Below are 41,623 nucleotides of genomic sequence, written 5' to 3'. Positions count from 1 at the left end.
AGATAACTAATTGATATTATTTGTAATTTATATCAAGTTCAACTTGAAAGGGTGAAAGTTCTGTTAAAACCCAAAAATACAAGGGAGGAGTGCCATGAATCGTTTTTATTTGATAATAGGCATCTTGTTTATTTTTTTTATTTCTTCATGTGGGGTCAAGGTAATAAACATAACCAATGGATTAACCCTTAATAAAGAAAAGAAATTTGCAGTGATTCCATTTGAAAATTTTACAGATACCCCACTGGCAGGATGCTCAGTGGCATCTATTGTAGAGGGAATCCTTTACTCCAGGGGATACAAATTACAAACCAAGGTCTGGAGTATACCAAAGACTGAACCCTCAAAGAAAGATATTGAAAAGATCAAGGAAAAGGCAATTGAGATGGGAGCTGAATTTATAGTTATGGGAAGCGTAAATGAATTTAGATATAAAACTGGTATTGATGGAGAGCCAGCTGTGAGTCTAACCCTACTGTTATATGATGCAAAGGCCCAAAAGGTTGTGACAGGCTCCACTGCATCGGCAACTGGATGGGCAAATGAATCTTTAGGCACAATTGCTCAAAAATTGATAAATAAGGTGATTAAATGAATTTAAGAGATTTAGGACCTAGACTTCTTCTTATTGAAATAATAATACTTACTTTGCTGTTTGTAGGTTTTGGATTCTTATTTAATGAATCAGATCCATTATATCTAAAGAGCGCATATTCACCTCTCCAATTATTGGTCCTTGTATTTACTCTTTATTACGGAATATTACAGGGAATTATTGCATTTATATTTATTGTTTTATTAGCGTTCATATTATACAATCTATCAGAAATAAGCCTAATATCCCTTGGATGGAATCTAGTTATAGTACTCACTGCAGGGGAATTTAGATATTATTGGCATAGACGTATAGATGAAACAGAAAAAGAAAGAATATATTATGAAGAACACATAAATAGTCTTAGAAGATCTTATTATATTTTAAAACTTTCCCATGAACAGTTGGAAAATAATTTTATTTTAAGACCATTTAGTATTAGACAATTGTTTGAACAACTCAAAAAAAGACTATTAATTTCAAAAGATGAAAGTGAAATCATGAGCTTTTTGCTAAACATACTTATACAAAATTTCAATGTGTATAAAGCTGAAATATACAAAGGAAACAAAGAAAAAGGCTTTAAAATTATTGCAAGCACTGACAATGATCTTAATAAGAATCTAGATCTTAATGACTCCATAGTTAAGGAAGCTGTTGAAAGTGAAACTACACACTATATATCCCCTGATCTAGCAATAAAATTTTTATCTGAAAGCGAAAAAGAATCTATTTTAGCAGTAATTTTTTCAAAGTCATATAATGACAACTATTTAGTAGTTATAAGAGATATTCCATTTATCAACTTAAATACAGAAACCCTAAATTATATTTATATTTTATTGAATTACATAATAGACGATTTTAAAATTGTTAAAAATGTAGATATTGACACTTTTGTTTGCGACATAGACTTTATTAAAGAACTATATAAAATGTATAAGCTTTATTCTGAATTTGGTACTGAAAGCAATATTGTAATTTTTGACCATAAAAATAAAGATACTGAAGATATAAAGGGAAAAATAGAGCATCTAGTTAGGCCTTTGGATAGAATCTGCATTTTTGATACAAAAAAAATGGCTGTATTACTTCCACTTACCAACAAGGTTGGAGCTGAGAGTTTCATAAAAAGAATTTCTTCAAAAATTGATTTAGATGTAATTGATATTGTAAAGGTCACCAAAGATCCCAAAGGTATTTTGGATACAATTGAAAATTTAGATGGATAAAATATGGTATACCTTTTATTAATGGTACTTTTTTTTGAATGTGTAGGTATCTGGTTGTTTTTCCATCTCTTTTCATTAGTTGGATTTGGAATATATCTTTTCTTACACACTATTCTATCTTTTTTATTGGGATTTTTTATCTATGTATTATTAAAAGGTAATTATCAGAAAAACTCTATAATATTTTTTACTGCATTTTTTACATTTTCTGGTCCAATTGGCACTTTTGTTGGAGTATTTTTTTACCTTTTGTTTATCAGAAAAACCAAGTTAAATTTAGACCTATTTGAGTCAATTGATGAAGAAAAATTTGGTTATGAACAACAAGAGTCAAGACCATTTGGAGAGGGGATCCTCTCTTCTAATTTTATAAAACCTGAAGTTGTATACTTTCTTAGCAGAAATTTAGCTCCCATAAGTTATATGTATTTAAAAAAATTGCTTTCCTCAAAAGAGGATGAAATAAGACTTATGGCCTTTTCTTCAATATCAAGAAAAGAAAATGATATTTTAGAAAAAATTGATATGTTGCAAAAAGAACTTAAAAAAGATGAGAACATAAATAAGTTTGTTATACTTCTATCTATTGCTGAAGCATATTGGGAACTTGTATATTTAAATATCAGTGATATAGAATTGGAAAAAATTTATTTAGAGATGGCAAAAGAATATGTTCTCAAGGCATTAGATCAAAAAAAAGATCCTAAAGCATATTATCTATTAGGTAGAATTAGCCTAAGGGAAAACAACATAAATGACGCTAAAAAATATTTTGAATTCTCACAAATGCATGGATTTCCAATGACAAAGATAGCACCATATTTGATGGAAATATATTTTAAATTAAAGCAATATAAAGATGTAATAAATATTTCAAAACAATTTAATGAATTAATCATCCCAAATCAAAAATTTCATAGTATAATTAGTTATTGGAAAACAACTTATGATAAGAATTGATAAACAAAAGGATATAGATATCCTCTTCATTGCAGAGGGTACATATCCATTTGTCAGAGGTGGTGTTTCAACTTGGATTGATCAAATTATCAGGGGAATTCCTGAATTTAATTTTGGAATATTATTTTTAGGATCCAAAGAAGACCACTATGAGGGAATCCAATATAAAGTTCCAGACAATGTAGTTTATTTAGAAGACTACTATATTTTTTCAGCCCAGGATAAGAACTTCAAAAAAAAGTATCTTGGACCACCAGAAATATTTGAACTTATAAATTTTATAAAAGATCCCCATGAATTCAATCTTAAATCAATTATTATAGAACCAGATTTTTACAAAAAGGTCACTTATGCAGACTTTCTATACTCATTTAATAGTTGGCTCATGCTTGAGCACATCTATATAACTTTTAATGTAAATGTGCCATTTGTTGATTTTTTCTGGACAATGATAAATATTTTTAATCCATTATGGACTATAGTTAAGGCAATTTATAATGTACAGGATAGAAATATTAAAATAATACACTCCCCTTCAACAGGATATGCTGGATTTTTAGGTGCAATGCTAAAGCAGGTTAAAAATATTCCATATATAATAACTGAACATGGCATTTATACAAAGGAGAGAAAAATTGATATCTTAAATGCAAAATGGGCTGAACTCTCCAAGTCTATAGGACAATCAAAGTATCATATTGATGATCTCAAAATGCTTTGGATAAACTTCTTTGTCAATTTAGGCAAAATAACATACCTAGCAGCAGATCGCATATTTTCATTGTTTCATAATGCTAGGGAATTTCAAATATCTTTAGGTGCCCCAAAAGAAAAAACAGACGTTATTCCCAATGGTGTTGATTTAACCAAGTATGAATATATAATTAACAGGCGAAACTATGATCAGATCCCAAAAGCAGTTGCCCTTATAGGAAGAGTTGTACCAATAAAGGATATTAAAACCTTTATCAAAGCAATTAAATTGACAAAGCAAAGAATAGAAGATGTAAAAGGGTGGATAGTTGGGCCAGAGGAAGAAGATAGGGAGTATGTGGAAGAGTGCAAGATACTCACCAAAACTCTTGGCTTGGAAAATGCCATTAAATTTATGGGATTTCAGGATGTGAGTAAGGTACTTCCCATGGTAGGACTAACCACATTAACTTCAATTTCAGAGGGAATGCCTTTAATAATACTGGAGTCCTTTGCAGCAGGTATTCCATGTGTTGCCACAGATGTAGGTGCTTGCAGACAATTAATTTATGGGGGTTTTGATGAGAAAGACCTGTCACTTGGCAAGGCTGGTGAAGTAGTAGAAGTAGGAGATGTATCTAGCTTGGCAAAATCTTATACAGAATTACTTTTAGATAGTAACAGGTGGAAACAATATAGGGAAACAGCAATAACAAGGGTAAAAAACTACTATTCTTTAGATAAAATCACACATAAATACAAAATAGTGTATGAAAAATACATGGGAAATTAAATGGCTGGTATATCATTTGAACTAAAAAAGCTCCTCAGCAAAAAGAGTCTTCTTGCTTTACTTACTGCAACTGGATATTCAGCCATTCTAAGTACAGGAAACTGGGTAGTTGCCGTTGGTATAATTGTTGTATTTTCACTAATAGCAAATACATTTATATATGATCCACATGTTATTATAAATTTTCAAGTTTATATTACTTATACAATAGCAATTAGCCTTATATTATCAGGTCCACTTCAACTCATGTTTACAAGATATGTTGCAGATAGACTATTTGAAAAGGAACCAGAAAGGGTAATTCCAAATTTTAATGGTGCAATTATCCTTTGTATGGGATATTCCTTTATTATTGCACTTACTTTATCATTTTATCTATTCAATAAATTAGATTATATATATCACCTTTTGTTTAGTTTTACAATTTCTGTTCAATGTGGACTATGGATAGCAAATTCCCTTTTAGCAGGACTAAAAAGATATAAACATGTTATTATATCCTTTGCAACTAGTTATCTATCTATAGGTATAGGAACTATCTTTACTGCAAAATTTGGACTTATCTATATATTGGCAATATTTTATATTGGACAATCAATTCTTCTGTTTTTCTTGATGTGGGAAATTGTTAATTATTATCCATCAAACAGATTATTGGAATGGGATTTTTTAAAATCCTCTAGATCTTATTATGTTTTGGCCATAGTTGGTTTTTTTTATAACTTTGGTATATGGATTGATAAAATTGTCTTTTGGTTGTCACCTTATACTGGGTCCATTGTCTTTGGAAATATTAAGGCATCGGTTATATATGATGTACCAGTGCTTTTGTCTTACCTTTGTTTGATACCAGGAATTTCAGTATTTTTTCTAAAAACAGAGGCAGAATTTGCTGTTGATTATGACAACTACTACGATGCAGTGAGATATTGGGGAAGGCTTCCAGATATTTATAAAATGGGAAATAGAATGATATTAGAAGTTCAGGCTGTATTTTATGATACATTGAGAATAGAGGGTATTTTTTTAGTACTGATCCTTTTTGCAGAAAATTTTCTGTTTAAACTGGCGAAAATACCTGAGCTATACTTAGCATTATTCAATGTATTACTTATTGGAGCTATATTGCAACTTGGATTCATGGTTATATTTGCCATATTGTCATATTTTGATAGAAGGGTTGAATTAATGATAATTAGCACTACTTTTGGTGTTTTAAATCTATGCCTGACTATTGTAACACAAATTTTAGGACCTTGTTATTATGGATATGGATATGTTATTTCCTTACTCATATCAGATGTTATAGGTATGATTATCTTAAGGAGATTTTTAGATGAAATACATTATAAAACTTTTATGCTTAATTATTAGTATATATTCAACAATTTTATTTGCTGCCAACCCACCTAGAAATGTACTTATATACTATCATCATAAAAATATACCCATTGATCTTCTTCACTTTTATGACTGGATAATTGTAGACCAAGACAATCCACATATAGAAGATATAAACAATATTTTTTATCAAAAACAGAGAGCAAAAATAATTGCTTACATAAGTGTTGGTGAGATTGAAAAACATAGGAATTATTATAAAAAGGCGAAAAAATGGGCCTTATTGGAAAACAAAAGTTGGGATAGTTTTGTAGCAGATATTGGTTCAAAGGAATATATGAATTTTCTCTTAGATGAAATATGTAAAAAAATTGTGGATAAAGGTTTTGATGGATTTTTTTTAGATACTCTAGATTCTTATAAATTACTCAACCAAAAAAACAATAATAAAAGATTCAAAAGATCTCTTATAGATTTTATTAAAAATTTAAGAAAGAGATATCCCCAAAAAATTATAATTATAAACAGGGGCTTTGAAATAATTGATGAGGTGTACAAATACATAGATGCAGTGTTAGTTGAAAGTGTTTACTATGGATTAGATAAAAACAACAAATATAAAGTTATGGATAAAGAAGATACCAAGTGGATGATGGAAAAATTAAATAAAATAAAATCCTTGGGCCTACCAGTTATTGTAGTGGATTATGTAGATTCTAAAAATAATGAATTAGCCCAACAAGCTGTTCAAGCCATTGCTGCACAAGGATTTATACCTTATGTTAGTGATAGATTTTTATCTAAAATAGGATTTGTTAAAGACAGACCCATTCCACGAAAAATTGTCCTACTTTTTGATTCTTCAATTCCCACTGAAAAAAATCCTTATTTATGTGCCATACACCGACTTGTTTCCATGCCCCTTGAATATCTTGGTTTCATTCCAATATTAGTTGATGTAAATGGTCAACTCCCAGAGGTAAGTTTAAATGCTGGATATGCAGGAATTGTTTCCATGTTTATAAAAAAGTGGTCTAGCCATTTAATAAAGTGGTTAATAGATGCAAAAAATTCAGGCCTAAAAATATTTTTTATTGAAGATATTCCTACAGAGAATTTAGAGGAATTTAAATTATCTACTGAGCCTAACAAAGTAAATGAATTATCTTCTTTTAATATAGTTTATAAAAAAAATGGCTGTGGATTTGAAGCTCCACTTATAGTTTCTTACACAGACAATCTTATTCAATGTGAAGAGTGTACCCCAATAGTCATTGCCAAAAACAAATTGGGTCAAAAACACATCCCATTTGCAATAACAAAATGGGGTGGATATGCCATCTCCAGCTCTTTTTTAAATTCAGAAACTGAATATTGGACCTACGATCCAATGAAAATATTTAAACTCATCTTTAATATAAAATTCCCCATCCCTGATACCACAACAGAAAACGGAAGAAGGATAATTACTGCACACATAGATGGTGACGGTTTTTTTGGAGACTCAGAACTTGACCCATCAAGGACAAATGGAGAAATTATAAGAGATGAAATTTTAAAGAGATACAAAATACCTCATACAGTATCTATTATAGAGGGGGAAACTGCACCCTGGGGACTCTATCCATCAAAGTCACATAGACTGGAAAATATTGCAAAATCCATATTTAGATTACCCTATGTAGAAGTGGCTTCCCACAGCTTCTCTCACCCTTTTGATTGGCAACTATTGAGCAAAAAATTTTTAAAAGGAAAAACCAAAGAAGGTACATACAACCTTCCTATCCCTAACTACAACTTCAGTCTAATTAGAGAGATAAAGGGTTCTGTGGACTATATTAACAAGAGATTAACTAGTGGTTCAAAAAAAGTGAAGGTCTTTCTCTGGACTGGCGACTGCAGCCCAGGATTAGACGGGATAAAACAAACATATTTTTTAAAAATCTTTAACGTGAATGGGGGTGATACCACCATCACAAATATAGAGCCATTTTTATCAAGGATTGCCCCATTAGGCATAAATTTTGGCCCTTATTTTCAAGTGTATGCGCCCATGCAAAATGAAAATATCTATACTAATCTCTGGACTGGGCCATTTTGGGGATATAGAAATGTAATACAAACCTTTAAATTAACAGATAGACCAAAACGCATAAAACCAATATCCATATATTATCACTTTTATTCTGGGCAAAAATATGCATCATTAAATGCATTAAAGACAGTTTATAATTATGTTAAATCTCAAAAAACAAATCCGCAATTTTTGTCCGATTATGCTAAAAAGGTCCTTGACTTTAGGGAAACTGTCATAATTCCCCAAAATAGGGGTTTTAGAATAAAAAATAATGGGTATCTTAAGACCCTAAGAATCCCTAAAAAATGGGGTTATCCAGACATAAAAAATAGTAAAGGAGTCATTGGCTACAATGAATACAATGGATATTACTATATACATTTAGATGATAAGGGAGATTATTATGTCACTTTTTCATCTAATAAGCCTAATTTAGGCTTATTAGTACCAATGGACAAGTAAAATCGTTTATAAAAGAAGGAAATATATATAAACTTAAACTAGCTAGTTATGTGCCACTGGAAGCTGAGTTTGAAGCAAGGGGATGTAAGGTATTTATTAATCATAAAAAAAGAACAACTAAAAACAACAAAATTTTTTATAAAGGCAAGAAAAGTGCAATTATCAAGGCAATATGCACTAATTAAAATATTCAATCCCAGTGAAATTATAGGATTTGTCTCCATAATTTTTATTTTTATGTATATTGCATTTCCAAAGGGATTGTTTAACAAATTGATACTAGCTAAAAATGATATTAACATAGATTTAACAATAAAATATTTAGAAGCCTTAAGCAAATCTCATTCTAACTCAGATATCAAGATTGCAATACTAAAAAAATATTTGTCACTTGGTAGAATAGATGAGGCAGAGTCATTACTTGATAAATTAAAATTGTATGGTGCTACATACAACAAATATATTAAAGATGCCCTCTGGATAGAATACAATATTTGGAAAAGGGAATATTTTGCTACTGAAGATTTACTACTAAAGAAAAGATACCTAAAGTTAATGAAGTCAAACTTAGATGAATATATCTACTTAACAAAAAATGAACAAGAACTTGAGCAAGCATATAATGAGGCAAAATCAATGAATCTACCTTATCTTGCAAAAAAGATATCCTTTAGGCTTGCTCAAATTACAAATAGCAATAAGTGGCTAAAGATTGCCTTTTTTGACGCAGTTAATATAAGGGATTTTAAAAACGCGAGAGTTCTTGCGAGGATGGTAGAAGCAAAATCAAATGATGAAGATACGTTAAATATTTTGTACCACTTTTATTATTATGATAAAAATTACAAAAAATCTTTTTTAATAGCAAAAAAATTAATGAATTATTTTAATAAAAGTAAAGATAAATCAAAATATATTTCATATTTGCTTGAAAGTGCCATATTATCTAATAACAAAAAATTTATTAGGTTGTATTCAAATGAATTAATCAATATGATTAATGATCCAAAAACTCAGAAATCCATTATAAAAAAATTGATAAATCTATCTATTTATAATAAAGACATTGATCTTGCAAAAAACTTAATATCAACATATTTTCCATTATTTAGAAATAATATAGATGATAATATATTTATAATAAAAAGCGCTATGTCTTTAAATGCCCCTAAATTTGCATCCTTAATAGCAGACAGAATAGCAAAGCTAAGAGGGCTTATAAGGTGATTAAAAAATTTTTTGCTGTTTTTATATTTATCTTTTTTATACCACTAAATCTTGAGTCTCAAAATCACAAAATTTATTCTATCCAAGTAACATCAAGCCAGTCCTTAGATGAGTGTAAAGAGATATTTTATAAACTGTCTAAAAAAGTAGATGCAAATATTAGGATTGAAAAGATAGGAAAATTTTATGTAATTAGACTAGGAGTTGAGTCAACTGTTAAAAATCTAATCCCCTATCTCAGTAAGCTAAAAAATCTTGGTTTTTCTTCAGCGTTTATTAGAAACGCATTTTACATACCAAATAGAATAATATTAGAATCTTCTCCCCCTATATCAATAAAACAAAATCTTCATATATCCAAAGAAAAGCTTTCAGAACTATTAAATCTCATAATTAATGCATACACATATGCAGGAGAGCTGGACAAGGCTGAGGCAATTGCTGAAAAGGCAGTGAATTTATACCCATATAATTGGTGGTTTTTAAAAAAATATGGGGAGATACTTCTGTGGAATAGTAAGCCTAAAAAGGCTCTAAACATTCTATATAGGGCATTTAAATTAAAGAAAGACAGAGAAGTTGCCAGGAATTTGTTTAGATTATCTATGGGACTCAAAAGATATGATATTTCAAAAGAAGTGCTTCCCTATGTAAATTATAAATGGAATCAACTAGTTGAAATCTATACACAGCTCGGTGATATAGACAACTTAATAAAATTACTTGAGAAAAAGGATACTGAAGAATCCATAAATACACTAATTAGGCTTTATTTTGCCATGGGAGATACAGAAAATACCATTAGAAAATTAAGAGAAAAGGAAAAAAGATACAAATTAAATGAAGATGATATCTTAATAATGGCAAATGTGTATTATGCAAAAAGGGATTTCAAGCAGGCACTAAATATACTAAAAGGCCATATAAAAAACATATCCAAAACTAAAAACGTTGATTATCTAGAAACACTATCTGATCTTGCATGGATGTTACAAGATCATGAAACTGCAGCATTGGCTTCAGAAAAACTTATACAGTTAAAAAGCAAAAGAGAAGTAGATTATTTAAGGGTTTCCATGACAAAATTTATAAAGGATCCCAAAGAAGCATTTTCTGTCTGTATTTTGGGATATCAAAGGATAAAAAGTACTAATTTGCTATCAAGAGCCTTATTTATTGGATATTCCCATTCTATGTGGAAAGAGATAATAAACATATATCAAAACCTAAGCCAAGATGAAATAAATAGGCTTATGGAAAATTCATCAATTGTTTTTTATTTCTCAACTGCTCTACAAAAAACAGGAAATTTTAAAGAAGCAATTAGTTTGATTGAAACTGCACTACAAAAAAGATTTTCCACTGATCTATTGCAAAATTACATTTATCTGGCTATTTCTATGAATAATCCTGGCCTCTTAAAAAAGATTATAGCCTCTTACAAAAAATATCAGGAAAACCCAGATCTTATTTCTGCATTTGCAACTGCATATATTCAGTTAAGGGACGGTACTTCTGCTATGAAATTAATTAGAAAAATGAAAAGTCCTGACCCAATAATTGTTGCAGATGCACTTTATATATTAGGTAAAGAACAACAATCAAGAAACTTAAGGTACATCTCTTATAAAAACATGAAAAACACTTTAAATTCCAATCCCTATCTAATCAATGATCCAATATTTATACAAAATTACTTATCCATAGCTATGGATTTTATGCCTATCAATGAATATGAAAACCTACTTATCAAAGCAAAAGAAATATTACCCAAGCCCACCTATGATGACATATACATTTCATATCTATATGCAAAAGATAGACAGGATAAGGCCTCATATCTTTCAAGGATAAATAAATACACATTACAACCATGGATGTTACTTAGTTATGCATTAAATAGAGATTATAGGCTTCTACAAAAAGAGGTACTTGAAAGATATTCTGAGCTTTTACCATCAAGGGACAGGATAGAAGCACTGGCAAATACATATCAAATAAAAAAGGCAATAAATGTTGCATATGAGGAGTTTCAACAAAGACCATACGATTTTTTAATATACAAACAACTAAGGGATCTAATTGTTGAAAATGGAAACTCCTTTAAATTGACATCTACTTTTCAGACAAGAAAGAGTTTTACTCAGCTCACAGAAAAAATGTCTTTAAATTATAAACTTGTTGATTCAGGTTTTGGTCTTGGGATGGAATCTTCCTTTGCTCAGGTTGTAGACAAGGATAAAGATGTATTTGATAAGACCCCTTCAGGCAAAAAACTTACCCTTTTTGTGGAAAAGCTCACAAAACGTGGCTTAATTGTATTAGGTGGTGGATATTTTTCACGCCTAAATGACAACCTACACCTATTTTTCAAACAAGATTTAAGGGTGACAAGAAAATTAAATATTGGTTATGGAATCTATAAAAATAAAGAATCCATTGAAACTGAATATCTAAATATTGGCGGTATGCAAGATAGCTTAGAATTTTCAGGGAGCTACAGCTTGTCCAATAGCTTTTCTATCTCCCTTTTAACATCCTTATCTAGGTTTTATTCTCAGGATAAAGAGTATTTAGGCAGGGGGCAAACTGTCTATATGGAACTACAAAAAAAATTTAGGGTCTCCTATCCAGATTTTACCATAAGGACTTTTGGACAATATTCAGATTATTTAGAAAAAAATACACAAGGGAATATAAAGAAGATTTCAAAGCTCACTGATGTAAAATTTTTACCTGAAGATTTTTATTTAATTGGAACTGGATTTTTGTTTGGCTATGAACATAGAGATTCCTATACAAGGACCTGGAAGCCTTTTGTTAATGTAGATATTGGCTATAATTCTGTTTCCAATCTATCCATTGGAGCGAATATTGGTTTGGGAGGAATATTGTTTGGGAAAGATCAGCTTAGTTTTGAGGTTGGATATTCAAAAAATACTGGTGGAGTGGCAGAGACATTAAAATCAATTACATTTAATTATTCCAGGTGGTTTTAATGGCTATATTTTTCCTAACCAAAGTTTATGATTTTGATAAGTTTGGGCTAAGTGTGAAGGGTTAAGGGTATTAGTTGCCAAGGGTCTATCACCTGTATAAAATTAGCAGACATTATATTCCTGTGTATTTTTGACAGGTCAGCAGCGTGCTAGATATTTTTTTAGTTGGGGGGTACAATCCCTTGGTATTAAATGCAAACAAGGAAAATTTATTAATGGGAGATTTTTCCACCCACTTTTCCAAACCCTTATCAACAAAGAGCTTCACTTTTTCCAGGATTTAGCATATGAGCTCAAAAAGAATTTATTGACAGGCGCTGTTGTAAAAGAACTCTTTGCAAAGACTTTTGATTATGTAATGGCAAACGATGATTTTTCAGCTATTTACAAATTGATAAAAAAAATAGGTCTTAATGAATTTAAAGGGATAATTAACAAACACATAAGGAGTTTATATGAAGGGTTATGTACAGGTTTATACTGGCAATGGAAAGGGAAAAACAACAGCAGCAATCGGGCTTGCTGTTAGGGCCGCAGGTGCAAATCTAAAGGTCTTTATAGGTCAGTTTGTAAAAGGAATGCACTATAGTGAGCTTGATAGTTTAAAGAGGTTTGATGATCTCATTACCATTAAACAATTTGGCAGGTCGTGTTTTATATACAACGATCCAACTGAAGAAGATATAAGACGTGCCAGGGAAGGATTAGCAGAAGCCAAAGAGATTATAAATAGTGGAAAATATAATGTTGTAATATTGGATGAAATCCATATTGCACTTTATTATAAACTTTTTTCTGTTGATGAAGTTGTAGATATAATAAAAAATAAACCAGAGGATGTTGAACTCATTTTAACTGGTAGATATGCCCCACAACAGATTATAGACCTTGCTGATCTGGTTACTGAGATGAGGGAAATAAAGCACTATTATGAAAAAGGGGTTATGGCAAGGGATGGAATAGAGAAGTAAGGTAGCTTGTATGAATAAAAGGACATTATATATTCAACCAATAGGTGGAATCAGCGGAGATATGTTTTTATCTCTTATGGCTGATCTTGGAGTGGACCTAAAAGAGTTGGAGCTGATCATCTCTGAAGTAGTCTCAGTTGAGATAAATTATCAAAAGAGGCGGACAAAGGGTTTTTCTGGAACAAGAGTTGATATTAAATATGCTAGGGACCAGAGATTTAGAAACCTATATGATTTACATAAAATTGTTGAAAGGTTAAATGTAAGTGCTACAGTAAAACAAAAATCAATAAATAGTTTTAAGAGATTAGCAGAGGTTGAATCCCAGGTACATGGGGTATCAATATCCAGTATACATTTTCATGAAATTGGAGCCGTTGATACCTTAGTTGATGTGGTGGGATGCTTTTTTGCCCTTGAAAAACTCAATGTATCTAAGGTTTATTCATCAAAAATTCCCTTGTTTGAAGGACATGTATTATGCGAACATGGTGAAATTCCCCTTCCTGCCCCAGCCACCTTAAAGCTCTTAAAAGATAAGCCCATATACTTTACACCTGAACAAAAGGAACTTGTAACTCCAACTGGGGCCCTTATATTGGATCAGGCTGTTGATTCTTTTACTAAAAAGCCAGAGGGAAAGATTCTTTTAGATGGTATTGGCATTGGACATATGGATCTTACTATTCCAAATATCTTAAGGGGTATTTTATTTGAAGAAGCAGGGGATATTAGACACGATTTTTTAGAAGATGAGGTCTATGTATTGGAGACCAATATAGACCACATGACTGGAGAAGAAATAGGTTTTTTATTTGACTCAATTCTACAACATGGAGCCCTCGATGTTTTTTATGTGCCAGGGATTATGAAGAAAAATAGACCATCTGGTCTTTTAAAAGTAATATGTCTTGAGCATAAATTAAATGATGTATTAAATTTTGTTTTTAAAAATACCCTCTCTTTGGGTATTAGGCTTACTAAGACAAAGAGAGTAAAGTTAGATAGACATAGCTGTTCTATTTCTACAAGTTCAGGTGATTTAAATTTAAAGGAATTCAAGTTTAAAAATAGCTCATATAAAAGGCCAGAGTTTGAATCCATAAAAAAGATAGGAGAAAAAAAGAATATGTCTCCTATAGAAATCAGGCTAAAGTTAGTGGAAAGGGGGCTTACTTTAGATGATTTAGACTAAATTTAAAGTTAACTGGAGGTTATTATGGAATATATTGAAAAGGTAAGAAAGAGGTTGGAACACTGGATGGAACATAATGAAAAGCACATGGAGGAATATAAAAAACTGGCAGAAGAACTAAAGTCAAATGGCCTTGATAGTGCTGCACACTATATTATGAATCTGGTCAAACACACAGAAAATATGAATAGAGAAATAGAAGAGGCATTGAAAAATTTATAACCCGAGTTTATCAAAGTGATAAACTCGGGATAAGGAGGCTTTTTATGTGTGACTACAGTTTGGTTTTTATTAAAAAGGATGGATCCAAGGAAAAGGTTATGGAGTCAGTGGAACTTGTGACAAAAAAGGATTCATCTTATATTGCCAGGAATATATTTGGAGAGGAAAAGAAAATATCAGGGGATTTTATTACCTTTGATGGATCCCAAAATGAGTTGATATTTCAAGAAAAATAAAAAAGGGCACATGTATGTGCCCTTTTTTCTATCCCCTTATGAATTTTTCCACCTCTTCATATGCCTCACTGTCGGTATATTGGACTGGAGGATGTTTAAAAAAGTAGGATGAGGGTCCTAAAAGAGGACCTCCTATATTCCTGTCAAGGGCGATCTTGGCACACCTAATTGCATCTATTACAACACCTGCTGAATTGGGAGAGTCCTCCACAGAGAGCCTTAGTTCAATATTCATGGGAACATCTCCAAATAATTTCCCTTCCATTCTAATGAAACATATTTTATTGTCTTTCAACCATGGGACATAATCACTTGGCCCAATATGAATATTTTCGTCTTCCAGTCTCTTTGCAGTCACTGATTGTACTGCCTCTGTCTTTGAAATCTTTTTGGACTTTAACCTCTCCCTATTTAACATGTTTAAAAAGTCAGTATTACCTCCCATATTTAGCTGATATGTCCTATCTAGCTTTACACCCCTTTTCTTAAAAAGATCAGTGAGTGTCCTGTGGACTATGGTGGCCCCTACCTGGGATTTTATGTCATCTCCAAGGATAGGTAGATTTTTTTCCTCAAATTTTTTTGCCCAGTTTTTATCACTGGCAATAAATACAGGAATGTTATTTATAAAGGCCACATTTGCTTCAAGTGCGCATTGTGCATAAAATTTTGTGGCCTGCTCAGAACCAACAGGAAGGTAATTTAAAAGGATATCCACCTCCCTTTCTTTTAATATAGAGACTATGTCTTCTTTTTCCAGCTCTTTCTCATCTGATAGCAAAAATGTATATTTGTCTTCATAATCTTTTATGTGGTCAGATAGTCCATCTAACACCTTACCCATTTCAACTTTCACACCTTGCTTGGGAATTTCATCAAAAAATACCTTGGTACAATTTGGAAGTTCAAATATTGCCTGCGATATATCCTTTCCCACTTTTCTCTTATCAATATCAAAGGCTGCAACTACCTTTATGTGTTCTGGCTTGTATCCATTCATTTCAGGATGCATGAGCCCAATTGAATTTGAGAGCCTGTAATTATCGCTGTAATAATATATTCCCTGTATAAGAGAACTGGCGCAATTTCCAAGTCCTGCAATAGCGATATTAATACACTTTTCACTGGCCATCTACCATCCTCCACTATGTTTCATTTTAAGTAAACTTTTGTAGGAGCACTTATCCCATATCCCTGTAAATTAAGCAGTTGCGCATGACTATAATAGTAGTTAACAACCAAAGTCAATCGTTTGAGGGGTATTTTTCAAGGATATTTAATACAGCTTCCCTCCATCCAACTGGCCCTTCTCCTTTTACCCTGACCAGTTTTGGAAGATTAATAAGGGCAAACCCCCCTCCTTTTTTCTCTACCAGGATGGGAATATCCACCTCTTCTAACATGCTAAGGTCATTTTCACTGTCTCCAATACCAATTGTCAAAATTTTCCTTTTGTAGTTTTTTTCATAGAGATCTTTTAATAAATCTACACATTTGCCTTTTGAGACACCTCTGTCAAGTATATGAAAAAATCTCCCCCCAAATACACACTGGAGTCCGAATATATCAAGCTGTTCTTTTAATTCGGGTAGATATCTTTTGTCTATCACGATTGTCTCATCAAAATCCCTTTGTTTTGCAAGTGTTGAGTTTTCTAAATCCAGTCCTGTTAGTTGAGATACTTCTTCTACGCTGAGGTCACCAAAACCTATAAATGGTATCTTTGCATCCCTTCTAATTTTTTCTAAAATGGTTCTTATGCTAGTATAATCTCTACCAATACAAACAACAATATAATCTTTCCCATTTTGTATATGATAAGTGTTTTCAATTGCTTTATTTAGACAAAAGTTGAAATACCCTTTAGGGATGTAGATGCCTCCTCCATTTTCTACAATAAAAGGAGCATTTATTTTCAACTCTTTTCTTATTTTTTCCTGTTCAGCCCTTGTCTTTGCAGAGGTAAGTATAATTGGGATATTTCTTTTTTTTACCTCAGGGATTATGTCCAATACTGGATCCACTGAGAAATCAGTTAAATCCATTATGGTTCCATCTATATCTGTAAAGATGACTATTTTGGGCATGTTCATTTATTTTATTCGGTTATTCCCTTAACCTCGAATTCTCAAGCTTTGATGTGTCTGTGTATAAAGTTCAATGTTCAACGTTCAAGGTTAAAAGTTTTAGGTGCTCTTCGCCCTTCTACCTTCATCCTTCGCCCTTATACTAACAACTAAAAACTAATCACTATTCACTATTCACTTGATCCATAATGGAGTTAAAGAAATAAGCAGATTATTTTATTATGTATCTTTCAATATTTTCTCCTACTATTTCTTTGAACCTTTCAAAGTTAATTTCCTTTGGCGCCCTTATTAATTTTGGTCTTGGTGGCTCATCACCTAGCTTTAGTAGCCCCTGTCTTTGAAGCTCTTCTAATATCAGGTTTTTGGTTTCTTCCGGGCACACTTCGCTGTGGTATATGGATCCAAGTGATGCAAGTAGCATGTTATTTATGTGTTCCTGCCCTTTATTTTCATGTAGATGGGGATTTCTTGTCTCAATTTGCAGTATTTCAATCCCTTTAAATCCATTCTTGTGATTGCCAAGATGTGGAATATCTCCATATTCTTCAAATAGAGATAGGAGTTCTTGTGGTTCAATTGCATACCCTGATGCATATGGGATGGACTCAGCAAGGCTTAGAGACATTGCGTGTTCTCCTGCATTTCCTGTCTTTATAACATCTGTTTCAAATCCACTTACAAAGGATATCAGGGAATTTAAACACCTGTTTGTTATCTCAGATACTCTTCCCCATCTTTTAAAATACAGCCCCTGCTCATGGATCTTGGGTTTGTATCTCCAGAGTATCCTTACCATACACTGTTCATATTTGGCAATGTTTAGGCCTGCAGCATATGCCCTTGCATATTCTAGTACAGTACCAGGGAAGTAGTTGTCTGCATCAATAAATCCAATAAAATCCTTATTAAAAAATTTTGTTAGCAAGATTCCAATTATCATTCCCTCTGCCTTTCCGTCCCTGACCATGCCCTCTTGGTCCAATAGGTCATCATACCCTGCCTCTTGGAGTGCCCTGCTAATAATGGGATCCTTTTGATGTACAATTATTGCGCGCCTTTTAGAAAATTCACAGAATTGTTGCAATGTCTCTTTTTCCAGCTCAAACCTATTAATGGGCCTGGTATCACTATTTGAAACAATGATCTTTAGACATTCGTGGGGAATACCGCTTATGCAATTTTCAAATAATCTCAGTTTTTCGTTTTTTGTGGGAATCACTATGACCATTTGCCTCTGCATCTCATGAATGGTGGATTCACTGACCTTTAACACCCCCCGTGCCTCTTCACTTTCTGTATCTTCTAGCCCAGAATCAAGTTCAATTACCTTCTGCACGTCCCTTAAAAGAACAGCTCCAAGCCTTTCTGTATATCTAAAAGTCTCTATTCTCATTAGATCCATCCTCCTGTGGGAAAAGTTTCTATATGCTTGAATTAATCTATGGTTTGTGTTAAGCGATTTTAATTATAGTAAACTGTTAAATGTAGGTTTCAAGTCCCTCTTTCTTTACATGAAATTTTTTAAAAAGGCAAACTTGGTGTATTGATTTTTCATTTGGTGTGATTAATAAATATAATATAACTACTTTTTATCTAGGTTTTGTTCCTATATTTACTTTATGTGTAACCTTTCAAAAAAGGGGGAGATTATGTGTTTAGTTGTATTTCCATTTAAAAAAGAAAATCCTCAGGTGGTTTTAAATAATGTTAAAATTGCAGCTGAGCATCCAAGGGTGGAAGAGGTCCTGTGTGTGGGTGTTGAGAAGGAAGAGACATATAGGAGCCTGGAGCAAAACATTCCCACAATAAAAATGGAGACCAACACAGAGATAAATCTTATATTACAGGAAAGACTTGGGAATAAAAGGCCTGGTAAAGGCGATGGAATGAATACTGCCTTAAAGTACTTTTTAGAAGAGACTGATGCACAGAGGATCTTGTTTTTTGATTCTGATATTACAACCTTTGGTCAGCACTGGATTACAAAGGCATTGGAAGGGTCAGATATGGGATATCCTGTGGTTAGGCACTATTTCCCAAGGGCATCAACAGATGCCATGATAACCTGGATGATTACAAAGACAGGGTTTGCTTTACTCTGGCCTACCTCTGAACTTCCATGGATAGAACAGCCCCTTGGTGGTGAACTTTTGATGCACAGATCAGTGGTGGAAAAGCTGCTAAAAGAAGAGGACGTTATTTCAAGGAGTGATTGGGGAGTTGATACAATGTATACCTTTTACAGTGTGAAGTACGGATATCCCATGCTTGAGACATATATCTCAGAAGGAAAACTCCACAAACTCTATGGAAAGCTAACAGATCTGAAGACCATGCTGGTAGAGTGTTTTGATACAATTCAGTCCCTAAAGGATAAGTCCTTTTCACTCACCTCAAAAAATCCTGATATGGAGAATATATCTGTGTGTAATGGAGGTATTGTTCATAGGGCAGAACATCCCCATGATGTCCCTCCTGATGTGTTTGAAAAAATAGGATTTGACATAGAGGGCTCTTTAAGTCTGTTAATGGAAAATTGGACTTCTAAAATGGAAGAACTCTTGGACTTATTTCCCAGAAGGGTAAGAGATGGCCTGCTGGCAAACAAGAAGGCGCCTTCATTTAGTTTTATGGATGAACATACATGGAGAGAGGCCTATTTTGTGTTGCTTGAGCATTTTGATGCCACAGATGAAGATTGGCAGGAGCTTATCTTTAAACTATGGACCAGCAGGGTAATATGTTACACAACCACCATTGCCCTGAGGGGATATTTCTTTGCCATGAGATACCTCTATTCAATGATCGATAGGTATATGAACTATTCTGCTAAACAAATGCTAAAAAAGATAAGAAAGGCAAAGAAAAATGAAGATAGTATTAGCGCCTAATGCATACAAGGGTTCTATTTCTGCTAAGGATGCAGCCAATATAATGGCAGAGGGAATCTTGGCAGAGGTTCGAGGTGTTGAAATACAAAAGGTTCCATTTTCAGACGGTGGTGATGGTTTATTAGAGGTCTTAAGGGATATCTTTGATGGAGAAATTGTAAAATGTAGGGTAAAAGATCCCCTTTTTAGGGAGATAGTGTCTGAACTCTGTTTCGTTGAAAGGGAAAAACTGGCTGCAATTGAAATGGCCAGGGCAAGTGGAATTGCTCTCATCAAAGATAATGAGAAGGATCCAACAAAGACCACTACCTATGGAACAGGGGAGCTAATAAAAAAGGCCATTGACCTTGGAGCAAAAAAAATAATTGTGGGAATAGGGGGTAGCGCAACAAATGATGGTGGAATAGGAATGGCTGCAGCCTTAGGTGTTAGGTTTTTAGATAAAGATAAAAATGAACTAGTTCCCAGCGGTGGGAATCTAATAAAGATTAATGAAATAGATCTATCAAAGTTAGATGAACGAATAAAGGATACAGAGATAATAGTTGTGTGTGATGTGGAAAATCCTCTAATTGGAGATAATGGTGCAACCAGGGTCTATGGGCCACAGAAAGGAGCAACTGAAGATATGATAAACCTATTGGAAAAAGGGCTTATAAACCTCTCAGAAATAATCAAAAGTCAACTTGGAATGGATATTACTAAAATACCAGGTGGTGGAGCTGCTGGTGGGCTTGGTGCTGGGCTCTATGCATTTTTAGGGGCACGTCTTGAAAAAGGGATTGAGGTAATGAAGGAACTAACAGGTCTTGATGATAAGATAAAAGGTGCTGATCTGGTTATAACTGGTGAAGGAAAACTGGATAATCAGATTTTTTATGGAAAAGGCCCATACGGGGTAGCTACCACGTCAAAAAAATATAAAGTTCCCTGTGTTGCCATTGCTGGGTCCATAGATCAGGAATTAAATTATAACAGAATATATGATATTGGGATAGTGTCAGTTTTTTCTATGGTTCCTGGACCAATTTCACTTAATAATGCAATGAAAAATAGTAGGGAATACTTGAAGAAAATAACTGTTCAGGTCACCAGGTTATTTCTGGCTGGGGGTGAAAATAGGAATTCATAATCCATGATCAAAAAAGGAGGTGTTATATGATTGTACCGGTTGTTTTGTGTGGCGGATCAGGAACAAGACTTTGGCCCAAATCCAGAAAGTGGTTCCCAAAGCAATTTATGCCCCTTGTAAATAACAGGACCATGCTTCAGGATACAGTACTCAGGTTGGATGAATTAAATATAGAAACCCCACCAATGTTTTTGACAAATAAGGACCACAGATTTTTGGTGATATCCCAGGTATCTGAACTATCAAAAGAGATTGGAGAAATTATAATTGAACCAGAGCCAAGGAGCACAGCTCCAGCAATAGCTGTTGCTGCATTTGAAGCCCAATCCAATTATAAGGTGCCTACTCTGTTAGTACTTCCTGCTGATCATTATCTTGATAGGATAGAAAGATTTAAGGATGCAATTGAGAAAGGTGTTCGTGAGGCCAAGAGAGGAAGGCTTATTACATTTGGGATAGTACCAACCACACCTGAAACTGGATATGGCTATATTAAGAAAGGTCACAAGGCATCAGAGGGGGTCTTTTATGTGGATGCCTTTTTTGAAAAACCAGATTTAGATACAGCAAAAAAATATCTGGAGAGTGGAGATTATTTTTGGAATAGCGGTATGTTTTTGTTCAGGGCTGATTCGTATCTGTCTGAGCTTAAAGAATATGCACCAGATATATATGAAAAGGCCCGTGAGGCATGGGAAAAGGGAAAAAGAAAGGATAAATTTTTGACCCTGGATGAGAAATCATTTCTGGAGTGCAGGGAAGATTCCATTGACTATGCTGTAATGGAAAAGACCAAAAATGCAGTGGTAGTACCTTTAGAGAGCCCATGGAGCGATGTTGGTTCTTGGTATTCCCTGTGGGATATAGGTGAAAAAGATGATGATGGAAATGTATTTAAAGGAAGTGTTGTCAGTATTGACACAAAGGGCTGTTACGTGGATGCCCAGGATATTTTAGTTGGTACTGTTGGGCTGGAAGATGAAGTAGTGGTGGTCACTAAAGACGCCATATTGGTATCGAAAAAGGATAGGGTTCAGGAAGTTAAAAAGATAGTAGCTAAATTAAAGGAACAAAATAGAGAAGAAGCATATCACCATAGAAAGGTTTACAGGCCGTGGGGCTCATACGAGACCCTTGAGATGGGTAAGAGGTATCAGGTTAAGAGAATTGTGGTGAATCCTGGGGCTATCCTTTCTCTGCAAAAGCATTTTCATCGATCTGAACATTGGGTGGTTGTCCAGGGAACAGGAAAGGTTACAAGGGATGATGAGGAGATTTTGTTATCAGAAAATCAATATGTGTACTTGCCCCTTGGATGTGTCCACAGGATTGAAAATCCAGGTAAGATACCGTTGGTTTTTATAGAGGTCCAGGTGGGTTCATATCTTGGAGAGGACGATATTGTGAGACTGCAGGATGTGTATGGAAGGGACACGTAATCTAAGTCGATTTTATCAATTTTGATAAACTTGGGCTTAAAGGGTGCATTTCACGTGGGAATGCACCCTTTCAATATAATCTTCAATTTACTTCTTTGAAGTAGAGAGTATTTTTACAATATCATCCAAAATCACATAAGAACAGGGTGTAATTATAAGTGTTATAAATGTAGCAAATAGAATTCCAAATCCCAGACTTACAGCCATTGGGATTAAAAATTGTGCCTGGATACTTTTTTCCAGGATCATGGGAACTAGCCCAAAGAAGGTGGTTAGGGATGTTAAAAGGACTGGTCTAAACCTCATAATTCCTGCTTCAATGGCCCTTTTTTCAGGATCTCCAGACAGATTATTTGCTGCATCTGTTAATACAAGTGAGTCATTTACTGCCACCCCCGCAAGTCCCACCATGCCAAACATACTTAAGATAGTTAAATTAAGTCCCATAATCATGTGGCCAATAATTGCACCAACAAAGCTAAAGGGGATTGCTAGCATAATCACCAGTGGTTGTGTAAATGATCTTAATGGTATTGCAAGCAAGGTGTATATAGCAAACATTGCAATAATGAATCCTCTAATTATATCCTGAAAGGATTCCTGCTGTTCCTTGCCTTCTCCTTCTTGTGAGTAGTAAAGATCATTGTATTTCCCCATGAGCTTTGGCAATATAGAGCTAGTTACGTAATTTCTTATTTCATTAGCATTTGCCACCGACTCATCTACGTCTGCATATACAGTAATTATCCTCTTTCTATCTTTCCTGGATATTGAATTGTAACCTCTAGATACCTTAAAATCCGCAACCTCCTTTATGGGCACAAAGTTTCCAGAAGACGTTTTTATTTTCATATTCTTTAGACTAACCAGTACTCTTCTTTCCCAGTCTGGATACATCACTTTTACCTTTACCTCATTTTTCCCCCTAACAAATCTACAGGCCTCAGATCCAAAAAAAGCACCCCTTACCTGGGTAGCCAGATCAGCTACAGATATCCCAAGGCTTTTCCCTTGGGGTTTTAGATAAATCTTAATTTCCCTTTTTCCAGGAAGAAAGCTATCGTCTATATCAAATACCCCATTTATTTTTGATAGTTCTTTTTTTAAGTCCTCCACAGCCTTTTTAAGTTGTTCGTAGTCAGGTGACGATAGGTTAATAGCTATGGGACTGCCAAAACTAAATAATTCTCCACTAAATGTAAGTGACTCAACACCAGGTATCTCTCCAACCTTTTTTCTCCACAAAGATACAAGATATTCTGTTGAGATTTCTCTTTTTTCTGCCTCCAGTAGTTGCATTAGTATTTGACCCCTGTTTCTACCCAGGCCACTTGAATCTTCTCCATGACCCCTTATGGAGATTTGTGCGCCAAGTATTGTAAGCACATATTTTAGTAAAGGAGGCCTAGTCTTGTCTCTTTTTTTCTCCACCTCTTCTATTACCTCAAGGCCTATGTCCCTTATTTTTTCTACAATTTTTTCTGTTCTGGATATGGGTGTCCCAGGGGGCATGGTCACTGAACATATCATTGTCTCACCTTCTACTTTTGGGAAAAAGGTAAATTTGATGATATGTCCAAACCATAGTCCAGAACATATAATTATTATAACCAGCCCCATAGATAGGGTTATGTATCGATATTTAACACACATGGTTAGAATTCTTTTGTATGGACCATGAACAAATTTTTTCAAGATCTTGTCTGCCATTTTTTTCTTTGGCTTTAAATGTTTTTTTGTGGTTCCATAAAGATGGCAAGGAAGTATCAAAATGGCCTCTATAAGTGATGCAATAAGCACTAAATTCACAACAATTGGGATATTTCTCATTAGTTTTCCCATGTGACCAGAGCCTAAAAGTAATGGCCAGAAGGCTGCAACAGTGGTTAGAACAGAAAAGATAACTGCAGTGGCAACCTCATTTGTTCCTTGAGTTGCAGATTCATATGGTGATAGCCCCTGTTGCCTTTTTGTGTACACGTTTTCTCCAATTATTATTGCATCGTCTACAACGATTCCAAGGACCATGATAAATCCAAAAAGGGATATCATATTAATGGATACGTTAAATTGGGGAAGTACAAGCAATGCCCCCATAAATGCCACTGGTATTCCAGCACTAACCCATAGGGCTAACCTCGCTTCTAAAAATAATCCTAAAGTCAATACCACTAAAATAAGACCAAATCCCAAATTTTTAAATAAAAGCCTCATCCTGCCCTTTAATATCCTGGACTTATCTTCGAACTTTGTTATGTGGATATTTGGTGGAAGGGATGTTTTAATTTTTTTTAAATAATTTGTAACCACGGAAGAAACTTCCAGGGCATTCTGGTCTCCTATTCTAAATACCTCTAAAAGCACTGCTGGCATTCCCTGGAATCTGAATTCCAGATCAGAATCATCAAAGGATTCTTTGATGTTTGCAATATCCTTTAAATATACTGTTGCTCCATCTGGTTTTGTTATAATGGGAATAAATCTAAATTCCCTGGCCCAATATTTTTTACCCTTTGTGCGAATAAGGATGTCTTCTGATGAAGACTTGATATATCCAGCAGGGATATCCAGGGAGTAATTTCTTATTTTTCTGGCTACCTCTGGGAGACTCAAATTGTATTTCTCTAAAGTATCCTGGGATATTTCTATGTGTATTTCGTTTTCTTTTGCGCCATATATCTCTGCTAAGGATACCCCTTTTAATGAAGTGATCTCGTCTTTTATTTTTTGGGCCGTGTATTTTAGGGTCTGTTCATCTGTATTCCCATATATTGCAAGATATACAACCTTATTTTTTATAGTCAGTTGTTTGACTATGGGCTTGTCTGCATCTTCTGGAAATGTAGTGATTGCATCTACTTGTGATTTTATATCATCTAAAAGTTTAGATACATCCCAATTTTTAATCACATCTACTACAACTACACCATATCCTTCACTGGCAGTAGCTGACATTTCTTTTATGCCAGATAGTCCTGAAATAGCTTCCTCTATTGGAAGGATTATACTGTCTTCTATTTCTTCAGGAGAAGCACCTTCGTAGGTAACAGATATGGATATTTTATCTAACTCAGTTTCTGGAAATATCTCTACTTTTATAGTTGAAATAGTTATAATACCACCGATTATGACAAATAAAACTAATAAATTAGACGCAACATGATTTTTAACAAACCACGATATTATGGATTTCATTTGATTCCCTTGCTCACTATTTTTACTTCCATACCATCAACATCACCGGACATGGGACTTATGATTAGTTTATCATTATCAGATACACCGTCTAAGACTATAAATGAATTGCTAAATATTTTAGCTATATTCACTTTTGTCTTTTTGATATGGTTATCTATGACCTTTAAAACAAATTTTCCCTCAAAAAGGGCATCCATTGGAAGTAAAAAAATATGTTTTAATAGTCTTCCTTTAATTTTTGCTTCTACAAAGGTATTTATCAGTAGTGGCGGGATTTTTTTAAAAGGATTTTTTACAATTGCTACTACATATAACATCCTTGTATTTTTGTCGATTTCTCCAATTGACCTTTGAATCTTTCCTTGAAATTGGATTTTTTGTTTTCCTATGGAATACTCGATGGTGACATTAGATCCTTCACTGGATGGCTGGACAGTATATCCAGGCACATCTATCCATTCAAGATCAGACATGCTAAGGGGAATATGTACCTCAACTTCTTTAGTTGGGTAAATTTGGGAGAGGATTTGACCATAGGATACTGTGTTTCCAATATCAACATTGCGTTTTAATACGATTCCAGAATAGGGGGCATGGATTGACGTTCTCTCTAAATTTAATTTTGCCTGTAAAACCCCTGCCTTTGCAGCCAGGAAAGAGGCCATGGCTGCCTCAAGTTGAGGTAGTTTTGCAGCAAGTGGAGGGATGTTCATCTCTTTATGGGTTAGATACCATTCTTCTTTTGCCTGTTTTGCCTCTTCCCTTACTTGTATTAATGTGGAGTTTGCCTGTTTTAGTTCTGCCAATGCCCTGGACATGGCGAATTCATAGTCCCTTTTATCTATCTGGACAAGTAATTCTCCTTTTTTTACCATATTACCTTGTCTTAGGTTGGGAGATACGTACGTGATTCGCCCTTTTACTTCTGGTACAATATTTGCAATAGAAATAGGTTTTACTTCCCCGTTTGCTTTAATTATCATCTGATAGTTTTGGGATTTTGCTACAATCACCTTTACAATGGGGACAATCTTTTTTATTAACGCCTTTTTGGGTCTTGCCTTGTGTTTTGTAAGTAATATAAATATGGTAATTCCAAGAAAAAAGACAGTACATATAATAATAAATTGAGTTGATTTCTTCATTGTTTTAAGCTCCATTGCCTACTCAGTAACATAGTCTCCACCTAAAACCTTAAATAAGAGTACTTGATTTTTTAAAATAGCCAACCTTGTATCTATTATATTTATTTTAGTATCAATAAGGCTTAATTTTTTTTCCAAAAGATCAGTTAGTTGGGCTATGCCATTTTTATACCTGGAATTTTCATAGGTATATTCACGGGTTTTGTTTTTCAACTCCTCTTTATATATCTTATAAATATTTTCCAGCTCTCTTCTCTCCATAAGTGTTGATTCTACTTCAAAAAATCCATTTAGTACTGTTTTTTGATATTCAAGTATTGATTTATAAACTGACTCTATTTTTTGTTTTTCGTTGTATTTTAATTTGTTCATATTAAATATTGGAAATAATAAAGACGAGGATACAGCCCATATCCTTGATTCTGGTCTGATTAGGGTATTTAGTTTGTCTGATATATATCCTACATTTGCAGAAAGATTAATGGATGGATACCTAATGGATCTAGCATATCCCAAATTAGCCAGCTTTTCTTCAACATTTAACATTGACTTTTTAATATCTGGCCTTCTTTTTAATAGCTCAGATGGTAATATCTTTGGTATATACAGTCTATCTATGTTGAAATTAAATGGAGATACCTTTATATTTCCAGTATGAGGATAACTTCCAATTAGGTTGTTTATCTTTTGCTCTGTGTATTTTTTTTGCTTTATTAGATCTTTAAAAATTACTTCATTTTTTAATAAAAGATCCTTATAATATTGTAATGTAAAAAAATTTGTAAGACCAATTTTATATCGCCTGGCATAGATCCTATCTAAGGTATTTAATATTTCTATTTTTTTTCCATAATAATCTAATTTAGCATTCAATGCCATTAATTCAAAATAATGTTCAATACAGGTTGAGATAATTGACTGGACTAAAATATTTTCATCTTCCTTAGACTTTAAAAATTCCAATCTAGTAGCCTCCTTTTCAAAATGAATCTTTTTCCAAAAATCCAATTCATATGAGGCTACTATTTTGGTATTAAATGAATTTGAGATATTGACTATACTGATGTCTTTTCCAGTGATGGTTTTGGTTTTATAGGTCTGTCTTTGTCTGATCCAGCCACCCTGGAAATCCAAAGTCGGATACAGTCTAGTTCCAGCCTTTAGAAATTCGTATTTTAGTTCCTGGATGGTCTTTTTGACGATTTGTAAATCTAGATTCTTTTTTAGGGTTAAGGAAACTAGATGATTTAAATTTGGATCATTTAGTCTCTTATACCAATTCACAAAGGAAGAATTTGAATCCATGTATAGTGTATTTTCAAAGGATTTTGGAATATTTAATCTTGTATGTGATCTGTATTTGGAAAGGTCTATTGGGCTACATCCATAGACATAGCTTAGGCCAATTATTAAGATTAGTAGTTGAACTACCTGTTTTTTCATTTCTTCTAAAGGTCCTGATATCAAAACTTAAGGGTTTTTAAATTGGATCTATATAAAAATCAAGATGTTTATAAATAGGAAGTAAAAAAACACCCTCTAAATCTCTCTCTTTGGAGGTCAAAGCTAGTCTTTTTGTTGTATCTATTGCAGATAGTTAGAATTCAGTGGTGAGAATTAATATATGTAGATTTGCTGTTTTTTGTCACATGGAATTGTTGATTTATCATTACCTGCTGTGATAGCGTCAAACTTAACCCAAGTTTATCAAGATGATAAACTCGAGCTAAAAATGTTCGTAAAAAGGACCTGTTAACGTTTTTTGGGTTTGTATTGTAAAAGTTTATATTGTTGATAATATCTTGGGATTTTTTCGGGACGTTACTGCTAAGCATATGTTTTGTCCAATATTAAAACTATGGTGGAGACCTTATGGGTTTTGTTGTTAAAAAAAGGATATATAAATTTAAAGGTGGTGAATTTAAGGAAAATGTGGACGATATTTTGGCAATAGAAAGGCCCCTTGAAATCTTTGTGGACAAAATGGTCTATTCCATGACCATGAGACTGCCAAATGACGACATAAATCTAGTGAGGGGTATATTGTTTTCAAATGGTTTAATTGATAGTATTCAAGATATAAAGGATATTTATTATTGTAAGGATTCCAGGGACAGGGTCTATGTAGAACTAAATAAGGTTAATAATAGGGAAATAGGGAAAACAAATGTACACCAGAGCTATTCAAGTTGTGGTGTTTGCGGTAAACAGGATTTTGGCGAAATTTTTATGGATATACCACAGATATGTGCCAGAAATGTCATAGATTATCTAACTCTATTTAAGATAAAAGAGAGTTTTGAGTCCAAAATGGACTTATTTTACAAAACCGGCTGTGTGCATGCAGTGTCAGTCTATTCTGAAAAACTGGAGATGTTGGGCTTTGGAGAAGACGTTGGTCGGCATAATGCATTTGATAAGTGCCTGGGAAAGATTCTCTATGATGACACAAGGTCACTGGTTTTATTGGCCATTTGTTCTTCACGTCTTAGTTTTGAAATGGTGCAAAAGGCAGCTAGGCTAGGTGTGCAAATCCTTGCTGGTTTTTCTGCTCCAACCTCTTTAGCTGTGGATTTGGCACGAAAATGGGGTTTGACACTTATAGGTTTTTTAAGAAAAGGCAGGTTCAATGTCTATACTCATCCTGAGAGGATTAAGTGTTAGGCCATTATGACAAAAAAATTATCTGCTTATTTCTTTAACTCCGTTATGGATCAAGTGAATAGCGATAGTGAATAGTGAAAGGTAGAAGGATGAAAGGTGAAGGATGAAGGGCGAAGACCATCCACAGACACAGATCACATACACAGACACATCAAAACTTGAGGTTTCGGAGTTAATGGAATAAGCATTAAAAATTATAAACACTATTAATATAATATTGCGAATATGTGTCTGTGTATGTTCCTTTTTTCACTTGACACCATGTAGTCTTAAGGCTATGAATCTCAAAAATTAACAACTAGTAAATAGATGATTTGAAAGTAAATTGATTTAATTAAACAGATGATTAGGAGTAGAAAAAATTGAAAAATTTAAAGGGTGGGGTATTTGGAACATTAGAAGCAAAAAAGGACGAGATAATTGAGAAGTGGGTAAATTATGCATTGGCTACCTATCCACCCAAGGCAAAGGATTTTTTTTCCAAGCAGTCAGATCCTTTTTTAAATCCAGTTGGAAATATTTTAAAAAAAGAATTTTGTGAAATTTATAACCAGCTCTTAAAGGACAGGGCAGAGGACTCAATTAAAGAGCATGTGGACGCCATAGTGAGGGTTAGGGCGGTCCAGGACTTTAGTCCTTCGTCAGCAGTTATGATTTTTTGGGGTCTTAAGGATATAGTCCTAGATTTGGTCAAGAAAGAAGGGCCCATTCCTTTAGATTGGGAAGGGGTTCATGAATTTTTTAGGCGAATAGATTTGTTATGTCTATTGGCCTTTGATATTTTTGTAAATTGTAGGGAAAAACTTTGGGAATTAAAGACCAAAGAATTTCAGGCCAGTCTTAAAAACATTATAAGGCATTACCAGGTAAGCCAGGACAATAATAGTGGGCAATAATAATTTTTATTGGCTAGAGGCTAGGGTAATTTTGTTTAACCAACAAACCCAAATGGTCTAAATTTGGAGTGAGGTAGCTGTTATGAATGCTCTATATTCCTTAATCATTGTACTGGGTTTAGTCCTAGTTGCCCTTGTGGGAGTAGGATCTGTGGGACTTCACGCCCTGTTTGGAGTGGTCATACCCTATGTTGCCTTCTTTATTTTTTTGATAGGGTTTATCTATAGGGTAATAAAATGGGCAAGGTCTCCGGTTCCGTTCAGGATACCCACAACAGGGGGGCAACAGGAAAGCCACAAGTGGATCAAGCAAAACAAATTGGACAACCCATCTACTATGTGGGGGGTTGTGGGCAGAATGATCCTTGAGATTTTCTTTTTTAGGTCCTTGTTTAGAAACACCAGGACGGAACTTAGATTTAATGGTGGGCCTTCTCTAAATTATGCGTCATCCAAATTTCTGTGGGTTGGAGCTATTTGTTTTCACTACTGTTTTTTTATTATTTTGCTCAGGCATATAAGGTTTTTTACCGATCCTGTACCAGTGTTGTTCCAGTGGATTGATAAGTTAGATTCTATCCTTCAAATAGGTGTACCCAATATCTATATTACAGAGTTTCTTATTTTAGGCGCCCTTACATATCTCTTCTTAAGAAGGGTATGTGACCCAAAGCTTAGGTATATCTCGCTTCCTGCTGATTATTTCCCATTGTTTTTAATTTTTGGCATAGTAATTACTGGAATTTTGATGAGATATTTTATTAGGACTGACATTGTTGCTGTAAAAGATCTAACTATGGGACTGATAACATTACATCCAACGGTGCCTGAAAGTGTGGGTGTGATTTTTTACATTCACCTATTTTTAGTTTCAGTGCTCATGGCGTATTTCCCATGGAGTAAACTCATGCACGCAGGTGGTGTTTTCCTAAGTCCTACTAGGAATCTTGCCAACAATAACAGAATGAAGAGACATATTAATCCATGGAATTATCCAGTAAAGCTTCATACGTATGAGGAGTGGGAGGACGAGTATAGGGAATTAATGAAAGAAGCAGGCATTCCAGTAGAAAAGGAGTAAGGCTATGTCTAAATTACCAAATCCAAAAGATTTAGCAGCATCTATTGATTATAGGCCACCAAGGGAATCTTGGATGGATATAAAGCCTGAGTTTAGGCCAGGCACCTATAGTTATCCAGCCAAACCCAAGGTGCTTGAAGGTATGGGTTTCCCTTACCCAAGGGAGTGGTCCCCAACTGATGAGGATTGGAAACTTCCTGAGAACTGGCAGGAAATTGTACACAATGCATTTAAAGACCGTTTGGACAAATATAGGTCATTAAAGGTCTTTATGGATATCTGCGTGAGGTGCGGTGCTTGTGCAGACAAGTGTCACTTTTTTATAGGCTCAGGTGATCCTAAGAATATGCCAGTTTTGAGGGCAGAACTTTTGAGGTCAATTTACAGGAATGACTTTACCACCTTTGGTAAGATACTTGGCAGGTTTGGTGGTGCTAGAAAGCTTACACAAGATGTCATAAAAGAGTGGTTTTACTATTTTTATCAGTGCACTGAGTGTAGGAGGTGTTCTTTATATTGTCCCTATGGGATTGATACTGCAGAGATAACAATGATGGGACGTGAACTCCTTCACGAGCTTGGACTTTCCATCAACTGGGTCATGGAGCCTGTGTACAACTGTTTTCACGTGGGAAACCACTTAGGTATACCGCCTCATACATTGAAAGACATTATTGAATTTATGATCGATGATATTGAGGAAGTAACAGGTATCAGGATTGATGTTCCTCTAAATAAAAAAGGTGCTGACGTACTTTTTGTGGTTCCATCTGGTGACTATTTTGCTGATCCTGGTACATATACATTTATGGGTTATCTCATGCTTCTTCATGAGTGTGGCCTTAACTATACCATGAGTACTTATGCTGCTGAAGGTGGAAATTTTGGTCTGTTTAATTCCTTTGAGGCAATGAAGAGACTCAATGCCAAGATATATGCAGAGGCAAAAAGGCTTGGCGTAAAATGGATCCTTGGTGGTGAATGTGGCCATATGTGGCGTGTAATTCACCAATACATGGACACCATGAATGGACCTGCCGACTTTTTAGAGGTTCCAAGAAACCCAATTACAGGAACGGTCTTTCATAACGCCAAATCCACAAAAATGGTTCACATAGTGGAGTTTACAGCGGACTTGATTAAACATGGTGCCATAAAATTAGATCCTTCCAGGAATGATAATTTAATAGTTACCCATCATGATTCCTGTAATCCATCCAGGGCTTTGGGTCTATTCGATGAACCCAGGTATATTTTAAAAAATGTATGCAATCATTTTTATGAGATGCCGGATCAAACCATTAGGGAACAGACCTTTTGCTGTGGTAGTGGTGCAGGATTAAATAATGATGAGTTCATGGAAATGAGGATGAGGGGTGGTCTTCCAAGGGCAAACGCAGTTAAATATGTACATGAGAAATATGGAGTAAATAGACTTACATGTATATGTGCCATTGATAGGGCAGCACTGCCAACCCTCATGGAATATTGGGTTCCAGAGGTGGATGTGTCTGGTGTTCATGAATTGGTCGCCAATGCCCTGGTGATGAAAGGTGAGAAAGAGAGGGAGACGAACCTTAGGGGCGAACCCTTGCCAGGAAAGGAGGGATAATCCATGTACGATAAAGGGAAAATAATTCCAGGGTTAGTAATTTTCTTTTTTCTGTTAACCTTTCCGTTTTGGTATAATCTTGGTCAGGCAGCATACAAGAGTCCAGAGCCCAAGTTGCCTGTAAATATTAAGAAATGTATTGAGGATACAAATTGGATGAGGGCAAACCACATGGAACTCCTAAACGAGTGGAGGGACATGGTGGTGAGACATGACATGACCCATTATGTAAATAGTGCAGGCCAGGATTATGAGATTAGTCTGCAGAAGACATGCATGAAATGTCATACAAGTAAAAAGGAATTTTGTGACAAGTGTCATGTAAAGGTTTCAGTGACTCCATATTGTTGGGATTGTCACGTAGCTCCTGAGGAGGTCACAAATGGACAATAAAAGAAGAAAACTACTTAAATTGGCTGCAGCTTCTGCAGCAGTGAGTTTCACAGGTCTCCCCATTGAGACTTTTGCATCCTATCTTCCTAAAATAGGAAAATATGTAAGATCTAAAAATGAGATAAAGGCAAAACAATGGGGAATGGTCATTGATACTAGAAAATTGAGGACCAAGGAAGATTTTGAAAGGCTGATTGAAGCTTGTCATTCAATACACAATGTACCTGAAGACATACCTAATAAAAAGCAGGAAATTAAATGGATTTGGGAAGAGGAATTTTCCCAAGCCTTTCCAGATCAGGAAAATCCATTTCTGGCAGAGAGGTATGAACATAAAGAGGTAATAGTTCTCTGCAATCACTGTCAACATCCTCCATGTGTTAGGGTATGTCCAACCCAGGCCACTTTTAAGCGTCACGATGGTATAGTTATGATGGATTTTCACCGCTGCATTGGTTGTAGGTACTGTATGGCAGCGTGTCCATATGGCTCCAGGAGTTTTAATTTTAGAGATCCTGCACCCTTTGTAAAACACAAAAATCCTAAGTTTCCAACCAGAATGAGGGGTGTGGTTGAAAAATGTCTATTCTGTTATGAAAGGCTTGAAGAAGGTAAACAGCCTGCATGTGTTGAGGCTTCCAATGGTGCTATTATTTTTGGAGATCTTTTTGATCCAGATTCAGAGATAAGAAAGGTCCTCAAGGAAAATTATACTATTGTGAGGAAACCAGAGTTAGGTACTGAACCTTGTGTGTTTTATATAATATAGGGGGCATGATATGTTAGACAAAGCCTTATATGGAGACAAAAAATATTGGACCTGGGTAATATTTTTGCTCATACTAATAGGTATAGGTTCAATTGCCTATATTACCCAGCTAAAAAAAGGTTTGATGGTAACAGGTATGGGTAGAGATGTGTCATGGGGATTTTACATTGCCCAATTTACTTATCTAGTAGGTGTTGCAGCTTCAGCTGTTATGGTGGTGATTCCTCTCTATCTACATAATTATAAGAAGTTTGAACAGGTGGTCACTTTTGCGGAATTTATGGCAGTTGCAGCAGTTATTACCTGTCTTGGATTTATTGTAGTTGATCTTGGTCAACCACAAAGACTCTTTAACGTGCTTCTACATCCTACTCCACATTCAATTCTCTTTTATGACATGATTGTTTTAAACGGCTATTTGCTTTTAAATATCCTTATATCGTGGAACAATCTTCATGCAGATTATAGAAGGATTTCCCATCCAAAGTGGACCAAGGTGCTAGCTTATATTTCTATTCCATGGGCCGTTTCAATACATACTGTTACTGCATTTTTATACCAAGGCCTTCCAGGTAGGCATTTTTGGCTATCAGCCATTATGGCTGCTAGATTTTTGTCATCTGCATTTTGCTCTGGGCCTGCAATACTGGTGCTTTTACTTTTGATCTTGAAAAAGGTGAGCAAATTTGATCCAGGAAAAGAAGCCATTGAGACCCTTGCAAAGATTATCACATATGCCATGTGTATCAATGTATTCTTTTTCCTACTTGAGATATTCACAGCCTTTTACAGTAATATCCCTGGACACAAGGCAACATTTATTTATCTATTTAAAGGTCTTCAGGGACATGGATCCTTAGTTGGATGGATGTGGGTGATGGTAGCCACTGCAATTGCATGTTTAGTAATACTAATTCCTCCAAAATTTAGGAATAATCCAGAACTTCTGGTAGTTGGATTAATTTTACTAATTTTAGCCACATGGATTGACAAAGGCCTCGGTCTTGTAGTAGGCGGGTTCATACCAAATCCCTTTGAGCAGGTGGTGGAGTACTCTCCAACTGTTTATGAGTTGCTCATAGCCATGATGATATATGCAACTGGGCTATTGGTACTCACCATCTTATGGAAAATAGGTGTTGGTGTAAAAAGGGAACTTGGTATAATACCAAAACAAAACTAAATTATAGGAGGTTAGTGGTATGGCTCATCCAGTAATAGATTATGACAAGTGTGAAGGTTGTGGTGCCTGTGCAGACACCTGCCCAGCTGAGGTCATTGAGATGGAGGACGATAAACCTCAGGTAGTAAATCCAGATGATTGTCTAGAATGTGAATCTTGTGTTGAGGTTTGTGAGCAAGATGCCATCACACTAGAAGAGTAAGTTTGAAACTGGTTACAGTATCAAATAAGCCCCTAATATTTACAATATATTAGGGGCTTATTTTTATAAGAAGGAGATAAGTTGTTATGGAGTTAGACTTGGGAGAATTTTTTGCCAGGTATGAGAGACTGGCAAAGGGGTGTTCAGATATATTTGAGTCCATGAAGGGAAAATATCCAAAAGAGGTCACCTGCAAAGAAGGTTGTACTGATTGTTGCTATGCGCTTTTTGATTTAACCCTCATTGAGGCCATGTATATCAATAAAAAATTCAACGAAATTGTGCCCAGGGACATGCGGGAAGAAATTTTAGAGAGTGCAGGTAGAATTGATAGGCAGGTGTATAAAATAAAGAGATGGGCCTTTAGGGAAAGGCAAAAAGGAGTTCCAGAAGACAAGATTTTAGAAGAAATAGGAAAAAAGAGGATAAGGTGTCCCCTTTTATCAAAGGAAAATAAATGTATTTTGTATGAATACCGGCCTATTACCTGCAGGATCTATGGACTTCCCCTTGCTGTTTTTGGTGATGTCAAGATCTGCTCAAAGACTGGTTTTATACCTGGGAAAAAATATGAAACAGTTTTTGTAGACAAAATTAATTCACGCCTATTTCAATTGAGCACTGAGCTTGTTCAAAGTATTCCTACTAAATATACAGCACTTAATGAGGTATTGGTTCCCCTATCAATGGCTCTACTTACTGACTACAATGAAGAGTATTTGGGGATTGTTAGTTGTGATGAAAAACCAGGACCAAAGGGTCCATCATGGACTTTAGGTGGAGATGGGTAATGGAGAAAAAAAAAGAGGTAGAGGAATTAAAAAGGGCCATTTATGAAAAGTTATCTCCACGGAGAAAAAAATTTATTGACAAGATAGGTTTTGATAATTGGGATCCTTTTATGGAACCCAAGCATCCAATAGATATAAGGAGAGACTCAACTAAAAAGACCAGTAAAGAACTTATGGAAGAATTTTTAAAAACCAAAGAGGGGAAAAAGATCTCTCTTGCATATGAATCTGGTATATATGAAATATGTATGGGTCTATATCAATCTGATGAAAAATACAAAGCCATGTTTGATTTTTCAATATGGTATTATAATAAACTTACCCAGGCAGGCCTTGATCCAGATAAGGCTTGGGAGAAAAAATAGGAGTTATTATGGATAAGGGAAAAAGAGAAAAAATAGAGAGATACATTGCAGACCTCAGACAACGAATAAAACAGGCGCCATTTAATGGTATAGCCCATTACAATCTTGCCTGTGCTTTAATAGGAATCGGGGAATTTGAAGAAGCTGAAAAGGAGTTAATAAAGGCAATTGATCATGCGCCACATTTGTGTGAGGCATATGTTCAGTTGGGTGGTCTGGCCATGAGAAAAGGAGACTATGAGACCTGTATTAGACTAAATAAAAAGGCTTCAGAGATAACTCCATCATTTGCAGTTCCACATAGCAATATTGGATTTGTTTATCTTCAGCAGGGAAAAGTTGATGATGCAATTGAAGCCCTCCAAAGGGCCATAGAATTAAATCCCAAATTAGTGCAAGCAAGGTGCACATTGGCCAGTGCATATTTGATAAACAAGGAGTATGATAAGTGTATTCAAGAATGTGAAAAAGTGATCGATCAGGAGCCAGCATTTGGTCCAGCCTATAACAACATTGGAATTGCATTTATGGAAAAAGGAGAGTACAAAAAAGCAAAAGAATATTTTGACCTTGCCCAAAAGAATAACTACGAAGTGTCCCCTCAAATTATTGAAGAACTTAATAACTATTTAGAATAGTTTTTTCTTGACAAGGAGGAAATCTTGTTCTTAAAATCACAAGCGCATTATAAAGAATTAAGCATATTAGTAGAGGAAATTAACATTAAACAAGTTACAAGGAGGCTAGAGAATGCCAAAACATGAAACCCCATTATTGGATCAACTTGTAAGTGGCCCTTGGCCAAGCTTTGTGGATGATTTGAAGAGTTATTCTGAGTACAGGCATCAAAACCCAAACAATGTGGAGTATCAGATTCCAGAAGACGTTGTTGATGATTTGTTGGGTGTGCTGGAACTCTCATATGTTGACAAGGAGACACACTGGAAACACGGTGGTATTGTTGGTGTATTTGGATATGGTGGCGGAGTTATTGGAAGATATTGTGACCAGCCAGAAAAGTTTCCTGGTGTTGCACACTTTCACACCATGCGTGTAAATCAGCCCAATGGAAAATATTATACCACTGAGTTTTTAAGAGGTATATGTGATCTATGGGAATTTAGGGGAAGTGGAATTATGAACATGCATGGTTCAACTGGTGATATGGTATTTTTAGGCACCAGGACTGAGCAGTTGGAAGAGGTCTTCTTTGAACTTACCCATAAATTTAATCAGGACCTTGGTGGCTCTGGTTCTAATTTGAGGACTCCATCTTGCTGTTTGGGTATGTCCCGTTGTGAATGGGCATGCTATAATACCCAGGAAGCTGCCTATCAATTGACCCACGAGTATCAGGATGAGCTACATCGTCCTGCATTCCCATACAAATTTAAGTTTAAATTTGACGGATGCCCAAATTGCTGTGTGGCATCAATAGCCAGGGCAGATTTGTCTGTAATTGGTACATGGAGGGATGAGATTCAGATAGATCAGGAAGCTGTCCAGGCCTATATTAACGGTGAGATCCCTCCGAATGGTGGAGCGCATGCTGATGGTGATTGGGGTCCTTTTGATATACAGAAGGAAGTCATTGACCTCTGTCCAACTGGTTGTATGTGGATGGAAGACGGGAAATTGATGATTGACAACAAGAACTGTACCAGATGTATGCATTGTATAAATGTAATGCCAAGGGCTTTAAGACCTGGTAAGGATAGGGGTGCAAGTTTACTTGTTGGCGCAAAGGCTCCAATCTTGGACGGTGCTCAGATGAGTTCATTGCTGGTGCCTTTCATTAAGATGGAAGAACCCTTTGATGAGCTAAAAGAACTTATTGAAAATATCTGGGATTGGTGGATGGAAGAAGGTAAAAACCGTGAGCGTTTAGGTGAGCTCATTAAGCGTAAAGGCTTCAGGGAGATTTTGAAGGTAACAGGACTCAGAGCAATTCCACAGCATGTAAAAGAACCAAGACATAACCCATACATTTACTGGTATGAAGAAGAGGTACCAGGTGGATGGCAGAGAGATATCAAAGAATTTAGAAAACGTCATCTAAGATAACCTGTATAAATTTGGTAAATAGAACTAAGGAGGAAAAATTATGGCATTTATTTCATCAGGATATAATCCAGATAAACCAATGGAAAACAGGATTACAGATATTGGTAATAGGCACTATGGTGAGTTTCTGCCTCCAGTAATTAAAAAGAATTTTGGGAAGTGGCTCTGGCATGAGATTTTGGAGCCAGGCGTTCTCATGCATAAGGCTGAAAGCGGAGATGTTGTATACACTGTACGTGTTGGTGAGCCAAGGCTTATGACTGTTCAATATCTAAGAGAAGCCCTGGATATTGCAGATAAATACTGTGATGGGTATTTAAGATTCACCACCAGAAACAATATTGAGTTTATGGTGGATTCCAAAGAAAAGTTGGAGGCCTTAAAAAAGGATCTTCAAGGGAGAAAATTCCCTGGTGGTTCTTATAAATTTCCCATTGGGGGTACTGGGGCTGGTATTACAAATATAGTACATACCCAGGGCTGGATACACTGTCACACCCCTGCAACTGATGCATCTGGTCCAGTAAAGTGCGTACTGGATGAACTCTTTGAAGACTTTCAGAAAATGAGACTTCCTGCACAGCTCAGGATTTCCCTTGCCTGTTGTCTTAATATGTGTGGTGCTGTTCACTGCTCTGATATTGCTATTTTAGGTTATCACAGAAAGCCACCTATGATTGATGACGAATACATTGATAAACTATGTGAGATCCCTCTTGCTGTTGCTGCCTGTCCAGTTGGTGCTGTTAAACCAAAGAAGAAAAAGATTATTTCAGAGAAGACTGGTGAGGAAATTGAAGTAAAATCAGTAGAAGTTAACCAAGAGCGTTGTATGTTCTGTGGAAACTGTTATACCATGTGTCCTTCACTCCCATTGGCAGACCATGAAGGTGATGGAATCGTATTAATGGCTGGTGGAAAGGTATCTAATAGGATTACTGCACCTAAGTTTTCTAAGGTAGTTGTTGCCTATATCCCAAATGAGCCTCCACGTTGGCCTACACTTACCAAGACCATTAAAAAGATGGTTGATGCATATGCCAAGGGTGCTAGAAAATACGAAAGATTTGGTGATTGGGCAGAGAGGATTGGATGGGAAAAATTCTTTGAAGTTTGTGATTTAGATTTCAGCCACCATCTAATTGATGACTTCCGTGATCCTGCATACTACACCTGGCGTCAGACAACCAATTTCAAGTTCACTGAAAACTTCCCAATGGAATACGATAAGATGAAAGGCGATATTATACTCTCCGCTAAATAGGATCATCTTTAACATTTAATAGGGGGATGTTTCACATCTCCCTATTAGGACTTATTAAAGGAGTCAGGAAAATGGCATACGAAGAACAAAAAGAGAAGCTTTTAAAAGAGCTCGAAAAAAAATCAAAAAATAAAACAAAATTCTATTTTAATGATCTAGCCAAGATCCTTGGTGAGAAGCCAAGACAGGCAAAGAAAATCGTAAATGAATTGGTAGATGAAGGTAAACTTGTGTTTTGGTCAAGTGGATCAACTACAATGTATTCACTTCCTGGTGTTGGAAAACAGGCAGAAGCAGAGGGAGAAGCTTAGAAAATTGAGTGATGGAAAGTCCCACCTCACATTTCCAAGGATCGTAATAGGGGGACTTGGCGGAGGATCAGGCAAGACCATAGTAACACTTGGGCTGATTAAGTCGTTAAGAAATAGAGGGCTCAAGGTAAAGCCCTTTAAAAAGGGTCCAGATTACATAGATGCAGCGTGGCTGGGGCTGGCTGCTGGAGAGCCAGCATGTAATCTAGACCCTTTTTTCTTAGATAATGATTCTATTCGCAATATTTTTTTTCATAAAGCCCTCAGCTTTGATATATCTGTAATAGAGGGAAACAGGGGAATTTTTGATGGCCTGGATGTGGAAGGTTCTTGTTCCACAGTTCATCTTGCAAAAACATTACAATCCCCTATTATAGTGGTAGTTGATTGTACCAAGGTGACCAGGACAGTAGCAGCAATGCTCATTGGATGCAACAGCTTAGATCCAGATTTTAAGGTAAAGGGTGTTATATTTAATCGGGTAGCTGGTGAGCGACACAAGAATATTCTAAGTCGGTCTGTGGAGAAATATACAGATATAAAGGTATTGGGGGCTATTCCAAAGCTCAGACAAGACCCAATTCCAGAAAGATATATGGGGCTTATTTCCCACAGGGAATATGAAAGTGGGGAAAATCTAAATTACTTGGGTAGGGTTATTCATGACAATGTTGATTTGGATGGTATTTTAAATATTGCAACAGATGTAACTTTTGATTTTCAGGTGAAGCCAATCTGGCCTGAAAAGGTGGTAGGTGAGTCAGTAAATATTGGAGTGGTCAGGGACAGCTCTTTGTGGTTTTACTATGAAGAAAACCTTGAGCTTTTGTCAAAATGCGGTGCAAATATAATTGAATTTAGTCTAATTTCAGACTCAAGGCCTCCAACACAACTCCATGGCATATATCTTGGTGGGGGGTTTCCAGAAACCCAGGCAGAGCTCCTATCAAAAAATACTCATATGAAAAAGTATATTTTGGATTGTGCCCATATGGGAATGCCTATTTATGCTGAATGTGGTGGGCTTATGTACCTTTGTAGGGAGATTACCACTAAAGGTTCTTCGTATCCAATGGCAGGGGTTTTTCCATATGAGGTAAAGATACACAAAAGGCCAAAGGGCCATGGTT

The 41,623-nt window shown here is 35.2% G+C and carries 36 protein-coding genes; 30 read left to right on the top strand and 6 right to left on the bottom strand.

The window, feature by feature from the left end; all coding sequences use genetic code 11:
- Positions 1 to 94: 94 nt before the first annotated feature.
- The 12 genes from ACYQ0O_RS10645 (at position 95) to ACYQ0O_RS10590 (ending at position 15,003) form a co-directional block, all read left to right on the top strand.
- Positions 95 to 595: a hypothetical protein gene (locus ACYQ0O_RS10645; protein ID WP_075069336.1), complete on the top strand. Its 501-nt coding sequence runs from the start codon at positions 95 to 97 to the stop codon at positions 593 to 595.
- Positions 592 to 1,827 carry a hypothetical protein gene (locus ACYQ0O_RS10640; protein ID WP_459892874.1) on the top strand — a complete coding sequence of 412 codons (1,236 nt, stop codon included), beginning with the start codon at positions 592 to 594 and terminating at the stop codon, positions 1,825 to 1,827. The genes ACYQ0O_RS10645 and ACYQ0O_RS10640 overlap by 4 nt, the downstream gene beginning before the upstream one ends.
- Before the next feature lie 21 nt (positions 1,828 to 1,848).
- A complete protein-coding gene (locus ACYQ0O_RS10635) occupies positions 1,849 to 2,787 on the top strand; it encodes a tetratricopeptide repeat protein (RefSeq protein ID WP_459892872.1) in 939 nt (312 codons plus the stop codon).
- Positions 2,774 to 4,273: a GT4 family glycosyltransferase PelF gene (gene pelF / locus ACYQ0O_RS10630; protein ID WP_459892870.1), complete on the top strand. Its 1,500-nt coding sequence runs from the start codon at positions 2,774 to 2,776 to the stop codon at positions 4,271 to 4,273. The genes ACYQ0O_RS10635 and pelF overlap by 14 nt, the downstream gene beginning before the upstream one ends.
- The gene (gene pelG, locus ACYQ0O_RS10625) at positions 4,274 to 5,647 is read left to right on the top strand and encodes an exopolysaccharide Pel transporter PelG (RefSeq protein ID WP_459892868.1); all 1,374 of its coding nucleotides are present in this window, start codon (positions 4,274 to 4,276) and stop codon (positions 5,645 to 5,647) included.
- Positions 5,610 to 8,153, top strand: a complete 2,544-nt coding sequence (locus ACYQ0O_RS10620; protein WP_459892866.1) for an endo alpha-1,4 polygalactosaminidase — start codon at positions 5,610 to 5,612, stop codon at positions 8,151 to 8,153. The genes pelG and ACYQ0O_RS10620 overlap by 38 nt, the downstream gene beginning before the upstream one ends.
- 69 nt (positions 8,154 to 8,222) lie before the next feature.
- Entirely contained in the window at positions 8,223 to 9,380 is a 1,158-nt protein-coding gene (locus ACYQ0O_RS10615) for a hypothetical protein (protein WP_459892864.1), read from the top strand.
- Positions 9,377 to 12,379 carry a tetratricopeptide repeat protein gene (locus ACYQ0O_RS10610; RefSeq protein ID WP_459892862.1) on the top strand — a complete coding sequence of 1,001 codons (3,003 nt, stop codon included), beginning with the start codon at positions 9,377 to 9,379 and terminating at the stop codon, positions 12,377 to 12,379. The genes ACYQ0O_RS10615 and ACYQ0O_RS10610 overlap by 4 nt, the downstream gene beginning before the upstream one ends.
- 455 nt (positions 12,380 to 12,834) lie before the next feature.
- Complete coding sequence (cobO, locus tag ACYQ0O_RS10605) at positions 12,835 to 13,350, top strand: cob(I)yrinic acid a,c-diamide adenosyltransferase (RefSeq protein ID WP_459892859.1); 516 nt, start codon at positions 12,835 to 12,837, stop codon at positions 13,348 to 13,350.
- A 10-nt stretch (positions 13,351 to 13,360) separates the two neighbouring features.
- Positions 13,361 to 14,545, top strand: coding sequence for a nickel pincer cofactor biosynthesis protein LarC (larC, locus tag ACYQ0O_RS10600; RefSeq protein ID WP_459892857.1), 1,185 nt, complete (start codon positions 13,361 to 13,363; stop codon positions 14,543 to 14,545).
- Positions 14,546 to 14,569: 24 nt separating this feature from the next.
- Positions 14,570 to 14,767 carry a DUF8180 domain-containing protein gene (locus ACYQ0O_RS10595; protein ID WP_459892855.1) on the top strand — a complete coding sequence of 66 codons (198 nt, stop codon included), beginning with the start codon at positions 14,570 to 14,572 and terminating at the stop codon, positions 14,765 to 14,767.
- 44 nt (positions 14,768 to 14,811) lie between these two features.
- Positions 14,812 to 15,003 carry a CooT family nickel-binding protein gene (locus ACYQ0O_RS10590; protein WP_459892853.1) on the top strand — a complete coding sequence of 64 codons (192 nt, stop codon included), beginning with the start codon at positions 14,812 to 14,814 and terminating at the stop codon, positions 15,001 to 15,003.
- Between the two features lie 28 nt (positions 15,004 to 15,031).
- Here the strand turns inward: ACYQ0O_RS10590 and ACYQ0O_RS10585 are convergent, their stop codons facing one another.
- The 3 genes from ACYQ0O_RS10585 to mpgS all read right to left on the bottom strand — a co-directional run bounded on the left by ACYQ0O_RS10585 (position 15,032) and on the right by mpgS (position 18,486).
- Entirely contained in the window at positions 15,032 to 16,135 is a 1,104-nt protein-coding gene (locus tag ACYQ0O_RS10585) for an inositol-3-phosphate synthase (RefSeq protein WP_459892851.1), read from the bottom strand.
- Between the two features lie 112 nt (positions 16,136 to 16,247).
- Positions 16,248 to 17,090, bottom strand: coding sequence for an HAD-IIB family hydrolase (locus ACYQ0O_RS10580; RefSeq protein ID WP_459892849.1), 843 nt, complete (start codon positions 17,088 to 17,090; stop codon positions 16,248 to 16,250).
- A 211-nt stretch (positions 17,091 to 17,301) separates the two neighbouring features.
- Positions 17,302 to 18,486, bottom strand: a complete 1,185-nt coding sequence (gene mpgS / locus ACYQ0O_RS10575; protein WP_459892847.1) for a mannosyl-3-phosphoglycerate synthase — start codon at positions 18,484 to 18,486, stop codon at positions 17,302 to 17,304.
- 256 nt (positions 18,487 to 18,742) lie between these two features.
- Here mpgS and ACYQ0O_RS10570 point away from each other — a divergent pair, with 256 nt between their 5' ends.
- From ACYQ0O_RS10570 to ACYQ0O_RS10560, 3 genes are read left to right on the top strand one after another with little or no spacing between them, the layout of a single operon-like run.
- The gene (locus ACYQ0O_RS10570; RefSeq protein WP_459892845.1) at positions 18,743 to 19,984 is read left to right on the top strand and encodes a mannosylglycerate synthase domain-containing protein; all 1,242 of its coding nucleotides are present in this window, start codon (positions 18,743 to 18,745) and stop codon (positions 19,982 to 19,984) included.
- Positions 19,962 to 21,116 carry a glycerate kinase gene (locus ACYQ0O_RS10565; protein ID WP_459892843.1) on the top strand — a complete coding sequence of 385 codons (1,155 nt, stop codon included), beginning with the start codon at positions 19,962 to 19,964 and terminating at the stop codon, positions 21,114 to 21,116. The genes ACYQ0O_RS10570 and ACYQ0O_RS10565 overlap by 23 nt, the downstream gene beginning before the upstream one ends.
- Before the next feature lie 26 nt (positions 21,117 to 21,142).
- Positions 21,143 to 22,555, top strand: coding sequence for a mannose-1-phosphate guanylyltransferase/mannose-6-phosphate isomerase (locus tag ACYQ0O_RS10560; protein ID WP_459892841.1), 1,413 nt, complete (start codon positions 21,143 to 21,145; stop codon positions 22,553 to 22,555).
- A gap of 87 nt (positions 22,556 to 22,642) precedes the next feature.
- On the opposite strand, the gene ACYQ0O_RS10555 is transcribed toward ACYQ0O_RS10560, so the two are convergent.
- The 3 genes from ACYQ0O_RS10555 to ACYQ0O_RS10545 are packed head-to-tail and all read right to left on the bottom strand — an operon-like array spanning position 22,643 to position 28,341.
- Positions 22,643 to 25,750: an efflux RND transporter permease subunit gene (locus tag ACYQ0O_RS10555; protein ID WP_459892839.1), complete on the bottom strand. Its 3,108-nt coding sequence runs from the start codon at positions 25,748 to 25,750 to the stop codon at positions 22,643 to 22,645.
- Entirely contained in the window at positions 25,747 to 26,898 is a 1,152-nt protein-coding gene (locus ACYQ0O_RS10550; protein ID WP_459892837.1) for an efflux RND transporter periplasmic adaptor subunit, read from the bottom strand. The genes ACYQ0O_RS10555 and ACYQ0O_RS10550 overlap by 4 nt, the downstream gene beginning before the upstream one ends.
- 18 nt (positions 26,899 to 26,916) lie before the next feature.
- Positions 26,917 to 28,341 (bottom strand): TolC family protein, encoded by a 1,425-nt coding sequence (locus tag ACYQ0O_RS10545; RefSeq protein WP_459892835.1) that lies wholly within the window; start codon positions 28,339 to 28,341, stop codon positions 26,917 to 26,919.
- 429 nt (positions 28,342 to 28,770) lie between these two features.
- Here ACYQ0O_RS10545 and fdhD point away from each other — a divergent pair, with 429 nt between their 5' ends.
- The 15 genes from fdhD to ACYQ0O_RS10470 all read left to right on the top strand — a co-directional run.
- Positions 28,771 to 29,562, top strand: coding sequence for a formate dehydrogenase accessory sulfurtransferase FdhD (gene fdhD, locus ACYQ0O_RS10540; protein WP_459892833.1), 792 nt, complete (start codon positions 28,771 to 28,773; stop codon positions 29,560 to 29,562).
- Positions 29,563 to 29,924: 362 nt separating this feature from the next.
- On the top strand, positions 29,925 to 30,458 hold the full coding sequence (locus ACYQ0O_RS10535; RefSeq protein ID WP_459892831.1) for an RsbRD N-terminal domain-containing protein: 534 nt from the start codon (positions 29,925 to 29,927) through the stop codon (positions 30,456 to 30,458).
- An 82-nt stretch (positions 30,459 to 30,540) separates the two neighbouring features.
- Positions 30,541 to 31,539, top strand: coding sequence for a sulfate reduction electron transfer complex DsrMKJOP subunit DsrM (gene dsrM / locus ACYQ0O_RS10530; protein WP_459892829.1), 999 nt, complete (start codon positions 30,541 to 30,543; stop codon positions 31,537 to 31,539).
- Between the two features lie 4 nt (positions 31,540 to 31,543).
- Positions 31,544 to 33,151, top strand: coding sequence for a sulfate reduction electron transfer complex DsrMKJOP subunit DsrK (gene dsrK / locus ACYQ0O_RS10525; protein WP_459892827.1), 1,608 nt, complete (start codon positions 31,544 to 31,546; stop codon positions 33,149 to 33,151).
- Positions 33,152 to 33,154: 3 nt separating this feature from the next.
- Positions 33,155 to 33,544, top strand: coding sequence for a sulfate reduction electron transfer complex DsrMKJOP subunit DsrJ (gene dsrJ, locus ACYQ0O_RS10520; protein WP_459892825.1), 390 nt, complete (start codon positions 33,155 to 33,157; stop codon positions 33,542 to 33,544).
- Complete coding sequence (gene dsrO / locus ACYQ0O_RS10515; protein ID WP_075069365.1) at positions 33,534 to 34,313, top strand: sulfate reduction electron transfer complex DsrMKJOP subunit DsrO; 780 nt, start codon at positions 33,534 to 33,536, stop codon at positions 34,311 to 34,313. Before dsrJ ends, dsrO begins: the two co-directional genes overlap by 11 nt.
- Before the next feature lie 10 nt (positions 34,314 to 34,323).
- Positions 34,324 to 35,496, top strand: coding sequence for a sulfate reduction electron transfer complex DsrMKJOP subunit DsrP (dsrP, locus tag ACYQ0O_RS10510; RefSeq protein WP_459892822.1), 1,173 nt, complete (start codon positions 34,324 to 34,326; stop codon positions 35,494 to 35,496).
- Positions 35,497 to 35,515: 19 nt separating this feature from the next.
- The gene (locus ACYQ0O_RS10505; protein ID WP_075069366.1) at positions 35,516 to 35,698 is read left to right on the top strand and encodes an ATP-binding protein; all 183 of its coding nucleotides are present in this window, start codon (positions 35,516 to 35,518) and stop codon (positions 35,696 to 35,698) included.
- Between the two features lie 86 nt (positions 35,699 to 35,784).
- Complete coding sequence (locus tag ACYQ0O_RS10500) at positions 35,785 to 36,489, top strand: YkgJ family cysteine cluster protein (protein ID WP_459892820.1); 705 nt, start codon at positions 35,785 to 35,787, stop codon at positions 36,487 to 36,489.
- Positions 36,489 to 36,854: a hypothetical protein gene (locus ACYQ0O_RS10495; RefSeq protein WP_459892818.1), complete on the top strand. Its 366-nt coding sequence runs from the start codon at positions 36,489 to 36,491 to the stop codon at positions 36,852 to 36,854. The genes ACYQ0O_RS10500 and ACYQ0O_RS10495 overlap by 1 nt, the downstream gene beginning before the upstream one ends.
- Before the next feature lie 8 nt (positions 36,855 to 36,862).
- Positions 36,863 to 37,492 (top strand): tetratricopeptide repeat protein, encoded by a 630-nt coding sequence (locus ACYQ0O_RS10490; RefSeq protein ID WP_459892816.1) that lies wholly within the window; start codon positions 36,863 to 36,865, stop codon positions 37,490 to 37,492.
- Positions 37,493 to 37,604: 112 nt separating this feature from the next.
- Positions 37,605 to 38,918, top strand: coding sequence for a dissimilatory-type sulfite reductase subunit alpha (dsrA, locus tag ACYQ0O_RS10485; protein ID WP_075069370.1), 1,314 nt, complete (start codon positions 37,605 to 37,607; stop codon positions 38,916 to 38,918).
- 40 nt (positions 38,919 to 38,958) lie between these two features.
- On the top strand, positions 38,959 to 40,182 hold the full coding sequence (gene dsrB, locus ACYQ0O_RS10480) for a dissimilatory-type sulfite reductase subunit beta (protein ID WP_459892813.1): 1,224 nt from the start codon (positions 38,959 to 38,961) through the stop codon (positions 40,180 to 40,182).
- 71 nt (positions 40,183 to 40,253) lie between these two features.
- Positions 40,254 to 40,493, top strand: coding sequence for a dissimilatory sulfite reductase D family protein (locus tag ACYQ0O_RS10475; protein WP_459892811.1), 240 nt, complete (start codon positions 40,254 to 40,256; stop codon positions 40,491 to 40,493).
- 4 nt (positions 40,494 to 40,497) lie between these two features.
- Positions 40,498 to 41,623 (top strand): cobyrinic acid a,c-diamide synthase CobB (locus ACYQ0O_RS10470; RefSeq protein ID WP_459892809.1); only part of this gene is annotated, 1,126 nt, incomplete at its 3' end.

It is taken from the genome of Desulfothermus okinawensis JCM 13304 (assembly GCF_054654515.1).
This window is presented reverse-complemented; position numbering and strand designations above follow the sequence as displayed.

Excerpts from the sequence above, each read along its gene's own strand:
- ACYQ0O_RS10570 (WP_459892845.1), top strand. The coding sequence starts at position 18,743 with ATGTGTTTAGTTGTATTTCCATTTAAAAAAGAAAATCCTCAGGTGGTT.
- ACYQ0O_RS10645 (WP_075069336.1), top strand. The coding sequence starts at position 95 with ATGAATCGTTTTTATTTGATAATAGGCATCTTGTTTATTTTTTTTATT.
- dsrP (WP_459892822.1), top strand. The coding sequence starts at position 34,324 with ATGTTAGACAAAGCCTTATATGGAGACAAAAAATATTGGACCTGGGTA.
- dsrJ (WP_459892825.1), top strand. The coding sequence starts at position 33,155 with ATGTACGATAAAGGGAAAATAATTCCAGGGTTAGTAATTTTCTTTTTT.
- ACYQ0O_RS10595 (WP_459892855.1), top strand. The coding sequence starts at position 14,570 with ATGGAATATATTGAAAAGGTAAGAAAGAGGTTGGAACACTGGATGGAA.
- dsrK (WP_459892827.1), top strand. The coding sequence starts at position 31,544 with ATGTCTAAATTACCAAATCCAAAAGATTTAGCAGCATCTATTGATTAT.
- ACYQ0O_RS10500 (WP_459892820.1), top strand. The coding sequence starts at position 35,785 with ATGGAGTTAGACTTGGGAGAATTTTTTGCCAGGTATGAGAGACTGGCA.
- ACYQ0O_RS10490 (WP_459892816.1), top strand. The coding sequence starts at position 36,863 with ATGGATAAGGGAAAAAGAGAAAAAATAGAGAGATACATTGCAGACCTC.
- ACYQ0O_RS10495 (WP_459892818.1), top strand. The coding sequence starts at position 36,489 with ATGGAGAAAAAAAAAGAGGTAGAGGAATTAAAAAGGGCCATTTATGAA.
- pelF (WP_459892870.1), top strand. The coding sequence starts at position 2,774 with ATGATAAGAATTGATAAACAAAAGGATATAGATATCCTCTTCATTGCA.
- mpgS (WP_459892847.1), bottom strand. The coding sequence starts at position 18,486 with ATGAGAATAGAGACTTTTAGATATACAGAAAGGCTTGGAGCTGTTCTT.
- ACYQ0O_RS10590 (WP_459892853.1), top strand. The coding sequence starts at position 14,812 with ATGTGTGACTACAGTTTGGTTTTTATTAAAAAGGATGGATCCAAGGAA.
- dsrM (WP_459892829.1), top strand. The coding sequence starts at position 30,541 with ATGAATGCTCTATATTCCTTAATCATTGTACTGGGTTTAGTCCTAGTT.
- dsrO (WP_075069365.1), top strand. The coding sequence starts at position 33,534 with ATGGACAATAAAAGAAGAAAACTACTTAAATTGGCTGCAGCTTCTGCA.
- ACYQ0O_RS10505 (WP_075069366.1), top strand. The coding sequence starts at position 35,516 with ATGGCTCATCCAGTAATAGATTATGACAAGTGTGAAGGTTGTGGTGCC.
- ACYQ0O_RS10640 (WP_459892874.1), top strand. The coding sequence starts at position 592 with ATGAATTTAAGAGATTTAGGACCTAGACTTCTTCTTATTGAAATAATA.
- ACYQ0O_RS10545 (WP_459892835.1), bottom strand. The coding sequence starts at position 28,341 with ATGAAAAAACAGGTAGTTCAACTACTAATCTTAATAATTGGCCTAAGC.
- ACYQ0O_RS10475 (WP_459892811.1), top strand. The coding sequence starts at position 40,254 with ATGGCATACGAAGAACAAAAAGAGAAGCTTTTAAAAGAGCTCGAAAAA.
- fdhD (WP_459892833.1), top strand. The coding sequence starts at position 28,771 with ATGGGTTTTGTTGTTAAAAAAAGGATATATAAATTTAAAGGTGGTGAA.
- pelG (WP_459892868.1), top strand. The coding sequence starts at position 4,274 with ATGGCTGGTATATCATTTGAACTAAAAAAGCTCCTCAGCAAAAAGAGT.
- ACYQ0O_RS10565 (WP_459892843.1), top strand. The coding sequence starts at position 19,962 with ATGAAGATAGTATTAGCGCCTAATGCATACAAGGGTTCTATTTCTGCT.
- larC (WP_459892857.1), top strand. The coding sequence starts at position 13,361 with ATGAATAAAAGGACATTATATATTCAACCAATAGGTGGAATCAGCGGA.
- ACYQ0O_RS10550 (WP_459892837.1), bottom strand. The coding sequence starts at position 26,898 with ATGAAGAAATCAACTCAATTTATTATTATATGTACTGTCTTTTTTCTT.
- ACYQ0O_RS10560 (WP_459892841.1), top strand. The coding sequence starts at position 21,143 with ATGATTGTACCGGTTGTTTTGTGTGGCGGATCAGGAACAAGACTTTGG.
- dsrB (WP_459892813.1), top strand. The coding sequence starts at position 38,959 with ATGGCATTTATTTCATCAGGATATAATCCAGATAAACCAATGGAAAAC.
- ACYQ0O_RS10620 (WP_459892866.1), top strand. The coding sequence starts at position 5,610 with ATGAAATACATTATAAAACTTTTATGCTTAATTATTAGTATATATTCA.
- dsrA (WP_075069370.1), top strand. The coding sequence starts at position 37,605 with ATGCCAAAACATGAAACCCCATTATTGGATCAACTTGTAAGTGGCCCT.
- ACYQ0O_RS10555 (WP_459892839.1), bottom strand. The coding sequence starts at position 25,750 with ATGAAATCCATAATATCGTGGTTTGTTAAAAATCATGTTGCGTCTAAT.
- ACYQ0O_RS10580 (WP_459892849.1), bottom strand. The coding sequence starts at position 17,090 with ATGCCCAAAATAGTCATCTTTACAGATATAGATGGAACCATAATGGAT.
- cobO (WP_459892859.1), top strand. The coding sequence starts at position 12,835 with ATGAAGGGTTATGTACAGGTTTATACTGGCAATGGAAAGGGAAAAACA.
- ACYQ0O_RS10635 (WP_459892872.1), top strand. The coding sequence starts at position 1,849 with ATGGTACTTTTTTTTGAATGTGTAGGTATCTGGTTGTTTTTCCATCTC.
- ACYQ0O_RS10585 (WP_459892851.1), bottom strand. The coding sequence starts at position 16,135 with ATGGCCAGTGAAAAGTGTATTAATATCGCTATTGCAGGACTTGGAAAT.